This window comes from Nonomuraea sp. NPDC050394 (assembly GCF_044459065.1).
Classification (GTDB): Bacteria; Actinomycetota; Actinomycetes; order Streptosporangiales; family Streptosporangiaceae; genus Nonomuraea.
In genome coordinates, this window is the sequence record NZ_JBITIO010000009.1 from 1 (window position 1) to 55,237 (window position 55,237).

Consider the following 55,237-nt stretch of genomic DNA (forward strand, 5'->3'; position numbering starts at 1 on the left):
GGGGGGCGCGCGGGGGGGGGGGGGTGTCCGGCTGCTGCTGTGGGGTCGGGGCGCCGCCCCCCCCCGGGGCGGGGGGGGCCCCCCCCCCCCCGGGCGGGGGGGCCCCCCCCCCCCCCCCCACGGCCCGCGCCTCCTCCTCCAGTTCGGGGGAACGGCCGGCGTCGCCCAGCCGGTATCCGGGCGCGTACTCCAGCTCCCGCCCGGCCAGCGCGCGCATCTCGGTGAGCACGTCGTCCAGCCGCGTGGGCACGATGTGGGAGCTGCCCGCCCCCTGATATCGGGGGGTACGCGCGAGTTCGCCCACCACCGCCACCGAATCCTGGAGCCCCAGAGGCAGCACACCGTCGTTCTTCAGCAGCACGGCGCACTGACCGGCCACCTCGCGCGCCAGCCGGTGATGTGCGCCGGCGTCGAACGTCCCCTCACCGGGCTGGGCCCGCGCGACCAGCGCCAGGACGCGGGCGGCGGAGGCGTCCAGCAGTTCCTGGTCGAGCGCGCCGGCCTCGACCGCCTTGACCACCGACGCGTCGGAGGCCCGGCCGGAGGTCGGCATCTCCAGGTCCAGACCGGCCCACAGCGCCGCAACCCGGTCGTCGACCGCGCCCCAGTCGGACACGACGACGCCACGGAAGCCCCACTCCTCGCGCAGTACCTCGGTCAGCAGCCATGGATGCTCGGAGGCGTACACGCCGTTGACCCGGTTGTACGCGGTCATCACCATCCACGGCTTCGCGACGGTGACGACGTGCTGGAAGGCGGGGAGGTAGATCTCGCGCAGGGTGCGTTCGTCGACCTCGGCGCTGACGCGCATGCGGTCGGTCTCCTGGTTGTTGGCCGCGAAGTGCTTGACGGCGGCGCCGACACCCTGCGACTGGATGCCGAGGACGAGCGCGGCGCCGAGCACGCCGGACAGGCGCGGGTCCTCGGAGAAGTACTCGAAGTTGCGGCCGCACAGCGGGGAGCGCTTGATGTTGACGCCGGGGCCGAGCAGTACCTGCACGTCCATGGCACGCGACTCCCGGCCGAGCGCCTCACCCACCCTGCGCGCGAGGTCCGGGTCCCAGGAGGAGCCGAGCGCCACGGCGGGCGGGAAGCAGGTGGCGGGCGTACTGTGCCCGACTCCCAGATGGTCGCCGTCGTCCGGCTGGCGGCGTACGCCGTGCGGCCCGTCGCTGAGCGTGATCGACGGTATCCCGGCCCGCTCGATCGCCTGGGTGCGCCAGAGCGACTCGCCGGAGGTGAGCGCGGCTCGCTCGGCGAGGGTGAGCCGGTCGAGAGGGTTGTCTGTCATGCGTTTCCTTTCGCGGTCAGGGCGCGCAGTACGGCGAGGCTAACAAAAACTACCGATCAATTGGTAGGCATTCGCCGAGGCCGTTGACGGGGTGATTCGCGGGCCCTACGGTGAGGCTACCAATCAGTCGGTAGGTTTTTTGGAGCAGCGCATGCGCAGACGCACCGCCGTACTGTCCGCCGCCTGCCTGATCACGGCAGCGTGCTTAACCGCGACCACCCCGGCCGCCGCCCACACCACCCCACCCCCAACCACCACCCTCGCCTCGTCCGGCCAGACCGGGACCGCCCTCTCCTTGTCTGGCCAGAACAGCACAACCGGGACGCCTGGGGACGGTGAGGCCGTGGAAGGCCTGGCCGCGGAGGAGGCGGCCAAGGATTTGCTGACCGGTCCGCTGGCCCAGCCCGTGTGGTTGTGCCGTCCCGGCAAGGCGGCCAACCCCTGTGGTCAGGATGCCGCCGGCAACCCCATGGACCCCGTGATCACCGGCAGGTACCCGGACGGCCACCAGGTCGGCCTGGACGCCACCGTCATCCGCCCCGACGGCACCACGACGAACGAACCGCTACCCCCACCCCAGTCCCCGAAGGTGGACTGCTTCTACGCCTACCCCACCGTGAACCTGCTGGCCAACCCGCTCCTGCTGCTCGGCGGTAATCCGCCGGTCGCCAGGGAGAGCGAGGCCGCCGTCACGCTGACGCAGATGGGCCGCTTGACCAGCCACTGCCGGGTGTTCGTGCCGCTCTACCGCCAGGTCGCCCTCACCGGCTACCTGCTGGGCGCCATCATCCCGCCGCACTTCGAGACCGCGTACCAGGACCTGAAGCAGGCCTTCCGCCAGTACTGGGACACCGACAACATCGACCCTGCCACCGGCAAGCGGCGCGGCGTCATCCTGCTCGGGCATTCGCAGGGCGCCTTCCACCTGGCGCGGCTGCTGCAGGAGGAGTTCGACGGCAACACGGCCACCACGAAGAACCTGGTCGCCGCCTACATCGTCGGCGCCGAGGTCAGGGTGCCGGTCGACGCGCCGTCCGGGGGTGGCTCGGATCCGGTCTCGACGTTCCAGCACCTGCCGGCGTGTGAACGGCCCAGCGCCCAGGCCCCCATGCCGGTCGGCTGTGTGGTGGCGTTCAACTCGGCCGATCTGCAGTCCGGCCACGAGGAGACGGTCGCCTTCGGCCGCGCGCCGGACCCGGCACACCGCGTCCTGTGCGTGAACCCGGCCGCCGTCCTGGCCGGTGGACCCGCCGACGCGACCACACCCATGCGCCCCTACATGCCGACCAAGAAGCTCCTCAGGGGGAACCTGCTGGCACCGGCCGGTTCGCTCAGCCTGCTGCTCAACTTCACGCCGACCGCGCATCCGACGGGCTTCGCGGCGTACGCGGACCTGGCCACGGGAAGGTGCGCACGCACCGACACCAGCAAAGGCAGGCTCGACTGGCTGCAGGTGGACGGGCTGGACGGCATCCGCTCCTCCCACTCGGCCCTGGGCCTGCACGTCCTCGACTACAACGTCGACGGCGGCGGCCTGGCCGCGCTCGCCGCGGCCCAGGCCGCCGCCTGGACGGCAGGCGCCGGGTAACACCTCACGCACGGGACAACCGATTCAACGCCTCACGCACGGGACAACAGGTCGAGGAGGGCTTTGAGCACCAGCTCGGGGTCCTCCTCGGCGACGAAGTGACCGCTGGTGATCGTGCGATGCTCGAGATCCGGCGCCCAGGCGCCCCAGAGCGCGACGGCGTCGTAAGGCAGCACGGCCCCCCAGTCCTGCTGCAGGACGGTCACCGGCATGCCCAGCCGCCGCCCCGCCGCCCGATCGGCCAGATCATGCTCACGGTCGGCGCCGGCGCTGGCCCGGTAGTCGGCCACGATCGAGGTCACGGCCTCCCGCGAGGCCCGCAGATACTCCGCCCGCACGTCGTCGGGGATCGCCTCGGCCCGACGTACCCACGTGTCGAGAAAGTGCCCGAAGAACGCGTCGGGCGCCGCGGCGATCAGCCGTTCCGGCAACCCGGGCGGCTGCGCCATCAGGTACAGATGGAACCCGACCGCGGCCGCCACGCCGTTCATGACCTCCCACATGTCCAGCGTGGGCAGCATGTCGATCGGCGCCAGGTGGGTGATCGCGTCCGGATGGTCCAGCCCGGCCCGGAAGGCGACCAGCCCGCCCCGGTCATGCCCCGCCAGCGCGAACCGGTCGTGTCCGAGCGCACGGGCCAGATTGACGACGTCCTGAGCCATGCGCCGCTTGGAGTAGGTCTGTCCGTCGAGGTCGGCCGGCTTGTCGCTGGCGCCGTACCCGCGCAGGTCGGGGACGATCACCTGATGGCCGGCGGCGAGGGCGGGGGCGACGTGCCGCCAGATGAGATGGGTCTGCGGGAAGCCGTGCAGGAGCACGATCGGCGAGCCGGAGCCGCCGACGGCCACGTTGAGCGAGACGTCCCCGTCGACGGGGACGCGCTGGTAGGTGAATCCTTCGATACCGGTCATGGGAACAGCCTGGAGCGCGGGTGTTGAAGAACGATGGAATCCGTCTTCAACGCCCGAGCGCGGCCAGGGCGGCCTCCAGGGCGGCCTTGCCGTGGACGACCTCGTGCGCGCCGGCCTCCCACAGGCCCAGGGCGAGCAGGCCGCGGGCGTAGGCGATCCGGGGGTCGGCGGGGGAGAAGGGGTCGGCGGGCGGCGGGTCGAGCGCCCCCACCAAGGCCAGCGCGCGGGCCACCACGAGCGTGCTGCCCACCGTCAGCTCGGGGTCGGGCGCGCCGCGGTGGCGCCGGTCCATGGCGGCCAGGCACGACGCCTCCTCCAGCAGCAGGTCACGGGCGCCGGGGTCGGTCATGGCGCGTTCCGCGGCGCCGGTGACGGCCGCCAGCCAGCTCGCCTGCACGGTGGCGAGCGCCGCGCGCCGCTCCGCCTCGGGCGTGCGGGCGAGCGCGAAGTCCCGCAGCAGGTCGTGGTAGCGGTAGCGACCGGCCGCCGCCGACTCCAGCAGGCTGAGGTCCACGAGTTCCTCGCAGGTCCGCTCGGCTTCCCGCGCGTCGCGGCCGAGCACCGCCGCCGCCAGCTCCACCGTCAGTTCGGCGCTGTCGGGTACGGCCAGCCGCCGAAACCCCCTGGCCAGCTCCTCCCCAAGCTGGTCATAACTCAGCGCGAACGACGCCTCCACCCCCAGATCCCCCACCCGCAGCTCACCCAGCGGCTGCGCGGACAGCCGGGCCAGCAGGTCCTCGACGGTCCACCGGGGCCGCGCCGCCAGCCGCGCTCCGGCCACCCGCACCGCCAGCGGCAGGTACCCGCACGCTTCCGCCACCCGCGCGGCCGTCCGCCCGGAAGGAACCCGGGCGAGCGCGGTGAACAGGGCGACGGCCTCGCGTTCCGGCAGCACGTCGAGGTCCACGTGCCGGGCGCCGATGAGGTCGGACAGCCGGGCCCGGCTGGTGACCAGCACACCGCTGCCCGGCCCGGACGGCAGCAGCGGCCGGACCTGGGCCGCCGAGACCGCGTTGTCCAGGAGGAACAGCACCCGCCTGTCCACGGTGAGCGTGCGCAGCAGGGCGGCCCGTTCATCCTGGTCCGGCGGGACGCGCCCGGCGCCGAGGGCGTCGAGGAAGCGTTCGAGCACCAGGGCGGGGTCGGCGGGGTCCGCGCCGGCGCCGCGCAGGTCGACGTGGAGCTGGCCGTCGGGGTAGCGCTCCCTGACCCGGTGGGCGACATGGACGGCCAGCGCCGTCTTCCCGACGCCGCCGAGCCCGGAGATCGCCACCACGCCGGTCCGCAGGAGTTCCTCGACCGCCTGCACGGCCTCCTGCCGCCCGGTGAAATCGGGAATGTCGCCCGGTAGCTGGGCGGGAAGCGGGCCTGCCGTACCGGCGGAAGACGGGCCTGCCGTACCGGCGGGAAGTGTGCCCGTGATGACCTGCCGGTAGACGTCGGCGAGCTCGGACGACGGCTCGACTCCCAGCTCCTCGTCCAGGACGCGGCGCGCCTCGGTGAAGACCCCGATCGCCTCCGACTGCCGCCCGGCCCGGTACAGCGCCCGCATCAGCAGGGCGCGCACGCTCTCCCGCAGCGGGTACGCGGCCACCAGCGCGCCCAGCTCGCCGGTCACCTCCGCCCCGGCCTCCAGGTCGGCGGCCAGCCGCCGCTCCAGCACCGCCAGCCGCTCCTCCTCCAGCGCCGCCCGCCTGGCCTCGGCGTAGGGGCCCGGCAGGTCGGCCAGCGCCTCGCCCCGCCACAGGGCCAGCGCCTCGGGCAGCCGCCCGGCGTCCCGCAGCCGCTCGAACTCCGCCAGATCGGTGGAGACCCGGACGAGCCGGTAACCGGATCCGACGGACACCAGCGCCTCCCGGCCGAGCACGCCGCGCAGCCTGGAGGCGTAGGTCCGCAGGACGTTGCGGGCGGTGGCGGGCGGGTCGTCCGCCCACAGCACGTCGATCAGCTGGTCGCGGCCGAGCGTGCGGCCCTCGGCCAGGACCAGGGCGGCCAGCAGCAGCCGCTGCTTGGGCGAGCCCAGGTCGAGCTCGGCCGGCCCGCGCCGCGCGCGAACGGGGCCGAGCAGGCCGAGGTGCAGCGTGTCGTCCATCCTTCGAGCCTACGGTTGCATCAGCGTGTCCCTGCTGATCCGGCCGATGTCGTCCACGCAGCGGCCGAGACCGAGCGCGACCGTCTCGACCGGGCGCTCGGCCCGCTGGACCGGCACCTCCAGTTCGAGCCGCAGCCGCCGCGCCAGCCCGCGCATGAGCGCGCCGCCGCCGGTCAGCACCGCGCCCCGGTCGGCCACGTCGGCGGCCAGGTCGGGGGAGCAGCGCTCGATGACCTCGCGGGCGGCCCGTACGATCATGCTGACGGTCTGCCGGGTGGCCTCGTACACCTGCCCGGCGGAGATCGCCACGATGCCGGCCCGGCCGGAGCGGTCGACGCCCCGCACGCTCGCCGTCCGGGTCACGGGCCGCCAGGCCGAGCCGATGCCGCGCTTGGCCACCTCGGCGGACTGCTCGGTGATGTCGAGGCCGTGGTCGTGCTTGACCTGGGCGACGATGACCCGGTTGACGTCGGCGCCGCCGGACTGGACGGTGGCGGCGTGCACGACGCTGGCGCACGAGACGACGGCGATCCTCGTGGTGTCGCGGCCGATGTCGATGATCATGTTCCCGGCGGCCTCCCTGACCGGCAGCCCGGCGCCCAGCGCGGCGGCCAGGCCGTGGTGGACGAGGTAGACGCGCCGCGCCTCGGCCTGGAAGGCCAGGTCGCGCAGGGCGTTGCCGGCGAAGCCGGTGCTGTCGGCGGGCAGCGCGATGACCATGCGCGGCCGGGAGAACGGATGGCCGTGCACCTTGCGCAGGAAGTGCCGGATCATGCGCGTGGTCAGGTCCACGTCGGCGGGGACGCCGCCGACGACGGGCCGGATCGCGACGGGTTCGGGGCCGGTGCCCGGCGGGGTGTCCGCGCCGTAGCCGATCACCTTGCCGGTGGTGGCGCAGCGGACGACGAGCGAGGGTTCGTTGATGACGATGCCGCGCTTCCTGGCGTAGATCTGGGTGCTGGCTGCTCCGAGGTCCAGCGCCAGATCCTGGCCCAGGATGCGCATGGGGTTCATATCGCACCAATCGGTCGGCGGGTCATGTTGAGCCTCATATCCGGCGAAGTTCCACCACAACCTCAAGAACGTTCGATCCTTTGACGGGTTGAGTAGGGCTACTCACCTCATATGCGCTTAAAGCCCCATGTGTCGGAGCCTCTCCAGGTCAGAACCTGGTCACATGAACGGCCTCTACGCACTCAAGCCCTGGTACGCCGCCCGGCTGGGTGGCGTGCGCGCCCTCCTGGTCGCCCGCGAGGTACCCCCATGGGCCATCACCGCCGCCGGGGTCGCCTTCGCGGCCGCGGCGGGAGCCGTACTGGCGGCCACTCCTCCAGGGCCGCTCGCCGCGCTCGCCGTCGCGCTGCTCCTGGCCGCCCGGCTGGCCTGCGCCAACCTCGACGGCGGCGTCGCCCGCGAGAGCGGGCGCGCCACCCGGTTCGGCGCCGTCGTCAACGAGCTGGGCGACCGCCTGGCCGAACTGGCCGTGCTCGCCGGCTGCCTTGTCCTGGCCCCGCCCGCGCTGGTGGCGAGCGCGGCGCTGGCGGCCACCCTGCCGTCGTGGGTCGCCCTGGCCGGTGCCGCCGCGGGGGCGCGGCGCGCGCAGGGCGGCCCCGTGGGCAAGACCGAGCGCTGCGTGCTGCTGGTCGCCTTCGCCCTCACGGGCTGGGCGCCGTGGCTGATCGTGCTCGCCGCCGGCTCGGCGATCACCGCTCTGGTACGGCTGGCGCGCATCGGAAAGGAACTGGCGTGATACTCGAGACCGCTCCCTTCCTGGCCGGCGCGCTCGGCGCCAGCGGCGTGGCCGTGTGGGTCTCGCACCGGCGCGAGCTCGTCCAGCGCTGGCTGACCTGGGCCGTGGCCGCCCCGGTGGTGACGCTGGCGCTGCTGGCCGGTCCGGTCGGCGCGGCGGCGCTGGCCGCGGCGCTCGGCGTCGTGTGCGCCGCCGAGTACGCCCGGCTGATCCGGCTGCGCCCGCCGGAGACCCTGATCCTCGCCGGTGCCGCCGCCGTGCTGCCGTTCCTGCCCTCGCCGCTCGCCGCGGGCCCGTTGCTGCTGCTGGCGCTCGTCCTCGTCCCGGTGCTCGGGGGCGACGCCGAGGACGGCGGCAGGCGGGCCGCGTACTCGGTCTTCGGGCTGCTCTGGATCGCGCCGCTGAGCGCCCTGGCCACGCTCGCCCCGGCGACCGCGTTCGCCCTCGTCCTGGCCGTCGCGCTCGCCGACGTCTGCGCCTGGTGCGGCGGCAGGCTCCTGGGCGGCCCGGCGCTGTCGCCGCTGTCTCCGGCCAAGACCTGGGGCGGGGTCGTGGGCGGCGCCGCCGGCGGCCTGACGGTCCTGTTCCTGTTGGGCGAGCTCACTCCGGTCACCGCGCTGGCCGTGGCCGCCGGGGCGCCGCTCGGCGACCTGCTGGAGTCGATGCTCAAGCGGGGCGCCGAGGTCAAGGACGCGGGCACCTGGCTGCCCGGCTTCGGCGGCCTGCTGGACCGCGTGGACTCGCTGCTCGTGGCGCTGGCCGTCGTGGTGGTGCTGCCATGAGCCTCGGGGCCGCGATGCGGCGGCGGCTGTGGCGTAGCGCCTTCGCCTGCAGCGGCGGCCTGGCCGTCGAGGGCCCGGTGCCGGGCGGGCCGTGCGTCGTGGTCGCCAACCACTGCTCCCACGCCGACACCGCCGCCCTGCTGGCCGCGCTGCCCGCGCGGCTGCGCCCGTCGGTGGCGGCCGCCGCCGACTACTGGTTCGCCAACCGGGCGCGGGCGCTGGTCTGCCGGACGCTGGTCTCCGGCTTCCCGGTACGGCGGGGCGGCGGCGGCTCCGCGGACCTGGCGGCGGCCGTACGACTGCTGGACCAAGGCCGGGTCCTGGTCGTCTACCCGGAGGGCACCCGCTCGCGCGACGGCCGCGTCGGCGACTTCCACGGCGGCGCGGCGCGGCTGGCCGAGGCGGCCGGTGTCCCGATCGTCCCGGTCCTGCTGGAGGGGACCGGCCGCGTGCTGCCGGTGCACGGCCGGTTGAGCCGCGCCCCGGTGACGGTCCGCTTCCTGCCGCCCGTGTCCGACCTGAAGACGGCACACCACCTCCTGCGCTCCCGACAACTCCCGAAGGGTGAAATTTCATGAAGTGGGCACTTATGCGGTTCCTGATGCGCACCGTCGGCCGGACCAGCCGCGGCATCCGCATTGGCTACCGCCACGGCTTCGACAGCGGCACCATGCTCGACTACGTCTACGTCAACAAGGCCCACGGCGGGCCCCTCGACCGGATCTACCTGAACTCGGTCGGCTGGCGGGCCATCCGCGCCCGCCGCGACCTGCTCAAGGAGGTCATCAGGGACGAGGTCTCCGCCAGGGCCGGCCGCGCGCTGATCCTCGACGTGGCCGCCGGGCCCGGCCGCTATCTGCAGGACGTCGCCAGGGAGCAGCCCGAGGTCGAGGTGGTCTGCCGTGACCTGGCCGCCGACGGCCTGCGCCGGGGCAGGGAACTGGCCAAGGAGCGCGGCCTGGCGAACATCCGCTACGAGCGCGGCGACGCCTTCGACCCCGAGCCGCTGGACCGGCCGGCCGACATCATCGTGGTCAGCGGGCTGTACGAGCTGATCCTGGACGACGAGACGATCAAGAAGTCCCTGGCCAGGCTGCGCGACCTGCTCGCCCACGACGGCGTGCTGATCTTCACCACGCAGACCCGCCACCCGCAGCTGGAGTTCATCGCCAACGTGCTGCCCAACCGCGACGGGCGGCTGTGGGTGATGAAGTGCCGCCAGGCCGAGCAGCTGCACACCTGGGCCGTCGAGGCCGGGTACGCCGACGTCGTCAGCAGGCGGGAGAAGGTCGGCCTGTTCACGGTGACCACGGCGACTCAGCGGCCGGAATGTATGACCATGGACGCATGCAGACACGACTGATCGGTCAGATGAGTGTCAGTGCCATCGGGCTCGGCGCGATGCCGATGTCGGTGGAGGGCCACATGCCCGACGAGGAGCAGTCGATCAGGACCATCCACGCGGCCCTGGACGCCGGGATCACGCTGATCGACACCGCCGACGCCTACACGCCCACGGAGGCCGAGGTCGGGCACAACGAGCGCATCGTGGCCAAGGCGCTGGCGAGCTGGGGCGGCGACAAGGACGCGGTGCTGGTGGCCACCAAGGGCGGGCACACCAGGCCACGCGGGCGCTGGGACGTGGACGGCCGGCCCGAGTACCTCAAGCGGGCCTGCGACCGCTCGCTCAAGGCGCTGGGCGTCGAGTCGATCGGGCTTTACCAGCATCACCGGCCCGACCCGGCGGTGCCGTACGAGGAGTCGATCGGCACGCTCGTGGACCTGCTCGACGCCGGGAAGATCCGGATGGCCGGGATCTCCAACGCGAACCCGGCCCAGATCAGGCAGGCCAACGAGATCCTCGGCGGGCGGCTGGTGAGCGTGCAGAACCAGTACTCGCCGAGCTTTCGCGGCAGTGAGCCGGAGGTGGACGTCTGCGAGGAGATCGGCGTGGCGTTCCTGCCCTGGGAGCCGCTGGGCGGCATGAACCACGTCGGCCGGCTCGGCCGCCGACACGCCGCCTTCGGAGAGGTCGCGGCCGAGCGCGGGGTCTCCCCGCAGCGGGTCTGCCTGGCATGGGAGCTGGCCAGGAGCCCGGTGATGATCCCGATCCCCGGCTCCAGCCGCCCGGCGACGATCCTCGACTCGCTGGCCGCCGCCGACCTGGAGCTCACCGAGGAGGAACTGGCCAGGCTGGGCTGACGCGGTGCCCGGTTTCGCGTCAGGTCGGCCGTCGTGCGAAGCTGTTGTGGTCCCCAACACCAGGAGGTCCTCATGGCGGAAACACCGGAGCCGGAAGTCAGCGAAACTCCCGAGGACGAGATGAAGCGCAAGTTCCGGGAGGCCCTGGAGCGTAAGCGCAATCAGCACTCCGACTCGGGTGCGGGTGGCAGGGGCACGGATCAGTCAAAGATCCACGGCGCACACGGCCCTGCTGCCAGCAAGCGTTCGTTCCGGCGCAAGAGCGGCGGCTGAGTCGGCGTTCTGAGGGGGTACGGCTTGGCCGTACCCCCCTTTTTCTTGACCTTCTTAGGTAGATCTTCGCCCGTTTCATGGCGATTGTTTTGCTTTTGCTCTCTTTGGCACTTACAGTCCTAAGCGTTACCAGCTGGCGACCTGGCCCTTCATCAGGAAGAGGCGGCCGGCTGGCGCCGAATCCCGTACCCGCGGGAACCGGGGAACCAATGTTCCTTGGGGTGAATCCGACGTACGCGTCGGTAGGGCATCTCCACGCCCGAACCCGTCAGCTAACCCGGTAGGCGCGATGGAGAGGACTGATCTTTTCATGCACCACCGCGATGAGCCCCCATTCCGCGTAGTTTCACCCGCCGCCTACTGAGCGGCCCCTTCCCCAGGCTTACCCCCCGCGCTTCCGCGTAGCGTCCGTTCGGCTTTGTGCCCGGCTACGCCGCTTTGACGAGCGCATTTCCCCGTCCCCGCACAAAGGACTTCTCTTCTTCATGTCTTCCCGCTTTGGCATGCGTTCTTTCACCATGCTCGCCTCCGTTGCCGTCATCGGCGCGGTCACCCTCAGCACCGGCGCAACCGCACACGCGGATGACTTCTCCGAGAAGAAGCCCCTTCTCAAGGGCTCCACCACCGCCTCCTACTACTGGGACGACGCCTCCGGCCGCAACGGCGACACCGGTCTTCCCGCCTCCGGCAAGCCCATGCAGAAGGGCCTGGCCGCCAGCCCGAGCTGGCCCCTCCTGACCGAGGGCTACGTCATCTACAAGGGCAAGAAGGAGCCGTTCTTCGTCGGCGACCGCGGCCCCGGGGTCCCCTCGAACAGGGGCATCATGCTCGACCTCGACGCCAAGACCTTCGCCTCGCTGACCGGCGGCAAGTTCAACTCCAGCTCGCTGACCGTCGACGGCGTCGGCGGCCAGGGGCACATCAAGATCGACTACGTCATCACCAAGTGGGGCCCCGGCGTGGGCAAGAAGAACCACCCCGTCGCCTTCTCCACCGGCGCCTGGTCCCGCAAGGACGCCAGGCCCGCCACGCCCCCGGTCGTGACCGCGGAGGAGAAGACCGAGAAGAAGGACGAGAGGCCCGAGACCCCGGCCGCTCCCGCGCAGGTCGCCGAGAAGGCGCCCGGGAAGGCCCCCGCGCAGACTTCCGCACAGGCCTCCGAGCGGGACAAGGCGCCGAAGGCCGAGCTGGCCGCGGCGGTCACCACCCGCGAGACCGAGTCGAACGGTGTGGGCGGACTCGCCCTCATCAGCGCCCTGGCCCTCCTGAGTGGCGGCATGTTCCTGGCCCGCGGCCGCATCCGCAAGGCGTTCGACCGCTGACCTCTTTACTCATGAGGAACAGAATGTGATTCTGTTCCTCATGGGTCAGCGCGCCGCCGTCAACGGCATCGAGATCGTCTACGACAGCTTCGGCTCGCCACAAGCACGGCCGCTGCTGCTCATCATGGGCCTCGGCGCCCAGCTCATCCACTGGGACGAGGAGTTCTGCGAGCTCCTCGCCGAGCAGGGCCACCACGTCGTCAGGTTCGACAACCGCGACGCCGGTGAATCCACGCATCTTCACGAGGCGGGCGTTCCGGAATTCGGATCGCCCGCTTCGCCGTACCTGCTGGCGGACATGGCGCGGGACGCGGCCGGGCTGATCGACGCGCTCGGCTGGCCCGCCGCGCACGTCGTCGGCGCGTCGATGGGCGGCATGGTCGCCCAGCAGCTCGCGCTCGACCATCCCGGACGGGTGCGCACGCTGACCTCGATCATGTCCACGCCCGGACCGCAGGTCGCGCCGCCCACGCCGGAGGCGAGCGTGACCCTGATGTCGGCTCCGCCGCCCGACCGCGCGGCCGCGATCGCGCTGGCCCAGCGGACCTGGGGGGTGATCGGCTCGCCCGGGTACGACCTGGACACCGAGCGGATCGCCCGGCTGGCCGGGCTCGCCTATGACCGGGCGCACGACCCGGCGGGAACGGCCCGGCAATTGGCCGCCATTCTGGCCTCCGGTGACCGGACCGAAAGGCTGGCTCGGCTGGCCGTACCCACGCTTGTCCTGCACGGAGAGGACGACGTGCTCATTCCGGTCGCCGGCGGCCACGCAACCGCTGCGGCAATTCCGCGCGCAAGACTGGTCACGTTCCCCGGAATGGGGCACGATCTGCCCAAGCCACTCTGGTCGCGGATCGTGGAAGAGATCACGAAACACACGGCCGGGTGACCCGCGTCGCGCGGCCGTTCCCCCACGGCGGCCGCGCGACGTCCTCAGATCGTGGGTTCGTCCGGCAACAGTGCCTTCTCGTCCGGCTTGTGGATCAGCACCTCGTCGATGTACGACTTCACCGCCGCGCTCAGCCCCACGTCGCTGCCGGCCGCCTCCGACAGGTACCACCGGTGGTCGAGCACCTCGTGGAACACCTGTGCCGTGTCGAGCTTGCGGCGCAGGTCGGCCGGGATCGCCTCTATCGTCGGCTGGAAGGCCTCGGCCAGCCACCGGTGCGCCACGATCGCCTCGTCCTCGTGCCGCAGGCCCTTGGCGACGCGGAAGCCGTCCAGGTCGTTGAGCAGCCTGCGGGCCTGGTTCTCCTCCACGTCCAGGCCGGTCAGGCGGAGCAGGCGGCGCTGGTGGTGTCCCGCGTCGACCACCTTGGGCCGCACGATCAGCCGCCCGGTGCCGACCTTGCGGCGCACCATCATCTCGGCCACGTCGAAACCGAGCAGGTTGAGCCGCCGGATGCGCTGCTCGACCTTGTGCCAGTCGACCTCTTCGATGATCTCGTCCTGGGTGATCTCGCTCCACAGCCGGTGGTAGCGGGTGACGATGTCCTCGGCCGTCTCCATCGGATCGACCGACGGGTGCAGCAGGCCACCGGTCTCCAGGTCGAGCATCTCGCCGAAGATGTTGACGTGCGCGGTCTCGATGTCGGCCAGCCGCTGGCCCTCGCTGATCATCGGGTGCATCTCGCCGGTCTCGGCGTCCACCAGGTACGCGGCGAACGCACCGGCGTCCCGGCGGAAAAGCGTGTTCGACAGCGAGCAGTCGCCCCAGTAGAAGCCGTTGAGATGCAGACGCACCAGCAGCACGGCCAGCGCGTCGAGCAGCCTGGTCAGCGTGTCGGGGCGCAGCGTGCCGGACATCACCGCCCGGTAGGGCAGCGAGAACTGCAGGTGCCGGGTGATCAGCGCGGCGTCCAGGCCCTCGTCGCGGCCGGTGACGTAGGCGACCGGCTCCACCGACGGGGCATCCAGCCTGGCCAGGTCCCAAAGCAGCTGGTACTCGCGCTTGGCGTACCTCTCGCTGATCTCCTTGATCGCGTAGACCTTGCCGGACAGGCGGGCGAAGCGGACCACGTGCCGCGAGATGCCGCGGGGCAGGTCGACCAGATGGTGCTGCGGCCACTCGGCGAGAGGGGTCTCCCAGGGCAGCCGGATCAGGTCGGGGTCACCCAGCGCGCCGGTGATCTGTAGGGGCATTTCATCAGGATATGGTGCGATCCGTGGACGAGTTTCTCTCCTGGTACTTCACCAACAACCCCATCCTCGCCAACCACCTCGGAGCCGACGGATACGACCACACGCTCGGCGACTTCTCCGCCGCCGCGCTGATCGCCGTCGAAGACGAAGAGCGCCGCTGGATCACCCGCCTGTCCGAGCTGGAGCCCCAGACCCTCGACGACGCGATCGATCGTGACCTCGTCCTGTCGCAGCTGCGCGGCTCCGTCGCCATGGCGCAGTGGCCGGCATGGCGGCGCGACCCCGCCTTCTACGTGTCCCTCGTGTTCACCTCCCTGAACGCGCCGTTCCAGCAGAAGCTCAAGCCCGAGCACGAACTGGTCGCCGCCGCCGTCTCCCGGCTGGCCGAGGTTCCCGGCGTCCTGGCCGACTGCCGCGCCAACCTCGACCCCACGATCGCCGCGCCGCTGCTCATCCAGCGCGGACTCGGCCAGGCCCGCACCGGCCGCCGCTTCCTCACCTCCACGCTGCCGTCGCTGGTCGACGACCCCGACCTGCGCGCCAAGCTGGCCGCCGCCGCGGAACCCGCCGCCGACGCCTTCGACCAGCTCGTCACCTTCCTCGACGGCTTCGAGTGCGGCGGCACCTGGCGCATGGGCGAACAGCTCTACACCGTCCTCCTGCGCGAGCGCGAGCTCCTCGGGTACGGCGCCGCCGACCTCCACGCCAAGGGCGAACACGAATGGGCCGCCCTCGACACCCGCATGCGCGAGGTGGCCCGGCGCGTCAACGGCACCGAAGACTGGCGCGCCGCCATGGAATCCCTCATGGACGACCATCCGCCCACCCTCGAAGCCATGCGCGCCGAATACGAGGCCGAGACCCAGCGGGCCCGCGAATTCGTCCGCGACCGCGACCTCGTCACCTTCCCCGAGGGGGAGGAGTGCAAGGTGCTGCCCTCGGCCGAGTACACGCGCCCCATCCTCGCGGTGGCCCACTACCTCGCCCCGCCGCCCCTCAGCACCTCCCGCACCGGCATCTTCTACGTGCCCTACACCCCCGACGACTTCACCGACGAGCAGATACGCCAGCGCCTGCGCACCAACGCCCGCGCCCAGATGCCGTCGATCGCCGTTCACGAGGCCTACCCGGGGCACCACTGGCACCTGTCGCACATCGCCGAGAGCCGCCGGACGGTCAGGAAGGTGTTCCGCACGCCGTACTTCACCGAGGGGTGGGCCCTGTACGTCGAGAAGATGCTGCACGAGCAGGGCTACTTCGACACGCCCGCCACCGAACTGGCCCACCTGGACTGCCGGATCTTCCGCGCCGCCCGCATCGTCGTGGACACGGCGCTGCACTGCGGGGACATGACGATCGAACAGGCCGAGACCTTCATGGCCACGCGGGCGTCGTTGTCGCCGGGGACGGCGCAGGGGGAGGTCAACCGGTACTGCGCCTGGCCCACGCAGGCGCCGTCGTACCTGACGGGCGCGATCGAGATCGACCGCATCAGGGAGTCCTACCAGGGCACACTCAAGTCCTTCCACGACCGCTTGGCCGGCTCCGGCGGACTCCCCCTCGGCCTGGCCGAAAAAGCCCTCACCTAACCCCACCAGCGCCCCTCCGGGGCCTCGGGGTTCCCGGGGTGTCGCCCTTCCGGGTCCAACCCCGCAGGTTTCCTGAGCTCCAGGCCCCGCGAGCTCTCGCCCACCCGGCAGCTCCCGGAGCCTGGGGTCTCCCTGAGCCTTGTGTCACCCGGTCCCACGCCTCCCGGTCCCGCGTCCCTTCGCGTCTTCCGGTCCCGCGCCTCCGGGTTCCCTTCCGATGGTCTCCAAGCCCTGGCCGCCGAGTCCTTCGGGGGAGCGGTCAGGGGGTGCGGCGGGGGAAGGTGGGTGGGTTGAAGGAGCGGTCGATCACCGCGGCCAACTGGTCCTCGGTCAGCACCGTGGGCTTCCCGATCGACAACCCGCGCACGTACACCTCACACAGCCACTCAAGCAGCCGGGTAGCCTCGAACGCCTGCTCCAACGTGGCGCCGATCGTCACCCCGCCATGGTTGGCCAGCAGTGCCGCCTGTTTGCCCTCCATGGCCAGCCTGACGTTCGCCGCCAGCTCAGGCGTCCCGTACGTCGCGTACTCGGCCACCCGCACCACCCCGCCCAGCATGAGCGCGTTGTAGTGCACCGGAGGCAGTTCGGTCATCGTGGTCGCCACCACCGTCCCGAAGACCGAGTGCGTGTGCACGATCGCCCGCGCCGACGTGGTGGCGTAGACGGCGAGGTGCATCGGGGTCTCGGACGACGGCTGGAGGTCTCCCTCCACCAGGTACCCGTCCAGGTCGACGACTGTGCAGGCCTCCGCCGTCAGCCGGTCGAGCTGGACTCCGGACGGGGTCACCGCGACGAGGTCGCCGTCCCTGGCGCTCAGGTTTCCGGATGAGCCGATGACCAGGCCCTGGTCGACGGCGCGCCGGCCGTACTCGCACATCTGTTGTCTGAGCTCGGCCAGCAGCATGCCGGACAATGTACCGCGACCGGGTCAGGGGATCAGGCGGCGGCCGGGCGCGGTCGCCGTGCCGTGGGCGGCGTGGATGATCTCCGTGGCGAACCCGACGCATTCGCCGCAGATCCGCACGCCCGGCCCGTTGACCATCGCCCGCTCCTGATCCGCGCAGCCGCAGAACGAGCAGGCAGAAATGTCCCGCTTGCCGAGTTTCCGCCCGCGGCGTCCGGGCCGGGGAGGGGGCGGGATGAGGTCGTTGAGCTCCTTCTTGATCCGCGCGGGGTCGACCCCGAGGTCGTCCAGGACGCGCCGCGCCGACGAGCCGGGATCCATGGCCAGGATCCACAGCAGGTGCTCGGTGCGCGTCAGGTTCTGCCCCCTGCTCGCGGCGAGGCGGCGGGCGCGCATCACGTTGTCGTACGCCTCGCCGTCCCCCACCACGCCCCCTCGCGGCGCGAGCAGGCGCGCGGCCGATTCGCGGATCCCCTCCCTGGTCACCCCCACCCGGTCGAGCACACTCGCGGCGGCCCCCACCTCCAGCAGCCCGAGCAGAAGATGCTGGGTGCCCGGCGCGCTGCCCTCCGCGTCCGCGAGGGCCTGCGCGACCTCGACGCACACCGACAGCCGCGGCGCGACCGGTGCCGGTTCGGCCGCGGGCCCGCCGCTCACCTCCAGCCTCGGCGCGAACCGCTGGCGAGCGGCCTGCTTGCTGATGCCGAGCCGTTCGCCGATGTCGGTCCAGGAGAGCCCGGCGGTGCGGGCGGCGTCGACGTAGTGGTCGACCATGCCATCGGCGGCGGCGCCCGCCAGCGTGGCGTAGGCGATGGCGGCTTCGAGCAGTGCCAGAGGCTCCGGCGAGGCGGCCCGCTCGGCCACCGCCTCGATCATGGCCTGGGTGTTCAGCGCGTGGCTGTCCATGCCGACAACATTAGGTTGTCAATCTGCCTTCGACAACCCTAACTTGTCGCGAGTCCGTCGATCGCCGCCGCCATGAGCCGTTCAAGATCTGCATGCCGCAGCCGCCCTGGATACAGCAGCAGGTGCAGACTCAACCCGTCGACCAGGGCGAGCAAATGCTCCGTGGCGTCGTCGAGGTCCGCCTCCGCGCGTACCTCTCCCGCCGCCCGAGCCTCAACCAGCAGTCCATGTACGGCGGCGCGCAACTCACCCGCCTCCGCCCGCTGCACCTCGGCCAGTTCTTCCGACGCCAGACTCCGGCTCCAGAAGCTGACCTCCAGCCGGGTCTCCTCGGTGCGCTCCGCGTCGAGCGGAAGGTTGTCCAGCAATACCTCCCGCAACGCCGCAAGCCCCCCGAGTTCGCCGACCTTGGCGGTCAGCCGCTCACGGATCCGCCGATGCGACTCCCGCAACGCCGACAGCAGGATCTCATCCTTGTCGGCGAAATAATGGGACAGAACACCATTGGAGAGCCCGGCCTCCTTGGCGATGGCGCGGGTGGTGGCCGCGTCGATGCCATCCCGCACGATGACCCTGCTGGCGGCGGTCAGCACGTCGCGTCGGCGCTCGTCGTGGTCCACGATCTTCGGCATGCGAGCATTGTATTGACTTTTTAGTCGGACGTCTGTCTACTAACGCGGTATGACGGTCGTCACAGTCGGCGTGCACATCGTCGACATCCTCACCCGCCCCGTGGAACACATCCCCCCGGGCCAGGACACCGTGCTCGTCGACCAGATCCGCCTCACCGCCGCGGGCGCCGCCGCCGGCACCGCCGTGGACCTGGCCAAACTCGGCAACCAGGTGATCTCCCTGGGCGCCATAGGCGACGACGAGCTCGGCGACTTCCTCCTCATGGTCATGGGCCGGCACGGCGTGGACGTCTCCCACATCCGCCGCCGCCCCGGCGAACAGACCGCCGCCTCCATCCTCCCCATCCGCCCGGACGGCGGCCGTCCCAGCTTCCACGTCCCCGGCGCCAACCTCTCGGTCACCCCCGCCGACGTGGACCCCGGCATCCTGTGTACGGCGAAGGCCGTCCACCTGGGCGGCGTGGACGTGACCTTCGGCCTGGGCGACCCCGCGTTCTTCGCCCTCCTGGACTCACTGCGCGCCGCCGGAACCATCATCACCATGGACCTCCTCTCGGAAATGCCCGACCTCTTGGGCATGGCGAAGGCGTTCCTCCCGCACGTCGACTACGTCCTCCCCAACGAGTCCCAGGCCCTCCTCATGACCGGCGCCAAGACCTTGGAAGAGGCCGCCGAAGCCCTGCTGGCCGAGGGCCCGAAGGCCGTCCTGATCACCATGGGCGAGAAGGGCAGCCACATCCTCACCACCCCCGAGGCCGGGGGCGCGGTGACCGGCGAGGTGGTACCAGCCCTGAAAACCGAGGTCAGCGACACAACCGGCTGCGGCGACGCGTACTGCGCCGGCTTCATCACCGGCCTCCTGCACGGCCAGGACGTCCTCACCGCCGCCCACTGGGGCACGGCCGCCGCCGCCCGCGTCGCAACCGGCCTGGGCTCCGACGCCGGCATCACAGACCTCCCCTCCACCCTCACCCTCCTAACCACCCCCTCCTAACCACCCCCCACTTGACCCACCACCCACCCCCAACCACCTTGCCCACCCCAACCACCTTGCCCACCACCCCAACCCCACCCAGCCACCTCGCCCACCACCCCAACCACTTCGCCCACCCAGCCACCTCGCCCACCCCAACCCCAACCCAACGCACCCCAACGCACCCCAACGCACCCCAACGCACCGCCCACCCCACCCCAACGCACCGCCCACCCCACCCCAACGCACCGCCCACCCCACCCCAACGCACCCCCGCCCAACACACCCCGCCCACGCCACCTCACCCCGCCCACGCCAGGCGGTTGGCCCGATCGGCCCGCCTTGACCCACTCGGCCCGCCTTGACCCACCACCGCAACCCACCGTTCGTCCCACGGCCACGACGCGTCACGCGGCAGAGACCGTCCGAGAGGCGACACCCGCGTGACGCCGAGAGATAACTCCTGGGGGACGACGACGGAAGGAATTGAGATGACAGATAGCGAACTTCGTCAGCGCGCCAACAAGGTAGTGCCGGGCGGGATGTATGGGCATCTCAACGCGGCCATCTTCGCGCCGGGCTACCCGCAGTTCTTCCAGCGCGGGGATGGATGCCGGCAGTGGGATGTGGACGGGCGGGAGTACATCGACTTCATGTGCAGTTGGGGGCCGGTGGTGCTTGGGCATCGGCATCCCAAGGTGGAGGAGGCGGCCGCCGTTCAGCTGGCGAAGGGGGACTGTCTCAACGGTCCGGGCGCGGTCATGGTCGAGCTGGCGGAGTTGCTGGTCGACACCGTGCCCAGTGCTGATTGGGCGATGTTCTCCAAGAACGGCACCGACGCCACCACGCAGGCGTTGATGGTGGCCAGGGCGGCTACGGGGCGTAACAAGGTGCTGATGGCGCACGGCGCCTACCACGGGGCCGACCCCTGGTGTACGCCGTCGCTCGCCGGGACCACGCCCAATGAGCGGGCCGACCTCGTGGAGTTCGCCTACAACTCGCTGGCCGGCCTGGAGGAGGCCGCGGCCACGGTCGAGGGGGATGTGGCGGCGATCATCGTGACGCCGTTCAAGCATGACTCGTTCGAGGACCAGGAGCTTGTGGAGCCGGAGTTCGCTCGGGGTGCGCGGGCGCTGGCCGATCGGCTTGGGGCCGCGCTGGTGATCGACGACGTTCGGGCGGGGTTCCGGATCGATCTGCGCGGGTCGTGGGAGCCGTACGGCGTGCGGCCCGACCTGACCGCCTGGTCCAAGGCGATGGCCAACGGGTACCCGATCGCCGCGGTCACCGGCACGGACGCACTGCGCGGGCCGGCGCAGACCCTGTACTCGACCGGCTCCTTCTGGTTCTCCGCCGTGGCCATGGCCGCGGCCAAGGCCACGATCGAGACCCTGCGCGACACGAACGGCATCGCCGCCATGGAGAAGGCCGGCTCCCAACTGCGCGAAGGACTGTACGCGCAGGCCAAGTCCCACGGGTTCACGGTGAAGCAGACGGGGCCGGTGACGATTCCCTGGCTGAGCTTCGAGGGTGACGCCGATCTGTCGGTGGCCATGCATTGGAGTTCGGCGTGCTTGCGGCACGGGGTGTACATCCATCCGTGGCACAACTGGTTCATGTCCGCCGCCCACACGGAGGCCGACGTGGCCCGCGCCCTGGAGGGCACCGACGCCGCCTTCGCCGAAACCCGCGCTCACCTCGGCTGAGGCTGGCCTATCGACCCGGCGACACCGTGATGGAGTGCTGGTCGGCCCGTGGGCGATACGTGCTGCTTCCAGATCGGGCACTTGAAACGCGGGTGTGACCGCGAAGTGGGCGGGTGAGGCGGCCGGGCGAGGTGGCCGCGAAGTGGGCGAGCGAGGTGGCGGGTGAGGTGGCCGGGCGAGGTGGCCGCGAAGTGGGCGAGCGAGGTGGCGGGTGAGGCGGCCGGGTGAGGTGGCCGCGAAGTGGGCGAGCGAGGTGGCGGGTGAGGTGGCCGGGCGAGGTGGCGGGTGAGGTGGCCGCGAAGTGGGCGAGCGAGGTGGCGGGTGAGGTGGCCGGGCGAGGTGGCGGGTGAAGTGGCCGGGTGAGGTGGGCTAGCGATGCGGCCGGGTGAGGTGGCCCGGGAGTGGGCGGGTGGGGTGGCGGCCCAGGGGTGGGGTGGGTGAAGTGGTGGTGGGGGATGCTGCGAGGGGTGGAGGCGGGCTGGGCGGCGTACCGGAGGATGGGTGGATGCCGCGCCGCGCGCGAGGCGGTGCGGCGCGGCCGGGTGAGGGGGAGGGCCGCCTTGGAAGGGCGTGGAGAGTTACAGGGGGATGGCGGCGGCGGTTTGGCGCCAGATCCGGCCGTCTCGGATGATCAGGGTGCCGTAGGCGCTGACCTGGTTGTTGTTCACCGTCATGACGGCGTTGTAGAAGATGGTGTCGTTCACGGCCTGGAGGGCCTTGATCTCCGCTACGTGGGGCTTGAGTTCCAGGTAGGCGGTGAAGAAGGCGCGGATCTCCTCGGGGCCCGTTGCCACGCGGTCCAGGCGGACGATCATGGCGTCCTCGTGGTACTGGGCGAGGATGGCCTCCAGGTCGCCGTCGGCGATGGCCGTCAGCTGGCGGGTGAAGAGGTCTTCGATCATGGTGTGTCTCCGGTGACGGGGCGGGCCAGCAGGTACGCGACCTGACCGGCGCCGATGAGCAGGACGAACAGCAGCACAACGGTCACCGGGAGCCACGAGAACACGAGGATCAGCCCGGCGCTCGCGGCGCGGACGGTGGATGAGCGGCGGTCGCCGGAGCACAGGTGTTGCAGGCCGAGCGTGGCCAGGACGAGCGCGGCGGGGATGCCCACCGACCAGCCGGACGATCCGGGCTCGGCCAGCGCGTGCTCCACCCCGATGCCGAAAGCGGCCAGCCCGAGCGCGAGCGGCAGGTGCGAATACACCCATACCTGCCCGGCCAGCCGCGTACGCAGGACGACGGACTCGTCGAGGTGACCGAAGTACAGCCACCAGAAGGCCATCGCCACCGCGATCCCGCTCAGCGCGATCAGCACGCTGCCCGGCGTCACGGCGTGACTCTTGAGGCCGAAGACGACCGCTGCGACGACTTCGCCCAGGACGATCACGACGAACAGCCCGAACCGCTCGGGGAGGTGTTCCGTCTGCGGCGGCAGTGAGCCTTGATGGCGTCGCGCGAGGAACGGCGTCGCCAGGTCGATGGCCACGGCGACGCCCCACAGGACGTACCGGATCGGCGGCTCGAACGCCAGCGACAGCAGCCAGATCGCCGCCGCGATCGCGAAGCCCTGGATGTAGCGGGTGGTGAGCGCGCGGGCCTCGGGGACGTGCTTGCGCGCCCTGACGTAGGCGACGATGAGGAGCAGACGTACGACGACGTACGACACGGCGAACAACGCCGACCGGTTGCCGATGTCGCCGACGCTGGCGGCCATGAGCGCGATCGCGAGGATCTGCGGCAGCATGAGCAGGCGGTGGCTGACGTCGTCGGTGTCGAAGCGGTTGGCGTAGAAGACGTAGCCCGCCCAGGCCCACCAGAGCGGGACGAACAGGCCGACGAAGGCCAGGCCGTTCCCATGGGCCAGTACGTCGGCGAGCTCCGCCACGGCCACGACGAACACGAGGTCGTACAGGAGTTCCAGCCAGGTGGCGCGCCTGTGGTCACCCTCGAAAAGCCTTAAGCGGGGCGGCTGCCACCGGCGTTCAGACATTCTTCAAGCCCTTCGACGTAATTGTGTAAGCATCCTAGGGCCATAGCCGACAAGACCGCCCAGACCTGGGCACGGGGGCCAGGGGAGGCGGGTGCGTCGCCCAGCGGAGTTTCAAGGCCAGGGCATGCGCGGAGGCTGCGGCAGCGCGAAACAGGCGGTGGGGCAGGGGTGAGCGCCTGTGGGCGAAGGCAACGCGAAGCGCGTGGCGCGGGTGGGCACGCGGTGGCGTGCGGAGGTAGCGGCGGAGCGGCTGGGGCGAGGGAGGGCGCGGCTGCAGCTGATGGCCGCACGAGCGCCGCTTGCCCCCGGGAGGGGCGGCCAGGGAATGGGTTACCGAGGGGCAGGAGGCAAGCCCGGGGCGGGGACGGCTGGGGAAAGCGGTGACCGGGGGGCGGCGCGACGAAGGGCGACCCAGGAAGGGGAAGGGGCGGCGCGGCGAAGGGTGGCCCAGAAGGGGGGAAGGGCGGGTTAGTTGAGGGTGAGGCAGGCTACCCGGGAGCCTGCGGTGCCCGCCGACGGCCCCGTGCTGGTGGTCGGCTGGGCGTGGATGACCAGGGCGCGGGGGAGGTGGCCCGGCTCCAGGGCCCAGTCGTTGCGGGCCGTCGCGCGTCCCGTGCCCTCGGCGTCCGTGGTGACGTCGAGCCACACCTCGTTCGCCGCACTGGCGCTCTTCCCGTGGTGCTGGAAGTGGGGCCCGGCGTCGTCGGGCTTGGCGCCGCACGGGTTGGTGTGCAGGTGCGCGCCGTACGTACGCTTGGGCAGCAGCCCTTCCACGACCAGCGACGACGTCGTCCTGCCGCCGATCGACTCGGCGGTCAGGCTGGCCTGGGATCCGGCGGGGGCGAGTTTGCGGTCGTAGGCGATGGCCGCGGTGTCGGCGTCGGTGAAGCGGCCGGCGCCCTTGAGCGTCACGGCGGCGGTGGGTGTCACGGCGGCGGTGGGTGACGGGGCCGCCACGGGGGTGGCGGACTGCGTGCAGCCCGCGGCCAGCAGCGGCACGAACAGCGACAGAAGGATGGCGGGCCGACGCATGGTCTCTCCCCGGAGTGACGGGCTGTGGGCCTGCCAACTCTAGCGAGTGACCGTGTACTTACGCTCCGTGTTTGGCCGCGATTTCGTCAATGATGGCCGCCAACCGGTGGTCGAGGTCGGTCAGGCCGCCCGCGTCGTGCGTGGTCAGGACCAGGTGGAGGGTACGCCACCGGATGTCGATGTCGGGATGGTGGTTCATCTCCTCGGCCTTGACCGCGATCTCGTCGACGATGCGGATGGCCGTGGGGAAGTCCGGCGCGGTGATCGTGCGCCGGAGTTCCTCACCTTCGCGGGTCCACTCACTCATGAGGGCAACGTTACTTCAAGGCCCCCGCGCCGAGCCCGGACTGGATCTGGCGCTGGAAGATGATGTAGACGATCAGCACCGGGATGATCGCCAGGTTCATGGCGGCGAACAGGGCGGGCCAGTCGGCCTCGTAGCCGGCGATGGTGGAGATGTCGGCGATGCCCTGCGTGATGACCCATTTCGAGCGGTCGGCCGGTACGAGCGCGAGCGGCAGCAGGTACTGGTTCCACTGGCCCAGCACGTTGAAGATGGTGATGCTGATCAGGCCGGGCTTGGCCATCGGCAGCATGACCTGGAAGAACGTGCGGGTGTGCGAGGCCCCGTCGATCTTCGCCGCTTCGGCCACCGCCTCGGGCAGCGTACGGAAGAAGGCGGCCAGGAAGAACACGGTGAAGGGCAGCGAGTAGGCGATGTAGACGATGATCAGGCCGAGGTAGGAGTTGAGCAGCCCGACCTGCTTCACCACGAAGAACAGCGGGGTGATCGCCAGGAAGACCGGGAACGCCATGCCGGAGACGAACAGCAGGTAGATGAGCTTGCTGCCGACGAACTTGTAGCGGGCCAGCACGTAGGCGGCCATCGAGCCGAACAACATCGTGCCGAGCGTGCTGAAGAACACGACGATCACCGTGTTGATCATGTACTGCCCGACGTGGGCCTTCTCCCAGGCGCGGGCCCAGTTGTCCCAGCGGACCGCGCCGGGGAGCTGGAGCGCGTCGCCGAAGATCTCGGTGTTGTCCTTGAACGCGGCCAGGAACGTCCACAGGAGCGGAAGGATGATCAGCAGCGCCCAGACGGCGAGCGCGACGTGCGACAGGCCGCTCAGGGCGCTGGGCTTCGGCTTGTTTCGCATGTCAGAGTCCTCTTGCCGAGCGATGACGGATGGATGCGTGTCGCCTCGGATCCATCACATCTCGATCTTCTCGCGCCGGGTGACGCGCAGGGTCAGCACCGCGAAGGTGACCGTCAGGAAGAACAGCGCCACGCCCATCGCGGAGGCGTACCCGACCTTGCTGTAGGAGAAGGCGGTCTTGAAGATCTCCACGGGGAGCACGGTGGTGGCGCCGTCGGGCCCGCCGGCGTCCAGGGTGAGCACCTGGACCAGGGCGAAGCAGTCGAAGGCGGCGATGCCCAGGTAGACCCAACCGACCTGGATCGTGTCACGCAGCAGCGGCAGCGTGATGCGGAAGAAGAGGGTGAACCGGCCGGCCCCGTCGAGGGCGGCGGCCTCGAAGTAGTCCTTCGGGATGGCCGACATGCCCGCGGAGAACAGCACCACGTAGAAACCGACCGCCTGCCAGACCATGACCGCGATCAGCGACCAGAGGGCCAGGTTGGGGTCGCTCATCCAGCCGATCGGCTCGCCACCCATTTTCATGACGGCGCCGTTGATCACGCCGCTCTCGTCGGGGCGGTAGATCGCCTTCCAGAGCACGCCGACGATGGCGACGGCCAGGACCTGGGGCGCGAAGAACACGACCTTGTAGAAGGTCGAGCCCCACACGCCCCGCATGCCGGCCCCGCGCGAGCCGCCACCCAGGTTGAGCAGGAAGGCGAAGGCCAGCGCGAGGGCGAGCACGACGAGAGGCATCACAAGCAGGACGATCCCGTGGGTCCGCAGGGCGTTCCAGAAGACCTCGTCGTTGAAGAGTCTGGTGAAGTTCTCAAACCCGACGAAGGCGGGGTTCGCCTGGTAGCCGTTCCAGCTCGTCAGCGAGAGCTGAAAAGCCTGAATGTACGGACTGATCACGAAGACTACGTAAAGCGTCACCGGGACGGCGAGAAATCCCAGGACGAAACCGTACTTGCGAAGCCGCTCCATCGAGTTACGCGTTCCTGGTCTGCTTGGCGATGGAGGAGTCGGCCTTGATGTCGTCGGCCTTCTTCTGGACCTTGTCCAGGAACTCGTCGACGGTCATCCGGCCGCCCATGAGGATGTTCTGCTGCGCCCAGGCGTAGTCGAACAGCTCCTTGTACCAGCCCTCGAAGCGGGCGGAGGTGATGAGGCTCTGCCCGGCGGCGGTCTGTACCTTGTTGGCCGAGGCCAGGCCCGGGGGCAGGTCGACGCCCTCGGCGGAGCCGTTCACGATGGTGAGGCTCTTGGTCTGCTGGACGAAGCCCTTCGCGCCCTCCTTGGAGAGCATGATGCGCAGGTACTCCAGCGCGCCCTGCGGGTTCTTGCCCTTGGCGGTGGCGAAGAAGACCTCGCCGGTGCCGACCTGGATGGCGCCGTAGGGCATCGTGTCGTTGGCGGTGACGGTGGGGAACGGCGCGAGGGCGTACTCGAAGGTGTCCGGCTTGTCCTTGGCCATCTCACCTTCCAGCCAGGAGCCGGTCGGGTAGAACAGGAACTTGTCCTGAAGGTGCTTGATCTGGGTCTGGGTGTGGTCCAGGCCGAGGTAGGACTTGTCGCTGTACTTCGTGAAGATCTCGTGCCAGGCGGTCACGGACGCCTTGAACGCCTCCGACTTCCAGGCGTTGTCCACCAGGTTGTCGATGTCGATGATGGCCTGGTTGCCGCCGATCTTCGCGGCCTGGTAGAGCATGTTCCACAGCATGTAGTACGGGCCCTTCTGGCCCGGGTAGGCGAACAGCAGGATGCCCTTGGCCTTGGCCTTGTCTCCCAGCGCCTTGAACTCGTCGAGGGTCTGCGGGAGCGTCCAGCCCTCCTTCTCGAAGAGCTTGCTGTTGTACCAGAGCCCGCGGTGGGACACGACGTAGTTGAGCGTCATGTCCTTGCCGTTGAGCTTGCCCTCCTCGAGCGCGGCCGGGGTGACGGTGTCGCGGACCTTCTTGCCCGGGTCGTCGAGCGCCGGGGCGTCCCAGAGCGGGCCCAGGTCGGCGACGTGGCCCTCGGCGGCCAGCGCGGCCACGTCCATGGCCTCGGGGCCGGAGTTGTTGACGACGTCGGGCGCGTCGCCGGCCAGGAAGCGCGGGCGCAGCATGGTGCCGACGTTCTGGGTGCCGGTGTGCTTGATGGAGACGCCGGCGAAGGACTTGGTGTACATCGCCTCGTGGACGAGCTTGGCGTAGTCGTCCTTGAAGCCGCCGGTGAAGATGACGACCTCAAGGCCCTTCTTGGCGTCGACGCCGAAGGGGTTCTTCGGGTCGGAGCCGGCGCTGGAGGCGGGCGCGGGGGCGGAGGCGGACGGAGCCGCGGTGCCGCCGGTGGCGCAGGCTGAGAGCAGGCCCACCCCGGGGCCGGCGACGAACGCGGTCAGGCCGATCCGGCGCAGCAGCTGGCGCCGTGTGATCTCTCCCGGGTGGGACATACGGATCTCTCCTGAAGGGGATCAATTAGGAAAGTTTCCTAAACGTTTTGCCGAACGTATGAATGTCCGGTGACTCCCGTCAAGAGGGCGCAATCGACCCGTGACCTTGTGAGGCGCTTCCGTGACCCCTTGCCTAGAATCGTGTTCTAGAACAAGGTGATGCCCATGATTGAGGAGTACGCGGACCGTATCTGGAACGGTGAGTCGGACGACAGCATCGTGGACACCGGCATGGACGGCAAGGGTGTCCAGCCGATCGCGGACGGGCTCGGGTGGTGGCCGGGCTTCGGCAACGTGATCACCTTCGAGACCGAGGGCGAACTGGTCCTCTTCGACACCAGCAGCCCCTTCTCGGCGGCGCAACTTCACACCGACGTACGCGCCTGGTCGAAGGCCCCGCTGTCCACGGCCTTCTACTCCCACGGCCACATCGACCACGTCTTCGGCACCGCGCCCTTCGAGGAATCCGGACCCCGCGCGACGATCTACGCCCACAAGGCAGTTGTAGCCCGTTTCCACCGGTACGTGCTGACGAACGGCTACAACGCGATCATCAACCAGCGCCAGTTCCAGGCCCCGAACCTGCGCTGGCCCATGGACTACCGTCACCCCGACGTCACCTTCGACGACTCTCTGGCGGTACGGCGCGGCGGCCTCACCTTCGACCTCTTCCACGCGAAGGGCGAGACGGACGACGCGAGCGTCTGCTACGTCCCGGAACACAAGCTCCTGCTGCCCGGCGACCTGTTCATCTGGGTCACCCCGAACTGCGGCAATCCGCAGAAGGTCCAGCGCTACCCGCGCGAGTGGGTCCACGCCCTGCGCCGCATGGCCGCCCTGGACGCCGAGATCATGCTCCCCAGCCACGGCGCTCCCATCTTCGGCCGCGACCGCATCCGCACGGCGCTGCTGGAGACGGCGGAATGGCTGGAGTCCCTGGTCACCCAGGCGCTCGGCCTCCTCAACGCCGGCGCCCGCCTGGACGAGATCATGCACACGGTACGCCCGCCGGCGCACCTGGCCGACCGGCCGTACCTGCGTGCCCGCTACGACGAGCCCGAGTTCGTGGTCAGGAACCTCTGGCGGCTGTACGGCGGCTGGTACGACGGCAACCCCGCCACCCTGAAGCCCGCCCCGGACGCCGCCGTGGCCGCGGCGGTCGCCGGGCTGGCCGGTGGCGCCTCGGTGCTGGCCGACGCCGCGCTGAAGGCCCTGGGCGAGGGTGACGAGCGCCTGGCCGGCCACCTGGCCGAGATGGCGGCGCTGGCCGCCCCCGGCGACCGGGGCGTGCACCGGGTCCGCGCCGAGGTCTTCGGGGCCAGGGCGGCGGGTGAGCAGTCGCTGATGGCCAGAAGCGTCTTCGCCTGGGCGGCGGCGGAATCAGAAAAGCGGACGGAATCAGAAAAGCAGACCGAATAAGCCAGACCCGGAGAAGCAGGGCGTGCCCTGAAAGACTCCGGGTCCGCTGTGGTGGGATGGGCTCGCGAGATGCGGTCAGGCGTGTTCGGCCGGGATGACGCCCAGCCTGCCGGCCTGGTAGTCCTCGAAGGCCTGAACCAGCTCCGCCCGCGTGTTCATGACGAACGGCCCGTAGTGCGCCACCGGCTCTCCGATGGGCTCGCCGCCCAGGACGATCACCTCAAGCGCCGAGCGCGGCGCCGCGGTGAGCGTGATCGCCTCACCCGAGGTGGCCAGTCCGGGCCGGTTGCCGAACCCGTCGAACACCGCCAGTTGCCCGCTGCCGAACGCCGTCTTCTCCGTCCCGGCGCTGCCGTTCCCGGACAGCGCGTACGCGAGCGCGTTGAAGTCCTTGCGCCACGGCAGCGTCAGGCGCGCGCCGGGGCTGAGCGAGGCGTGCAGCAGCGTGATGGGCGTCTGGGTGGAGCCGGGCCCGGCGTGCCCGCCCAGGTCGCCGGCGATCAGGCGCACCAGCGCGCCGCCGTCGTCGCTGCTGAGCAGGACGACGCTGGAGCTGCCGATGTCCTGGTAGCGGGGGGCGATCATCTTCTTGGCCCCGGGGAGGTTGACCCAGAGCTGGATGCCGTGGAAGAGGCCGCCCTTCTGGACGAGCCACTCCGGCGGGGCCTCCTTGTGCAGGATGCCGGCGCCGGCCGTCATCCACTGGGTGTCGCCGTTGGTGATCGTGCCGCCGCCGCCGTTGGAGTCGAGGTGGTCGATGACTCCGTCGATCATGTACGTGACGGTCTCGAAGCCGCGGTGCGGGTGCCACGGGGTGCCCTTGGGCTCGCCGGCGGCGTAGTCGACCTCGCCCATCTGGTCCATCATGACGAACGGGTCGAGGTACTGCGGCTTGATGGCGGCCAGCGCCTTGCGTACGGGGAAGCCCTCGCCCTCGAAGCCGGTGGGCGCGGTCTCGACCGCCAGCACCTTGCGCTGCGGGCCGGTGTGGGCCGGGATGCGCGGGAGGGTGAGCGGGTTCTCGACGGTTACGGCGGGCATGTCGGGCTCCTTCCTGCGGGGTCTGCAGGGCCTAACCCAGTTTATCTTTCAACTATTCCGCGATCTAAGGGGTGGGGATGCGGGACATCATGCGCTCCATCCCGTTCACCCAGTTGTCGCGCAGTGCCCCGGTCGCCTTGTCGAGGTGTCCGGCCATGAGCAGTTCGGCCACCTCGCAGTGCTCGGCCGCCTCACGTTCCAGGGGGGCGTCGTCGCCGGCTATCAGGTGGGCGTAGCGCCGCATGCCGGCCTTGACGCTGGTGATCAGGTCCAGCAGCCGCTCGTTCTGGCAGCCGCTCAGCAGCAGGTCGTGCCACTCGTCGTCGTGCCGTTCTATGATCTGCTGCTCGGCGACCGGGTCGGGGAAGTCGCGCGCCAGCCGGAGCAGCTCGGGGGCGATCTTGCGCAGGTAGCCGGGGTCGGAGGTCTCCAGCGCGAGTGACTCCAGGGCGGCGACGATCTCGCACAGCTCCCTGAACTCCCTCTTGCTCACCGGCGCGAACCGGAAGCCCCTGCCCTGAGAGCTCTCCAGCACGCCCTCGCCCGCGAGTGTGATGAGTGCCTCACGCAGGGGAGTACGGCTGACGCCGAGCTCGCCCGCCAGCGCCGCCTCGTTGATGTCCGTGCCCGCGGAAAAGTCGCCGCGATCGAGCCTTCTCAAGAGCTCGTCCCTGATCTGCTCGCGCAGTGGTCGCCGCTCGATCGGCATGGCACTCCTTCGGTGTGATCTTCCCTGTTCAGCGTAGCGCTTGACGTGATGCAAAATACTGCACTATGAATTCTGTGTACAAAATAGTACACAGCACAAGAGGAGTAAGAGTGGGGCTGACCCGGGTGCCGGGGTTGCTGTTCGGAGGGGACTACAACCCCGAGCAGTGGCCCGAGGAGGTCTGGGCCGAGGACATGCGTCTGATGGCCGAGGCCGGCGTGAACATGGCCACGGTCGCCGTGTTCTCGTGGTCGCGGCTGGAGCCGAGGCGGGGCGAGTACGACTTCGGCTGGCTCGACCGCGTCCTCGACCTCCTGCACGAGCACGGGATCGCCGCCGACCTGGCCACCGCGACCGCCACCCCGCCGCCGTGGCTGGTGCGCGAGCACCCCTCGGTGATGCCGGTGAGCGCCGACGGCGTGCGCCTGGAGTTCGGCTCCCGGCAGGGCTACTGCCCCAGCTCTCCGGTCTTCAAGGACCACGTCGTACGGCTGGCCGAGGCGATGGCCGAGCGCTACAAGGACCACCCGGCGCTGGCCATGTGGCACATCGGCAACGAATACGCCGACCACACCCTCGAATGTTTCTGCGAGGAGTCGGCCCGGCACTTCCGCCGCTGGCTGGCCGAGCGCTACAAGGACGCCGACGGCCTCAACGCCGCCTGGGGCACCTCCTGCTGGGGCCAGCACTACACCGACCTGGCCCAGGTCGAGCCGCCCCGCACCGCCCCCGGCCCCGTCAACCCCGCGCAGCTCCTCGACTGGCGCCGCTTCTGCAGCGACGCCCTGCTGGAGCTCTTCGAGGCCGAGAAGGCCGTGCTGCGCCGGGTGACGCCCGAGGTCAAGGTCACCACGAACTTCATGAGCATCCTGCATGGCCTGGACTACTGGAAGTGGGCCGCCGCCGAGGACCTCGTCAGCGACGACGCCTACCCCGACCCCGCCGACCCGCACTCGCACGTGGCCGTGGCCCTCAGCTACGACCTCATGCGCTCGCTGAAGCGGCAGCCGTGGCTGCTGCTGGAGTCGGCCCCGAGCGCCGTGTCGTGGCGCGAGGTCAACGCGCCCAAGCCGCCCGGCATGATGCGCCTGCACAGCCTGCAGGCGCTGGCCCACGGCTCCGACGGCGTCATGTTCTTCCAGTGGCGCCAGGCCAAGTACGGCCCGGAGAAGTTCCACTCCGCGATGCTCCCGCACGGCGGCACCGCCACCCGGGGCTGGCAGGACACCCTGCGCCTGGGCGCGGACCTGCGCAAGCTCGGTGAGGTCGCCGGTTCCCACGGCGAAGCCGAGGTCGCCCTGGTCCTCGACTGGGACAGCTGGTGGGGCCTGGAGGCGCCCGAGTCGATGCCGTCCAACCGGCTCAAGCTCAAGGACCTCCTGCTGGCCTGGTACGCGCCGCTGCACGCGCGCGGCATCGCCGTGGACCTCACGCCGCCCGGCCGGGACCTGTCCGGCTACAAGCTGGTGATCGCCCCCAATCTCTACCTCGCCGGTGACGAGCTCGCGGCGTACCGGGGAGAGCTGGTCGTGGGGCCGTTCAGCGGCGTGGTCGACGCCAACGACCAGGTGCACGACGGCGGCGCGCCGGGACCGCTGCGCGAGCTGCTCGGCGTGGCCGTGGACGAGTGGTGGCCGCTGCCCGACGGCGTCCGCCAGCCCGTGGAGGGCGGCAGCGCGCACACGTGGGCGGAGTGGCTGCGGCCGATCGACGCGGAGGTGCTGGCCCGTTACCGGGGCGGCGACCTCGACGGGTGGCCCGCGATCACCCGCAAGGGCCGGGCCACCTACCTGAGCTGCCTGCTCGACGACGTGACGCCGATCCTCGACGACGTGCTCGCCCGCGCGGGAGTCCGGGGCATCGAGGTTCCCGAGGGGGTGGAGGCCGTGCGGAGGGGCGCGTACCTCTTCCTGCTCAACCACACCGCCGAGACCCGGCGCGTCACGCTCCCGCACCGCGGCGAGGACCTGCTCACCCAGACCACCCTCCACGGCGAGATCGAGCTCGCCCCCCGAGACGCCATCGTGTTGAAGGAGATCCGTTGACACACCCCTATATCCCGAACACCGAGCCAGGTGTCAGGGCCGAGATGCTGGCCGCCGTCGGCGCGCGGAGCGTCGAGGAGTTCTATGCCGACATTCCGGCCGAGCTCCGGCTGAACCGCCCCCTCGACCTGCCCGCGCCGCTGGTGGCCGAGCAGGATCTCGTGCGCCACATGGAGGGCCTGTTCGCCAAGAACGTGGCCGGGCTGAGCTTCCTCGGGCACGGCAGCTACGCGCACTACGTCCCGGCCGTCTGCGACGAGGTCAACTCCCGCAGCGAGTTCCTCACCGCCTACGCCGGCGAGCCGTACGAGGACCATGGGCGGTTCCAGGCCCTGTTCGAGTACGTGAGCATGATGGGCGAGCTGCTCGAGATGGACGTGGTCAACGTCCCCACCTACGACGGCTACCAGGCGTCCGGCACCGCCATCCGCATGGCCTGCCGCTACACCGGCCGGCCCAAGGTGCTGCTCAGCGGCGCCATCGCCGCCGACAAGCTGAGCAAGCTGCGTGACTTCCTCGGCCACGACATCGAGATGGTCTTCGCTCCGGTCGCCGCCAGCGGCGAGATCGGCGAGGTCGCGATCGACGACACCTTCGGCGCGATCTACCTGGAGACCCCCAACGTCTACGGCGTGGTCGAGACCCGGGGCAAGGAACTGGCCGACCTGGCGCACGCCAACGGCGCGCTGCTCGTCGTCAGCGCCGACCCGATCTCTCTCGGCGTCCTCGCGCCCCCGGCCGCCTACGGCGCCGACATCGCCTGCGGCGACATCCAGCCGCTCGGCATGCACCCGGGCTTCGGCGGCGGCCACGCCGGCTACATCGCCACCCAGGACCACGAGCCGCTGGTCGCGGAGTTCCCCTCCCGCCTGTTCGGCATCGCGCCGACGAAGGTCCCCGGCGAGTACGGCTTCGGCGACGTCTACTACGACCGCACCTCCTTCGCCCACCGCGAAGAGGGCAAGGAATGGGTGGGTACGGCTGCCGCCCTGTGGGGCATCACCGCCGGTGTCTACCTGGCGCTCATGGGCCCGGAGGGCATGAAGGAGGTCGGGGAGACGATCCTGTCGCGTACCCGCTACGCCATGGACGCCCTGGGCCGGCACGTCACCGTGCGGCACAAGGACGCCGTGCACTTCCGCGAGTTCGCGATCGAGGTGCCCTCGTCCGGCGCGCTCCTGGACGGGCTGCGGGACAAGGGGATCTTCGGCGGCGTCGCCCTCGACGACCGCACGGTGCTCGTGTGCGTGACCGAGTGCCACTCCACCGACGACATCGACCGGCTCGCAGCGGCCGTCAAGGAGGTTCTGGGCGCATGAGCGGTCACGGAGAGTCGTTCGCCGAGCTGCCGGTGGCGCCGAAGCCGCCGCTGCGCCGCTTCCACCAGGCCCGATGGGACGAGCCGATCATCTTCGAGCTCTCGCAGCCGGGGCGGCGCGGCATCGCCGTGCCCAAGGCCGAGGGGCCCGCGGTGGAACTGCCCGCGTCGGTGCGCCGGGAGCACGCGCCGAAGCTGCCCGAGATGTCGCAGCTGCACGTGCTGCGGCACTACCTGCGGCTGTCACAAGAGAACCTGGGCTTCGACCTCAACATCGACGTCGGCCAGGGCACCTGCACGATGAAGTACAGCCCCAAGGTCAACGACCTGTTCGCCAAGGCGACCGGGCCGCTCCACCCGCACCAGCACGAGGACACCGTGCAGGGCGTGCTGGAGATCTACTGGCGCATGGAGCGCATGCTGGCGGAGATCTCGGGGATGTCCCGGGTCTCGCTGCAGCCGGGCTCGGGGTCGGCGGCGATCTACGCCAACATCGCGATGATCCGCGCCTACCACGCCGCCAACGGCGGCGAGGCCCGCGACCAGGTCATCACCACGATGTTCTCGCACCCGTCCAACGCGGCCTGCGCCAAGACCGCCGGGTACGAGGTCATCACGCTGATGCCGGACGCCAATGGCCTGCCGGACATCGAGGCGCTGAAGGCGGCCATCGGCCCGCGCACCGCCGCGCTGATGATCACCAACCCCGAGGACACGGGCGTCTTCAACCCGCGCATCAAGGAGTTCGTGGACCTGGTCCACTCGGTGGGCGGCCTGGCCTGCTACGACCAGGCCAACGCCAACGGCATCCTGGGCATCACCCGGGCGCGTGACGTCGGTTTCGACCTGTGCCACTTCAACCTGCACAAGACGTTCTCCACCCCGCACTCCTGCGGCGGACCGGCGGCGGGCGCCTGTGGCGTCTCACCCGCGCTGGAGCCGTTCCTGCCCGAGCCGACCGTCGACCGGGTGGAATCCGACAGTACTGAATTCGAAGGTACTGAATTCGACGGTTCCGGGCGTTTTGTGCTGAAATATCCGGAAAAGTCCGTTGGCAAGATCCGCCCGTTCCTCGGCGTCACCCCGAACGTCGTCCGGGCATACGCATGGATCATGTCGCTGGGCGCGGAAGGACTCCGTCAGGTCGCCGAGACCGCGGTGCTCAACAACAACTACCTCATGCACAAGATCCTCCAGATTCCCGGCGCCTCCGTCCCATGGAACAGCCGCCACGTCGAGCAGGCCCGCTACTCCTGGCAGCAGCTGTCGGAGGAGACCGGCGTGCACTCGGAGGAGATCGGCGTGCGCGCCGCGGACTTCGGCGTCCACTACTGGACCTCGCACCACCCCTACCTGGTGCCCGAGCCCTTCACGCTGGAGCCCACCGAGTCCTACGCCAAGGAGGACCTCGACGAGTACGCCGCGATCCTGGCCCACGTCGCCGACGAGGCGCGCCGGGATCCGGAGTTCGTCAAGGGCGCGCCGTACAACCAGACGATCCACAAGATCGACATGACGTCGCTCGACGACCCCAAGCAGTGGGCGCCCACCTGGCGCGCCTACGTCCGCAAGCACCTGCAGGGTCAGGACTGAGCCATGTTCACCGTGGGGTTGGTGGTCAATCCGGTGGCCGGGCTCGGCGGCTCGGCCGGGCTCAAGGGCAGCGACGGGACGGACGTCCAGCGCGAGGCCCTGGCCAGGGGCGCGCGGCCGCGGGCGGGGGAGCGGGCGGCGCAGGCCGTCCGCACGCTGCTCGCCCGCCGTCCCGGCGTCCGGATCGCCACGGTCCCCGGCCCGATGGGCGTCGAAGGCGCCCACGAGCTGGTACGGCCACCGGCCCCCCGGCACCCGGAGCCCGGCCGGATCGCCGGCGGGGTGGGGCTGACGACGGCGGCGGACACCAGGGCGGCGGTGGCCGCGCTGGCCCACGTCGACCTGCTCTTGTTCGCCGGTGGCGACGGCACCGCGCGCGACGTCCTGGACGCCGTCCGGGAGCTGGGTGAAGCGGCCCCTCCGGTCCTCGGGATCCCGGCGGGTGTCAAGGTCTACTCGGGTTGCTTCGCCCTCAGCGCGGCCACGGCGGGGTTCGTGGCCGCGGACTTCGACGGCACGACGGCCGAGGCCGAGGTGGTGGATCTCGACGAGGAGCTCTACCGCCGCGGCGCGGTCAGTCCACGCCTGTACGGCTCGCTCAGGGTCCCCGCGGCCCGTGCGGCGCTGTCGGGCAGGAAGGCGGGCTCGTCCGCGACGGCCGAGGGGACCGTCGAGGGCATCGCCCGCGAGGTCGTGGCCACGATGCGCCCCGGCATCCGCTACGTCCTGGGTCCCGGCGCGACCACGCTGGCCGTGGGCAGGGAACTGGGGCTGGCCACGACGCTGCTGGGCGTGGACGTGGTCGAGCGTGGCGGCTCGGGATTCGGGGGCGTCGGTGGTGTCGTGGTCGGTGCGGACGTCTCGGAGCCCGAGTTGTTCGAGCTGGTGAGCGGCGAGCGGTCGGCGCTGGTCCTGTCGGTGATCGGCGGGCAGGGCTTCGTGCTCGGCCGCGGCAACCAGCAGGTCTCGCCCCGGGTGCTCGACGCGGTCAGGGACGGCGGAGGGGAGCTGTTCGTGCTGGCCACCCAGCAGAAGCTGGCCGCGCTCAACGGCCGGCCGCTGCTGGCCGACACCGGCGACGACGAGACAGACAGCAAGCTCAGCGGACACGTCCGGGTGATCACCGGTTACCGCGAAAGCACGATCTACCGGATCTGTCCGGCAAGTGAGGAGTTCCAGATATGAGCACGCTCGACGGCAAGGTAGCGATCGTCACCGGAGGTGCCTCTGGCATCGGCCGCGCGACCGCGATCCTGTTCGCCAAGGAGGGCGCGAAGGTCGTCGTCGCCGACATCGACGCCGCGGGCGCGCGGGCCGTGGCCGAGGAGATCGGTGGCACCGCCGTACCGGCCGACGTGTCGCAGCCGGAGGGCTGCGAGCTGATCGTCCGCACGGCGGTCGAGACCTACGGCGGCCTGCACGTGCTGTTCAACAACGCCGGCATCATCCGCCGCACCACCGCGCTCGACCTCGACGTCGAGGAGTGGGACCGGGTCATGGCGGTCAACGTGCGCTCGGTGTTCCTCATGAGCAAGTACGCCATCCCGGCCATGACCGAAGGCGGCTCGATCGTCAACACCGGTTCGGGCTGGGGCCTCAAGGGCGGCGGCAACGCGATCTCCTACTGCGCCTCCAAGGCGGCCGTGGTCAACATGACCAGGGCGCTGGCGATCGACCACGCCAAGGCCGGGATCCGCGTCAACTCCGTCAATCCCGGCGACACCAACACCCCGATGCTGCGTGACGAGGCCAAGCAGCTCAACGAGGACTGGGCGGCGTTCGAGAAGGACGCCGCCGACCGGCCGATGGGTCGCTCGGGTACCCCCGAGGAGATCGCTCAGGCCGTGCTCTTCCTGGCGAGTGACGCCGCCAGCTACATCACCGGATCAGCGCTCGTCGTCGACGGCGGCGGGCTCGCGTAACACCCCTCAGGAGTAAGACATGAAGCGTGCGGCGGCCGTCATCGGCATCCTCGCGATCGCTGCCACGGCATGCAGTGGCGGCGGCGGCGCACCGGGCGTCCCCGGCTCCGGCGGCAAGGACGCCGCCGGCGGCCCGGTGACCATCCGCTGGTCGGCCTGGGGGTCGGCGGAGGACATGAAGCTCTACGAGCCCCTGATCAAGGAGTTCGAGAGCAAGAACCCCAACATCAAGCTCAAGCTTGAGCCGGTGGCCAAGTACGACGACTACCACCCCAAGCTCCTCACCCAGCTGACCAGCAAGACCGCGCCCGACGTGTTCTTCGTGGGCGACGACAACATCGGCAAGTTCGTCCAGGCCGGCGTCCTGACCCCGCTCAATGACAAGCTCGCCGGCGCGGACTCCAAGAGCAAGCCCGAGGACTTCTTCGACGGCGTGTACGGCGGCGCCAAGAAGGACGGCCAGATCTACGGCGTCCCGAACGACGTCAACCCCGAGGTCCTCTGGTTCGACAAGCAGGCGCTCAAGGACGCCGGCATCACCGAAAACCCGGCCGAGCTGTACGCCGCCGGCCAGTGGACGATGCCCAAGTACCTGGAGATGGGCCAGAAGCTGGTCAAGGCCGGCAAGTCCGGTTCCCTGTTCTGGAACTGGTACGGCTCCACGTACAGCATGATCCATGGCTTCGGCGGCAAGGCGTGGGACGGCGGCAAGTTCACCGCGACCACCGACCCCAAGTCCCGCGAGGCGCTGCAGACGCTGGCCAAGGGCTACCAGGACAAGACGTTCGTCTCGATCGACCTGCTCCCGGCGAGCAACGGCGGCAACACGCAGTTCCTCAAGCACAAGGCCGGCTTCTACGCCGGCGGCCGCTGGGTGATCGACATCCTCAAGAAGGGCGGCGACAAGTCCAACTACGACATCGTCCCCTTCCCCTCCCCGGACGGGAAGCCGATGTCGGGCGCCGTGGCCGCCTCCTACCTGGCGATCAACAAGGACACTCCGCACGCGAAGGAGGCCTTCCAGTTCTTCACGAACTTCGTCAGCAAGGAAGGCCAGATCACCCGCATGAAGGGCGGCGGCGCCGTGCCGTCGGTCAAGGGCGCGGAGTCGGTCGTCCTGGACGGCTACCCCGAGCACGCGCAGACCTTGATCGACGTGCGTGACAACGGCTTCGCCAACTACCCGGAGGAGGTCGCGGTGCCGGGCCTGACCAAGGACATCAACGACCACCTGCTGAAGGTCTGGCAGGGCAAGGTTCCCGTCGAGCAGGGCATGACCGAGCTGCAGAAGCTCGTCGAAGGCAAGCTCGGCTAGTGGCGACGCTCACCCGCCCCACGGCCGCCCCGGCCCGGACCTCCGCCAAGAAGGTCCGGAACCGGGACGGCCTGTGGGCCGCCTTCTTCCTCGCGCCGCAGGTCCTCGGCCTGGTGTTGTTCCTCATCGTGCCGCTGCTGTTCGCCGTGGTCCTGGCGTTCATGAAGTGGGACGGTCTCGGCGCCACGGAGTGGGTCGGCTTCGACAACTTCGCCGCCCAGCTGAGCAGCCCGGACTTCGGCAGGGCCGTCTGGAACACGGTCGCGATCGCGCTGATCACGGTGCCCGTGGGCCTGACCCTGGCCGTGCTGGTCGCCGTGGGACTCAACAACCTCAAGGGCAGCAACGTCTACCGCGTGCTGTACTTCATGCCCGTCGTCACCAGCTCGGTCGCGGTCGCGCTGATCTGGCAGGTCATCCTGGCCAACGACGAGAACGGCGTGCTGAACACCACGCTGCAGAACCTGTTCGGCATCACGGGTCCCGACTGGCTGGGCAGCCCCTCCTGGGTGATCGTCTCGATCGCCGCCGTGACCATCTGGTCCTCGCTCGGGCTCAACGTGGTCATCTTCATGGCCGGGCTGCAGACGATCCCGCCGGCGATCTTCGAGGCGTCCAGGATCGACGGCGCGACGGCCTTCCAGACGTTCCGCCGGGTCACGCTGCCGCTGCTGTCACCGACGATCTTCTTCTCCACCGTGGTCGCCGTCATCAGCTCCCTGCAGGCGTTCGACCTGATCTACGTGCTGGTCGACCCGAAGGACAACGAGGGCGCGCAGACGATCGTCTATCACCTCTTCGACCTCGGCTTCAAGAAGTTCGAGTTCGGCATGAGCAGCGCCGCGGGCGTCCTGCTGCTGGTGCTGACGCTGATCGTCACCCTGGTCCAGTTCATGGCGCAGAAGCGCTTCGTCCACTACGACTCCTGAGGGATCCGCCATGCGAACCAGGCAGGTCGCCCTGCACGTCTCGCTGACCGTCGGCGGGCTCCTGATGCTGTTCCCCTTCGTCTGGATGCTGCTGACATCCTTCAAGGGCACGCACCAGATGCTCAACAACCCGACCGACTGGCTGCCCAGCCCGTGGCAGCCGCAGAACTACGGCGACGTGCTCGGTGAGAGCACGATCCTGCCCGCGTACTGGAACAGCTTCTACATCGCCGTCATCAACGTCGCGCTCACGCTGCTGACCTCGGCGATGGCCGCCTATGCCTTCGCGCGGATCAAGTTCAGGGGCTCGGGCGCGCTGTTCGTGCTCTTCCTGGCCACCCAGATGGTGCCACCGCAGGTGACGATCACGGCGCTGTACCTCATGCTGGCCAAGGTCGGCTGGGTCGACTCGCACCTGGCGCTGATCGTGCCCACGATCGTCAACCCGTTCGCCGTCTTCCTGCTGCGCCAGTTCATCCGGGCGGTACCGATGGAGCTGGAGGAGGCGGCCAGGATCGACGGCGCGAACCGCTGGACGATCTTCTGGCGCGTGGTCCTGCCCAACATCAAGCCGGGCCTCGGCGCCATGGGCATCATCGCCTTCCTCGCCGCCTGGAACTCCTACTTCTTCCCGCTGATCTTCCTCAACACGCCCGAGCTGTTCACGGTGCCGCTGCTCCTGGCCACTTACGCCAAGCAGTTCGGCGCGATCGACTACGGCCTCATCCTGGCCGCCTCCTCGATCGCGGTCGTGCCCACGCTGATCGCCTTCCTGATCGGCCAGCGGAAGATCATCAACTCGATGGCCGCTTCCGGCCTCGGAGGACGCTGACCTTGTTCACCCTCGACCTGCGCGAGCGCCCCTTCACCGACCGCGGCTCCCGCCTGCTGGTGATGGCCGCCGACGACGGCTCCCTGTGGATCGCCCGCGCCCAGTACGAGACCCGCCTCGGCGAGACGACCGTCCTGACGGGCCTGCGGCTCTTCCGCGATGACCACGAGCTGCGGGTACGGCAGGCGCTCCCCGACCGGATCGACTTCGAGGACGGTGTGAGCCTGGCCTTCGCCGGCCCGGAGACCCTCGTCCTCGTCGGGACCGGCGCGCACGCGGTCTGGGACCAGGGCGAGGCGGCCGTGGACGGGACGTTCACCCTCGTCGGCGAGGGCGTCCACGAGGACGTCCTGGAGAAGGCGGCCGCCAGGTGGGCGGCGTGGTTCGCCAAGCTGCCCGCCGTCCGCGAGGACCTGCGTGAGCGGGCCCAGATGGCCTGGTGGACGCTCGCGGTCAACCTGATCGACATCAGGGGCCGCGAGTCGCTCGTCCCCTCCAAGTACGGCTACGTCGGCCTGTGGAACTGGGACTCCTACTTCCACGCCATCGCCCTGCGGCACGCCGACCCGGAGCTGGCCCGCGAGCAGATCCGCATCCTGCTGGACAACCAGCGCGAGGACGGGCTGATCCCCGACGTCGTGCACGACCACGGATCGCTGGCGGAGACGACCGACCTGCCCCGCTCCGACCTGGCCCGCCTGGCCGAGCACGTCGGCGGCGAGCCGATCAGGGAGGTCGTGCCGGTCACCAAGCCGCCGCTGACCGCGTGGGCCGTGTGGAAGATCCACGAAGCCGCCCCCGACCGCGGCTTTCTGGAAGAGGTCTACCCGAAGCTGGTCCGCTCTCAGGAGTGGTGGTTCGAGCGCTCCGACCCGGACGGCGACGGCCTGGCCGAGTACCTGCACCCGTACTCCTCCGGCCTGGACGACAGCCCGATCTGGGACCACGGCCCCCGCGCCGAGCCCCCGGACCTCAACTCCTACCTGGCCCTGCAGTACGACCGGCTGGCCGACATCGCCGCCGAACTCGGCCGCCCCGAGGCCCCGGACTGGCGGGCCAGAGCCCAGGCGCTCACCGACCTCATGGTCGGGCGGCGCTGGACGGGCACCCGCTTCCGTACCCTGGTCGGCGAGGTCGTGGCCGAGGTCAGGACCCCGCTGGACCTGATGCCGCTGTTCACGGGCCGCCTGCCCGAGGAGGTCGCCGACCGCCTGGTGGCCGACCTCCGCTCGCCCTCCTTCTGGGGCGAGCGCCCGGTGCCCACCGTGGCCTTCGACGACCCACGCCACGACCCCGACGCCATGTGGCGCGGACCGGTCTGGCTGAACGTCAACTACCTGCTCGCCGACGGGCTGCGCCGTTCCGGGTACGGCGAGGCCGCCGACGCCCTGGTGGCCAGGACGCTGGCCATGGTGCGCGACGGCGGCGGCCTCTACGAGTACTGGAACCCGGAGACGGGCAGGAAGGCGACGCGGGCGACCACCGGCTTCGGCTGGTCGGCCGCTCTCTTCCTGGACCTGGCGATCACTTCGCGAGCTTGACCGCGCCCTGGGCGAGCGCCAACAGCTCGCGTGTCGCGCTGGACGGGAACGGCGCGGCCGGGTTGGCCGCCAGCGTGGTGAGGACGTAGACCTTCCCGTTCGCCGCCCGGTAGGAATGGCCGAGGGCCAGCAGGCCCACCTCCGAGCCGCCCTTGTACCAGGTGCCCTTCGCCAGGCCGCCCGGGTTGACCGACATCACCCGGCCCACGTTCGGGTCTTTGAACCTGCGCAGCTCGGCGTGGGCGCGGGCGATGTCGGAGGGGGAGGCGAACCATTCGATGGTGTCGAGCTCGCGCGGCGGCTTCAGCCATGGGGCGATCGAGGCGAGCGGCACCTTGGCGACGGTGTCACGCAGGTAGGCGCGCTTGGCCGCCGTGCCGAGCGCGAGGTAGGCCTTGGAGTGCTTGGGATAGTCGGCGCCCTTGAGCGTGAACAGCTCCCGGGTGCTGAGGACCGGGAAGTTTCTCTTGTCCCGTGCGCCCCAGGCCCGCATGGTCTTCTCCACGGCCCGCTTGCCCACCTTGTGCAGGAGCATGTCCGTGCCGGTGTTGTCGCTGATGGCGATCATCAGCGTGGCCGCCTCCAGGACGCTGACCTTGCTGCCGTCGGGACGGTCCTGCAACTCGCCGCTGGGCAGGCTTTTCAGCTCCGGCGTGATCGTGAGCTGGGTGTTCCAGGAGAGCTTGCCCTGGCGGATCTGCTTGGCGAGCGCGCCGAGGATGTACAGCTTGAACATCGAGCCGATCGGCCGGTCGGTGTTCCGGCGGATCGCGTGGATCGGGCGGATCCGGCTCCCCTTGATCTCCGCCGCCAGGTAGGCATGCCGGGGTGCCGCCTTGGCGAGACGCTCGTCGAGCTCCTTCCAGGTCTTGGGCTCGGAAGGCGCGGGCAGGATCGGCTCGGCGCCCAGCAGGTCGATCTTGCCGGTGTCGTCGACTCCCAGCGTGACCATGAACTTGTGGCCCGACAAGGTGGCCGTGACCTCGATCTGTTTCGGCCGGGAGCCGTCCACGGCGTTCAGCGTCAGGCCCGCCAGATCCCGGAGGAACGCGTTGACCTCCGCCGGAGGCAGCACGGCGAGGTAGCTGCCGGCGAAGTGCTCCTTGATCTCGGTCTCCGGGACCGGCACGCGCCCGATGGCGCCGAGCACCCAGCGCAACTGCTGCCCGGCGGGCGTCGCGGGGATCTCCACGCCGGGCGAGCCCGTGGCGGAGGGCGACGGACTGGGCGCGGCGCCGGCCTCGGTCGCGACGCCGGATCCGGCCAGCAGAGTCGCGGCGACGGCCAGGGCCGGCAGGGACTTCGATGTCATTCGAGGGAACATGGCTCCACTCTGGTGACGCGGGCCCGCCGTACCCACCACGTTGACCGCACTCTGGTATGCGGTCAACCGCATAGACGTGGCGCATGCCCGCTGAGCAGGATGGATACCCATGAGAGCGTTCGCGAGCGCCCTGGCGGCGCTGTCCGGGGCGAGCCTGATCATCGGCTCGATGCTGGACGGCACGGGCGCCGGCCAGTGGCTCTACATGCTGATCGGCCTGCTCACACCCGTGCTCGGCTGGCTGATCACGCTGCGCCGCCCCGAGATCCCGTACGGCTGGCTGCTGCTGGCCACCGCCTGCTCCCTCGGGGTGGGCACGCTGGGCAGCGCGCTGGCCCGGCACGTCGGCGCGGACGTTCCGGCCAAGTGGTTCGCCGCCGTGTTCGCGGTCTTCTACGGGCTGGTGTGGGTCTACCTGCCGCTGCTGTTCCCGGACGGCCGGCTGCCCTCACGGCGATGGCGGCCGGTCGCCTGGATCGCCGGAGTGGCGATCGTCCTGCACGCGGTGGCGACGACCCTGTCGTCCTTGGACCCGCTCAAGCAGGGCCCGCCCACCCTGTCCGGCCCGGTCGACCTGGTGGCCACGGTGGTCAGCGGGATGGCGCAGATGGTCGTGTACATCATGGCGATCGTCGTGCTCTTCGGGCTGGTCGTGCGGTGGCGGCGCGCGCAGGCGCGGGAGCGGCCGCAGTACCTGTGGATGATCTGCGGGAGCGCACTCGGCGTCATCGGGTTCGCGGTGGTGCTGACCTACCTGGCCGTCGATCACCTGGCGATCGTGAGCATCGGCACCATGACCGTGCTGGCGGCGGTGCCGGGGGCGATCGGCGTCGCCCTGGTGCGGTACCGGCTGCTCGACATCCGGTTCGGCGTCCGGGGCTCCAGGCTCTCGCTCGTCTTCGACATGCGGCCCACGGTGAGCGAACTGCTGTCCGAGCTGTCGCCGGAGCTCCAGGACGCCGAGCCGGGGGAGCAACTGGCGGGGCTGGCGCGGGCCGTACGGGAGGGGCTGGACGTGCGGTGGGCGGAGGTGTCGCTCACGGGCGGCGCGCGGTTCACCGCGGGCGGCAGGCAGGGCGAGGCGACCGTGCGCGAGCGCGTGGCGGGCGGGCTCGGGGAACTGGCCGTGGGGGAGAAGAACCAGGGGCGCTTCACCGCGGAGGACCGGCGGCTGCTGCACGCCTTCGCGGTGCCGGTGGGGCTGGCCATCCGCAGCGCCGCGCTGGCCGGGCGGCTGGTCAACGCCCAGGAGGCCGAGCGGCGGCGGCTGGAGCGCAACATTCACGACGGCGTCCAGCAGCAGCTCGTCGCGCTCATCGCCGGGCTGGAGCTGGCCCGGGCCTCCGGCGGCGGCCCCGAGATGCTGCCGCCGCTGCGCGAGCAGGCCCGCCAGACCCTCGACGACCTGCGGGAGCTGGCCGCCGGCATCCACCCCTCCGTGCTGGCGCAGGGCGGCCTGGTGGAGGCGGTGGAGTCGCGCTGCGCCCGCCTGCCGGTGCCGACGACCGTCCTGGCCGGCCCGGATCTGCGCGCCACCCGCTTCGCCGACGAGATCGAGGGCGCGCTGTACTTCACCGTCAGCGAGGCGCTGGCCAACGCGCTCAAGCACGCCGCAGCCGGGAAGATAGAGGTACGGCTGTCGCGCCACGACGGCCGGCTGCGGGCCTCGGTCCGTGACGACGGCAGGGGGTTCGAGCCGTCCGCCACCGCCCTGGGCGCCCTGGCCGACCGGCTGAGCGCGCTCGGCGGCGGCCTGGAGGTGTCCAGCACGATCGGAAAGGGGACCACGGTGAGCGCCTGGGTGCCGGCACATGACTGAGCCGCTGCGTACGGTCGTGGCCGACGACCACTACCTGGTGCGCGAGGGCACCAGGCGGCTGCTGGAGACGTCGGGGCGGGTGGAGGTGGTGGCCGCGGTGGGCGACGCCGACGAACTGCTCGACGCGGTCCGCAGGTTCGCGCCCGACGTGGTGGTCACCGACATCAGGATGCCGGGCGGCGGCTGGCGGGCCGGGTTCGAGGGCATCGACGCGGCCCACGCCGTCCGGTCGGCCCATCCCGGGGTCGGGGTGGTGGTGCTGTCGCAGTTCGGCGACGCGCTGTACGCCTTCGAGCTGTTCAAGAAGGGCACCGAGGGCTTCGCGTACCTGCTGAAGGACCGGGTCGGCGACCTCGGCGAGCTGCTCGGCGCGATCACCGCGGTGGCCGAGGGCGGCTCGGTGATCGACCCCAAGGTGGTCGAGGGGCTGATGTCGCGGCGGGAGGTGCGCGGCGGGGGCGACTCGCCGCTCGGCTCGCTGACCGGGCGGGAGCGCGAGGTGCTGCGGGAGATGGCGCGGGGGCGGTCCAACCCGGCCATCGGGCGGGCGCTGCACCTGTCGCTGTCGTCGGTGGAGAAGAACGTCAACGTGATCTTCTCCAAGCTCGGGCTGGAGAACACCGGCGACGTCAACCGGCGGGTGGCCGCGGTGCTGGCCTACCTGGAGGGCTGACCCCCCACCCGAAAACGCCCAATCCGCAACCGTCTCATCTGCAACCGTCTCATCTGCAACCGTCTCATCCGTAACGTCTCATCCGTAACGTCTCATCCGAAGACCGACGGGGGCGGTACCGGGGCGAGGACCGGGTCGCCGTCGCGGATGGGGGCGGCGCCGGCGACGAAGTTCGTGAGGGCCTCGCCGTACACGCATCTGGCCTGGGTGAGGCCGCCGGCCGCGCGGCGGGTGAGCAGGTCGACGGGCAGGCCGGTGCGGGAGGCGGCGACGATGAGGTTGCCGAAGCGGCGCCCGCGCATGATGGCGGGCTCGGCCAGCAGCGCGACGTGGCCGTAGGCGGCGGTGACGGTGGCCAGCAGGCGGCGCGCGAAGGACAGGCCCTTGCCGTCCGCGATGTTGATCAGCAGCGTCCCGGTGGGACGCAGCACGCGCGCCAGGTCGGCCAGGTACTCGGCGGTGGCCAGTTCGACCGGCATCGTCGCGGCGGTGAAGGCGTCGAGCACGACCAGGTCGGCGCTCTCGTCCCAGACCTTCTGGGTGCCCTCCCTGCCCCCGGCGACGATCACCTTGAGCTTGGGGACCGAGCGCAGGTCGAGTTGCTCGCGCACGAGGTTGACCAGCAGGCCGTCGGGCTCGATGACGATGTGGCGGGAGCCGGGGCGGGTGGCGGAGACGTAGCGGGGGATGGAGCACGCGCCGCCGCCGACGTGCAGGCAGCTGATCGGCCCGTCGTCCATGACGTCGATCACATCGGCCATAAGCCGCACATATTCAAATTCCAGGAATGTGGGGTCTTGTAGGTCGATATATGACTGAGGTACGCCATCCTTGGACAGCACCCAGCCGTCCTGCCGGTCCAGGTCCCGGAGAAGCTCGACTTCACCGAACGTCACCGGGTACCGGCCGGGCATCGGCTCCCGCTGTCCACGCGCCACTTTCTGTCCCCTTTCCTGGGAGAAACGGTATGCGACGACGAAGGCTGATTGTCCTCCTTATTGCGCTTCTGGCGGTGATGGGGGCGGGAGCCTTCGCGGTCCTCGCGGCCAACAGCACGCACGGAAGCCCGGAGAAGACGGCCGAGTCGTACTTCACCGCCTGGCGCCGCGGCGACGTGCAGGCCATGAGCAGGCTCGTCTTCCAGGTACCCGACGACTTCATGGAGCGGCACCTGAGCCTGTCGCGCTCGCTGCGTGTGGACGCGATCGAGCTGACGCCCGGCACGCTCACGCGGACGGGGGAGGAGAGCGCCGAGGTGCCCTTCACCGGGAGGCGCAAGTTACGCGAGTTCGGCTGGTGGGAGTTCCAGGGCACCTTGAGGCTGGCCGTACGCGAGAAGGGCTGGCACGTCATCTGGGCCCCGGAGACCCTGCACCCGCTGCTGGCGGACAACGGCATCCTGGAGCTGGGCTCGGTGCGGGCGCCCTCCGTCGAACTGGTCACCAGCGAGGGTGAGCGCTTCCCCGACAACAACTACGCCGAGTACTACCTGGAGAAGCTGGCCGACGCCTACCCGCACAAGAAGGGCACCGCGCTGCAGGCGATCAGGCCGGACGACAGCGTCCAGGTGCTGATCAGCAAGGTCTCGAAGCCGAAGACCCAGAAGACCACGCTCTCGCGCGCCGTGCAGGCCGCCGCCGCGCGGGCCCTGGACGGCGTCTCGGACGCGGCCATCGTGGCGATCCGGTCGAGCACCGGCGAGATCGTGGCCGTGGCCGACCGGCTGGAGGGCGGCAGCAAGGCGTTCACGTCGTTCTTCCCGCCCGGCTCGACGTTCAAGGCCGTGGTGGCGGCGGCGCTGATGGGGACGGGGCTGTCCGGATCGTCGCAGGTCGAATGCCCTGCCACCTACCAGATCCCCGGCTTCAGGTCCTTCAGGAACGCCGGCGCCGCCGACCGGGGCACGGTCAGCTTCACCGAGGCGTTCGCGCATTCCTGCAACACCACCTTCGTCGAGGAGGCCACCACCCGCATGGAGCCCGGTGACCTGATCGAGGCGGCCGCGCCCTGGGGCTTTCGCGGCCTGCGGCTGCCCACCGGCGCGGGCGGCTCCTGTGGTCAGATCCCCGAGCCGGAGAAGATGAACCCGGACTGGTTCGGCGAGGCCGTCATCGGCCAGGCGAGCGTGCAGGCGACGCCGCTGTGCATGGCCGCCGTCGCCGCCGCGGTCGAGAGCGGCGTGTGGCGCTCGCCCCGGCTGCTGCCCGCCGACGAGGCGGCCGACCTTGAGGGCCCGCCCCTGCGCGACATCGAGGTGGACGCCGACGTGGCCGAGGGGCTGCGGGAGATGATGCGGGCCGTGGTCGAGTACGGCACCGCCGCCGGCGCCGGCCTGCCGGAGGGCGTGGCGGGCAAGACCGGCACGGCCGAGGTGGACACGCAGAACGAGCACGGCTGGTTCATCGGCTACCGGGACGACCTGGCCTTCTGCGTGTTCGTCCGCAACGGCGGCTCGGGCCGCTCGGCCGCGGTCCCCATCGCGGCGCGGTTCCTGCAAGGACTGTAGGGGTTGCTAAGGGGTACCTAACCTACGGTACCGTAGGTTATATGACGACCACCTTCGCGAAGCCCAGGCTGCGCGGCTGGTTGCACACGGGGGCGCTGCCCGTGACGCTTGTCGCGGGATTCGCGCTCGTGGCACTGGGCCCGACGCTGCAGGCACGGCTGGCCTCGGCGATCTACGCCGTCACCTCGGGGCTGCTCTTCGGCATCTCGGCCACCTACCACCGCGGCACGCTCGGCCCCAGGCTGGCAGAGGTGCTGCGCCGGTTCGACCACGCCAACATCTACCTGATCATCGCGGGCACCTACACGCCCTTCGCCCTGCTCGCCCTGTCCGGCGCCGCCCGCATCGCGGTCGTCTCGGTCATCTGGGGCGGAGCGCTGATGGGCGTACTGTTCCGCGTGTTCTGGATGGGGGCGCCGCGCTGGCTCTACACCGTCCTCTACCTCGCGCTCGGCTGGGCCGCCATCTTCGTGATGCCCCAGTTGCTGGAGGGCGCGGGCATCGCCGCCGTCGTGCTGGTGGCCGTGGGCGGCGTCTTCTACAGCGCCGGAGCCATCGTGTACGGCCTGCGCCGCCCGGACCCGGCACCCGCGTGGTTCGGTTTCCACGAGGTCTTCCACGCCTTCACCATCGCCGCGTACCTGGTGCAGTACATCGCCGTCTCGATCGTGGTGTACTCCCACGTGTGAACCTCGGTGATGAGCGGTACGTGTCGGTGACCTCCTTCAGGCGCGACGGCACCCCCGTGGCCACCCCGGTCTGGTGCGCACGCGACGGCGAGGCGGTCGTGATCTGGACGGTCGCCGACTCGTGGAAGGTCAGGCGCGTCCGCGCCAACCCGCGCGTGACCGTCGCCCCGTGCGACCTGCGAGGCAAGGTGAGCGGCCCGGCCGTGGACGGCAAGGCGGAGATCCTGCCGGCCGGGGAGACCGAGCGGGTGCGCGGCCTGCTGCGGCGCAAGTACGGCCTGATCGGGCGGATCACCCTGCTGGGCAGCCGGTTGAGAAGGGGCGCCACCGGAACTCTTGCCATCCGGATCACCGATATTTGACCCCATCGGGGTCTCCATGAGTGATCTTTCTGGAAAGCATCGGGGCATGGAGCAAATCGCGCGCACGTGGTGGCTCGTACTCATCCGAGGCATCTGCGCCATCATCTTCGGCATCCTCGCGCTGATCTGGCCGGGGATCACGCTGTACGTCCTGGTGATCTTCTTCGGCGCCTACGCGATCGTCAGCGGCCTTTTCTCGCTCTTCGCCGCCTTCGGCCACAACGTGCAGTCGAGGGCCTGGCTCATCATCTCCGGCATCATCGGCATCCTCGCCGGCATCGTGGCCTTCGCCTGGCCGGGGATCACCGCGCTCGCCCTGCTCTACGTCATCGCCTTCTGGGCGATCTTCACCGGCATCGCCGAGATCGTCGCCGGCGTCCAGCTCCGCAAGGAGATCGACAACGAGTGGATGCTCATCCTGGGCGGCGTGCTCTCGGTGATCTTCGGCATCCTGCTCATCATCTGGCCGGCCACCGGGATGCTCACCCTGACCTGGCTGCTCGGCATCTTCGCGATCATCTACGGCATCGCGATGGTCGTCCTGTCCTTCAAAGTGAAGAAGCTGGCGCCGTGAAGCGGTGGGCACGGAAAGTTTACGGGTATTTACGGCATCTATAGGGAAGGTATGTCGTGTCTGGCTCACCCGGGAGGAAGACATGGATGTACTCGACCGCCTCGCCCGCCATCTCCTCGTCGACGGCTACCGGCTGGTGCTCGACCTAGAACGCAGCCAGGGCTCCTGGCTCACCGACCTGCGCACCGGCCGCAGGTACCTGGACTTCTACACGTTCTTCGCCTCAGCTCCGCTGGGCGTGAACCCCCCGTTCGACGCGGGAACGGCCCGGCTCCTGGGCGAGGTGGCACGTAACAAGCCCGCCAACCCGGACATGTACACCGAGCACCTGGCCGACTTCGCCGACACCTTCAGCCGTGTGCTCGGCGACCCGGAGCTGCCCCACCTGTTCTTCGTGGAGGGCGGGGCGCTGGCCGTCGAGAACGCGCTCAAGACCGCCTTCGACTGGAAGAGCCGGCGCAACGAGGCGGCCGGGCGCGGCCGTACCCTCGGGACCAAGGTCCTGCACCTGACCCGCGCCTTCCACGGCCGCAGCGGCTACACCCTCAGCCTCACCAACACCGACCCGGCCAAGACCGACCGCTTCCCCACCTTCGGCTGGCCGCGCGTCGAGGTCCCCGCGATCCACCACGGCGACGTGGAGGCCGCCGAGGCCCGCGCACTCGCCCAGGCCCGCGCCGCGTTCGAGGCACACCCTCACGACATCGCCTGCTTCATCGCCGAGCCCATCCAGGGCGAGGGCGGCGACAACCACATGCGCCCGGAGTTTCTGCGGGCGATGCAGCGCCTGTGCCACGAGTACGACGCGCTGTTCGTCCTCGACGAGGTGCAGACCGGCGCCGGGACCACCGGCACCCCCTGGGCCTACCAGCAGCTCGGCCTCGAACCCGACATCGTGGCCTTCGCCAAGAAGGTCCAGGTGGGCGGCATCATGGCCGGACGCAGGGTGGACGAGGTCGCCGACAACGTCTTCCGTGTCAGCAGCCGGATCAACTCCACCTGGGGCGGCGGACTGGTCGACATGGTCCGCTCCCGCGCGCTCCTGGAGATCATCGAGCGCGACGACCTCATCGCCCGCGCCGCCACGCTCGGCGAGCAGGCGCTCGAAGGGCTGACCAAGATCCAGGCCGAGCACCCCGACCTGATGTCCAGCGCCCGCGGCCGCGGCTTCATGATCGCCTTCGACCTGCCCGACCCGGCCCGGCGCGACGCCCTGGTCGGCCGGCTGAGGGAGGACGAGGGTGTCCTGGTCCTGCCGTGCGGCGAGCGGTCGGTACGGCTACGCCCCGCCCTGAACATCCCGGAAGAGGACCTGGACCACGGCCTCAAGGCGATCGCACGGGCCCTGGTCTGAGCGCCCGCTCGGGTTCTGGTGTGGGCACCCGCTCGCGTAGGGCGGCCGCGGTGGCCGCGTCGGCCGGCAGGAACGCCTCCAGGTGCAGCTCGGCGACGGTCACGTCCATCGCGGTGGCGAACGAGGTGATCGTGGTCAGCAGCCGCAGCTCGCCGTCCCGTGAGCGCAGCCGCAGCGGGACGGCGAAGCCCAGGTGCTCGGGCCCCGGCGCCGCCGCGGGCAGGTAGGACTCCAGTTCCCGGATGTAGCCGTCCAGCCGCGGGTCTGGGCTGCGCAGCAGCTGGGCCCGCAGGTTCTCCACCACGTGCCGTCCCCAGTCGGCCATGTTGGCCACCCGCGCGCCCATGCCACGCGGATGCAGCGCCAGCCGGAACAGGTTGACCGGCGGCTCCAGCAGCTCCGGCGCCGCCCCCTCGGCGAGGACCTCGAAGGCCGCGTTGGCGGCGAGCAGCTCGCCGTAGGGCCGGACCACCACGGCCGGGTACGGCAGGTGCCCCTCCAGCACGCGCTCCAGCGCCTCTCTGACCGGCTCCAGCACCGGATCGTCCAGACTGGACTCCGGGAAGGCCGGAGCGTATCCAGCGGCCAGCAGGAGCCCGTTGCGCTCGCGCAGCGACAGCCCGAGCGAGTCGGACAGGCGGACCACGATCTCCCTGCCGGGCCGCGAGCGCCCGCTCTCCATGAAGCTGAGATGCCGTTGCGTCGTGCCCGCGCGCCCGGCCAGCTCCAGCTGGCTGACCCGGCGGACGCCGCGCCAGTGCCTCAACGCGCTTCCGAATCGTTCCACAGGCACTTTCTAGCCCAAACCGGGCGCTAGCCACGATTCCCTGCCGGGAATTGCCGCCCCGCGCGCCGCCGAGCAGGATCGTCGGCATGACGAAGAACGTGATCGACGGATTCAACGCCGCCTTCCGCACCCACGACGCCTCCGGCCTGGCCGCTTTGGTGGCCGATGACTGCGCGCTGGAGAACGTGGACGGCGCCACCTACACGGGGCCGGGCGAGGCGCTGCGCTTCTGGTCGGCCCTGGCCGAGGACAAGACGCTCACCTGGACGGTCGAGGACGTCAGCGTGCGGGGCGACGAGGCGGTCATCCGGTGGCGCTTCGCCTCGGGCGGCGCCGTCACCAGGGGCCTCAACCTCATGCGGCTGCGTGATGGCGTGATCGCCGAGGCGACCGGCTATCTGAAGGTGGGCATGGGGTGACCACCCGGCCGGTGCGCGGGCGCGCGTCACGGCGGTCAGGCGGTGCGGCGGAGGAGCGTCACCCTGGAGGGCCCCCAGCCCTTGTGGCGGTTTGGGGTGGGGGCGGCTCTGCCGTACGGGGGACTAGTCGTCAGACCTTGAGTTCCACAGGCCTATGGCGGTGACGCGGGAATCCACGCCGAGTTTGGCGTAGATGCGATTGACGTGGTTCTTCACGGTCTTCTCGCTCAGGAACAAGCGCTGCGCTATCTGGCCATTGGACTGACCTGTGGCTATCAGATCCATGACCTCTGCCTCGCGCTTGCTTAAGGATGTGAACACTCCGCCGAAGGCGGTGTCGTCGACTCTCATCCGGCCTCCGTGGGCACGATGTCGGTCAGATCGCCGAGGGACCCCCGTGCTTCCGGCGCTAGCGGTAGACAGCGAGCATAACTCGCAAAGTCTTGGTTTGGGGACGTTGCCGGAGAAAACGACGATGGCCGGTCCTTGAGGACCGGCCATGTCACCAAGGGTGAGTGACGGGACTTGAACCCGCGACATCCAGGACCACAACCTGGCGCTCTACCAACTGAGCTACACCCACCATGCGTGCCGCATCGCGGCGGCACAGGAAAAGTGTAGCGGTGTTCGGGAGTCTTTACGCCACCCGATTAACCGCTGACACGTTCGGCGAGTCCACGCGCCGTCACCGAATCGGGACCCGGCTGGCTGACGAACACCGCGGCCCGGTAGTAGCGCAGTTCCCTGATCGACTCGGTGATGTCCGCGAGGGCCCGATGGCCGCCCTGCTTCTCCGGCGCGGCGAAGTAGACCCGCGGGTACCAGCGGCGTACCAGCTCCTTGATCGACGACACGTCGATCATCCGGTAGTGCAGGTACGCGTCGACCGCGGGCATGTCACGCGAGATGAACGTGCGGTCGGTGCCGATCGAGTTGCCGCACAGCGGCGCCTTCTTCGGCTCCGGCACGTGGCGGCGGATGTACTCCAGCACGAGCGACTCGGCCTCGGCCAGCGTGACCCCGCCGGCGAGCTGCGGCAGGAGACCGGAGGCCGTGTGCATCTCGCGCACCACCTGCGACATCTGCTCCAGCGACTCTGGCGGGGGCTTGATGACCACGTCGACGCCCTCGTCCACCTGGTTGAGCTCGCTGTCGGTGATGACGCACGCCACTTCGACGAGCGCGTCACGACCCAGGTCGAGGCCGGTCATCTCGCAGTCGATCCATACGAGCAAGTCACTCATGGGCTCAGCCTAGTGCCCCTGCTCAGGCGGGCTTGAGTGAGCCGATAACCTTGTCCACCACATCGGTGCCCAGATTGTCGGGAACGGAGATGTAAATCAGCGCGGGACGCTCGCCCGGACCCCGGTCCATGAGCACGACCGCGCCGTTCTCCTTCTTCCACTTGTACTTCTTCTCCTCGGAGATCTTGGAGAAGTCGAGCTCGAACTGCAACACCCAAGCGCCCTTGTCGCCGATCTTGAGCGCCTCGTTCTTGACGATCTTGCGGGTGTGCGTGAGCTGGTAGTAGTTGCTGAACGAGGCCAGCACCGCCCCGGCCGCCGTCTGCAGGCTCTGCCCGTTCTCATAGGGGTAGAGCTCGTTCAGCGCGCCGGTGTAGACGTTGCCGATCCAGTTGGACTCGCCGTTGTACTTCTCGTGCGAGACCGCCTCGACCGCGCTGCTCCACCTCTGCTGCGTGGGGTCGGTGCCGTTGACCCGGCTGGCCGGAGGGACGGTCCAGCCCTCGGGCGCCTCGAAGGACACGCCCGCCTGGGGGTCGGTGATGCGGCCGTCCTGAATGCTGGGCATCTGCGAGGGCACCGGGTCCGGGGTGGACGTGGGACCCGGCTCCTCGGTCTCGGAGGGGCTCGGGAGGATGTCCGAGGACGGCGGCGGGGACTCCTGTGCGGTCGTGCCGCCGGTCCTGTTGACCACGACGACCGCGGCCACCACGATCAGCGCCACCACGACCAGCACGCCCACGCCGCCGAGGATCCAGGGCAGGGGGCCGCCGGACTTCTTCGGCGGCTGGCCGTAGGCGGTGGGGCCGGGGAGCTGGCCGTACTGCCCGTATTGCGCGGTCGGCTGCTGGCCGTAGGGGGGCTGCTGGCCGTACTGGCCGGGCTGTGGCTGGCTGAACTGGCCAGGCTGCTGGGCGTACTGGCCCGGCTGTTGCTGGGCGTAGGGGTTCTGGTTCTCGGCGAAGGACGGCTGCGCGTACTGGTTCGCGCCGGAGGGGGGCTGGCCGTACGGGTTGGCCCCGGAGGGGGGCTGGCCGTACGGGTTTCCGCCGGAAGGTGGCTGGCCGTACGGGTTTCCGGCGGGCGGCTGTTCATAGGCGTTCGCGCCTGATGACGGCTGGGCGAAAGGCGTGGACCCGGGGGGCGGCTGCG

Annotated in this window: 53 protein-coding genes, 1 tRNA gene and 1 riboswitch (1 of these 55 cut by a window edge); of the genes, 30 read left to right on the forward strand and 24 right to left on the reverse strand. The window is 70.3% G+C overall.

Going from position 1 to position 55,237, the window contains the following annotated elements:
• Positions 1-1,291, reverse strand: a 1,291-nt coding sequence (locus tag ACIBKY_RS31300; protein WP_397102178.1) for a glycoside hydrolase family 3 N-terminal domain-containing protein, incomplete at its 3' end; no start/stop codon positions are given.
• Between the two features lie 151 nt (positions 1,292-1,442).
• On the opposite strand from ACIBKY_RS31300, the gene ACIBKY_RS31305 reads away from it, so the two are divergent.
• A complete protein-coding gene (locus tag ACIBKY_RS31305; protein ID WP_397102180.1) occupies positions 1,443-2,879 on the forward strand; it encodes a DUF3089 domain-containing protein in 1,437 nt (478 codons plus the stop codon).
• A gap of 32 nt (positions 2,880-2,911) precedes the next feature.
• Here ACIBKY_RS31305 and ACIBKY_RS31310 read toward each other — a convergent pair whose 3' ends face one another.
• From ACIBKY_RS31310 to ACIBKY_RS31320, 3 genes are read right to left on the reverse strand one after another with little or no spacing between them, the layout of a single operon-like run.
• The gene (locus tag ACIBKY_RS31310; protein ID WP_397102181.1) at positions 2,912-3,790 is read right to left on the reverse strand and encodes an alpha/beta fold hydrolase; all 879 of its coding nucleotides are present in this window, start codon (positions 3,788-3,790) and stop codon (positions 2,912-2,914) included.
• 46 nt (positions 3,791-3,836) lie between these two features.
• The gene (locus ACIBKY_RS31315; protein ID WP_397102183.1) at positions 3,837-5,882 is read right to left on the reverse strand and encodes a BTAD domain-containing putative transcriptional regulator; all 2,046 of its coding nucleotides are present in this window, start codon (positions 5,880-5,882) and stop codon (positions 3,837-3,839) included.
• Between the two features lie 9 nt (positions 5,883-5,891).
• Positions 5,892-6,896, reverse strand: a complete 1,005-nt coding sequence (locus tag ACIBKY_RS31320; protein WP_397102185.1) for a rod shape-determining protein — start codon at positions 6,894-6,896, stop codon at positions 5,892-5,894.
• Between the two features lie 163 nt (positions 6,897-7,059).
• Between ACIBKY_RS31320 and ACIBKY_RS31325 the strand changes: the two genes are divergently transcribed.
• The 8 genes from ACIBKY_RS31325 to ACIBKY_RS31360 all read left to right on the forward strand — a co-directional run bounded on the left by ACIBKY_RS31325 (position 7,060) and on the right by ACIBKY_RS31360 (position 13,100).
• Entirely contained in the window at positions 7,060-7,632 is a 573-nt protein-coding gene (locus ACIBKY_RS31325) for a CDP-alcohol phosphatidyltransferase family protein (RefSeq protein ID WP_397102187.1), read from the forward strand.
• Positions 7,629-8,414, forward strand: coding sequence for a phosphatidate cytidylyltransferase (locus ACIBKY_RS31330; RefSeq protein WP_397102189.1), 786 nt, complete (start codon positions 7,629-7,631; stop codon positions 8,412-8,414). The genes ACIBKY_RS31325 and ACIBKY_RS31330 overlap by 4 nt, the downstream gene beginning before the upstream one ends.
• On the forward strand, positions 8,411-8,992 hold the full coding sequence (locus tag ACIBKY_RS31335; protein ID WP_397102191.1) for a lysophospholipid acyltransferase family protein: 582 nt from the start codon (positions 8,411-8,413) through the stop codon (positions 8,990-8,992). Before ACIBKY_RS31330 ends, ACIBKY_RS31335 begins: the two co-directional genes overlap by 4 nt.
• Positions 8,989-9,777, forward strand: a complete 789-nt coding sequence (locus tag ACIBKY_RS31340) for a class I SAM-dependent methyltransferase family protein (RefSeq protein ID WP_397102192.1) — start codon at positions 8,989-8,991, stop codon at positions 9,775-9,777. The genes ACIBKY_RS31335 and ACIBKY_RS31340 overlap by 4 nt, the downstream gene beginning before the upstream one ends.
• Positions 9,762-10,616 carry an aldo/keto reductase gene (locus ACIBKY_RS31345; protein WP_397102194.1) on the forward strand — a complete coding sequence of 285 codons (855 nt, stop codon included), beginning with the start codon at positions 9,762-9,764 and terminating at the stop codon, positions 10,614-10,616. The genes ACIBKY_RS31340 and ACIBKY_RS31345 overlap by 16 nt, the downstream gene beginning before the upstream one ends.
• Positions 10,617-10,688: 72 nt before the next feature.
• Complete coding sequence (locus tag ACIBKY_RS31350; RefSeq protein ID WP_184960130.1) at positions 10,689-10,889, forward strand: DUF5302 domain-containing protein; 201 nt, start codon at positions 10,689-10,691, stop codon at positions 10,887-10,889.
• Positions 10,890-11,053: 164 nt separating this feature from the next.
• A riboswitch (cyclic di-AMP (ydaO/yuaA leader) is annotated at positions 11,054-11,191 on the forward strand.
• A 216-nt stretch (positions 11,192-11,407) separates the two neighbouring features.
• Positions 11,408-12,211: a hypothetical protein gene (locus ACIBKY_RS31355; RefSeq protein WP_397102196.1), complete on the forward strand. Its 804-nt coding sequence runs from the start codon at positions 11,408-11,410 to the stop codon at positions 12,209-12,211.
• Between the two features lie 25 nt (positions 12,212-12,236).
• Positions 12,237-13,100, forward strand: coding sequence for an alpha/beta fold hydrolase (locus ACIBKY_RS31360; protein ID WP_397102198.1), 864 nt, complete (start codon positions 12,237-12,239; stop codon positions 13,098-13,100).
• Positions 13,101-13,144: 44 nt separating this feature from the next.
• On the opposite strand, the gene ACIBKY_RS31365 is transcribed toward ACIBKY_RS31360, so the two are convergent.
• The gene (locus tag ACIBKY_RS31365) at positions 13,145-14,353 is read right to left on the reverse strand and encodes a DUF4032 domain-containing protein (protein WP_397102199.1); all 1,209 of its coding nucleotides are present in this window, start codon (positions 14,351-14,353) and stop codon (positions 13,145-13,147) included.
• 23 nt (positions 14,354-14,376) lie between these two features.
• Here ACIBKY_RS31365 and ACIBKY_RS31370 point away from each other — a divergent pair, with 23 nt between their 5' ends.
• Complete coding sequence (locus ACIBKY_RS31370; protein WP_397102201.1) at positions 14,377-15,942, forward strand: DUF885 domain-containing protein; 1,566 nt, start codon at positions 14,377-14,379, stop codon at positions 15,940-15,942.
• A 259-nt stretch (positions 15,943-16,201) separates the two neighbouring features.
• Here the strand turns inward: ACIBKY_RS31370 and ACIBKY_RS31375 are convergent, their stop codons facing one another.
• Genes ACIBKY_RS31375 through ACIBKY_RS31385 form a run of 3 tightly spaced genes read right to left on the reverse strand, consistent with a single transcriptional unit; the run spans position 16,202 to position 18,387 of the window.
• The gene (locus tag ACIBKY_RS31375) at positions 16,202-16,849 is read right to left on the reverse strand and encodes a class II aldolase/adducin family protein (protein ID WP_397102203.1); all 648 of its coding nucleotides are present in this window, start codon (positions 16,847-16,849) and stop codon (positions 16,202-16,204) included.
• A gap of 24 nt (positions 16,850-16,873) precedes the next feature.
• Complete coding sequence (locus ACIBKY_RS31380; protein ID WP_397102205.1) at positions 16,874-17,755, reverse strand: Clp protease N-terminal domain-containing protein; 882 nt, start codon at positions 17,753-17,755, stop codon at positions 16,874-16,876.
• A gap of 38 nt (positions 17,756-17,793) precedes the next feature.
• A complete protein-coding gene (locus tag ACIBKY_RS31385; RefSeq protein WP_397102207.1) occupies positions 17,794-18,387 on the reverse strand; it encodes a TetR/AcrR family transcriptional regulator in 594 nt (197 codons plus the stop codon).
• Between the two features lie 49 nt (positions 18,388-18,436).
• On the opposite strand from ACIBKY_RS31385, the gene ACIBKY_RS31390 reads away from it, so the two are divergent.
• Together ACIBKY_RS31390 and ACIBKY_RS31395 are read left to right on the forward strand one after the other, a co-directional pair.
• On the forward strand, positions 18,437-19,381 hold the full coding sequence (locus tag ACIBKY_RS31390; protein ID WP_397102209.1) for a carbohydrate kinase family protein: 945 nt from the start codon (positions 18,437-18,439) through the stop codon (positions 19,379-19,381).
• A 470-nt stretch (positions 19,382-19,851) separates the two neighbouring features.
• Positions 19,852-21,066, forward strand: a complete 1,215-nt coding sequence (locus tag ACIBKY_RS31395) for an aminotransferase class III-fold pyridoxal phosphate-dependent enzyme (RefSeq protein ID WP_397102211.1) — start codon at positions 19,852-19,854, stop codon at positions 21,064-21,066.
• Positions 21,067-21,644: 578 nt separating this feature from the next.
• On the opposite strand, the gene ACIBKY_RS31400 is transcribed toward ACIBKY_RS31395, so the two are convergent.
• From ACIBKY_RS31400 to ngcE, 7 genes are all read right to left on the reverse strand, one after another.
• Complete coding sequence (locus ACIBKY_RS31400; RefSeq protein ID WP_397102213.1) at positions 21,645-21,968, reverse strand: nuclear transport factor 2 family protein; 324 nt, start codon at positions 21,966-21,968, stop codon at positions 21,645-21,647.
• On the reverse strand, positions 21,965-23,059 hold the full coding sequence (locus ACIBKY_RS31405) for a low temperature requirement protein A (protein ID WP_397102215.1): 1,095 nt from the start codon (positions 23,057-23,059) through the stop codon (positions 21,965-21,967). The genes ACIBKY_RS31400 and ACIBKY_RS31405 overlap by 4 nt, the downstream gene beginning before the upstream one ends.
• A gap of 468 nt (positions 23,060-23,527) precedes the next feature.
• Positions 23,528-24,091: a superoxide dismutase family protein gene (locus ACIBKY_RS31410; RefSeq protein WP_397102217.1), complete on the reverse strand. Its 564-nt coding sequence runs from the start codon at positions 24,089-24,091 to the stop codon at positions 23,528-23,530.
• 58 nt (positions 24,092-24,149) lie between these two features.
• Positions 24,150-24,398, reverse strand: a complete 249-nt coding sequence (locus ACIBKY_RS31415; RefSeq protein ID WP_379610402.1) for a 4a-hydroxytetrahydrobiopterin dehydratase — start codon at positions 24,396-24,398, stop codon at positions 24,150-24,152.
• A gap of 10 nt (positions 24,399-24,408) precedes the next feature.
• Positions 24,409-25,251 carry a carbohydrate ABC transporter permease gene (locus tag ACIBKY_RS31420; RefSeq protein ID WP_397102219.1) on the reverse strand — a complete coding sequence of 281 codons (843 nt, stop codon included), beginning with the start codon at positions 25,249-25,251 and terminating at the stop codon, positions 24,409-24,411.
• Between the two features lie 54 nt (positions 25,252-25,305).
• A complete protein-coding gene (locus ACIBKY_RS31425; protein WP_397102221.1) occupies positions 25,306-26,148 on the reverse strand; it encodes a carbohydrate ABC transporter permease in 843 nt (280 codons plus the stop codon).
• A 76-nt stretch (positions 26,149-26,224) separates the two neighbouring features.
• Positions 26,225-27,670: an N-acetylglucosamine/diacetylchitobiose ABC transporter substrate-binding protein gene (ngcE, locus tag ACIBKY_RS31430; protein ID WP_397102223.1), complete on the reverse strand. Its 1,446-nt coding sequence runs from the start codon at positions 27,668-27,670 to the stop codon at positions 26,225-26,227.
• Between the two features lie 165 nt (positions 27,671-27,835).
• Here ngcE and ACIBKY_RS31435 point away from each other — a divergent pair, with 165 nt between their 5' ends.
• Positions 27,836-29,089, forward strand: a complete 1,254-nt coding sequence (locus ACIBKY_RS31435) for an alkyl sulfatase dimerization domain-containing protein (protein ID WP_397102225.1) — start codon at positions 27,836-27,838, stop codon at positions 29,087-29,089.
• 75 nt (positions 29,090-29,164) lie between these two features.
• On the opposite strand, the gene ACIBKY_RS31440 is transcribed toward ACIBKY_RS31435, so the two are convergent.
• Both ACIBKY_RS31440 and ACIBKY_RS31445 read right to left on the reverse strand, forming a co-directional pair.
• Positions 29,165-30,130, reverse strand: coding sequence for a pirin family protein (locus ACIBKY_RS31440; RefSeq protein WP_397102226.1), 966 nt, complete (start codon positions 30,128-30,130; stop codon positions 29,165-29,167).
• A gap of 64 nt (positions 30,131-30,194) precedes the next feature.
• On the reverse strand, positions 30,195-30,839 hold the full coding sequence (locus ACIBKY_RS31445; protein ID WP_397102227.1) for a GntR family transcriptional regulator: 645 nt from the start codon (positions 30,837-30,839) through the stop codon (positions 30,195-30,197).
• A 110-nt stretch (positions 30,840-30,949) separates the two neighbouring features.
• Here ACIBKY_RS31445 and ACIBKY_RS31450 point away from each other — a divergent pair, with 110 nt between their 5' ends.
• The 9 genes from ACIBKY_RS31450 to ACIBKY_RS31490 are packed head-to-tail and all read left to right on the forward strand — an operon-like array spanning position 30,950 to position 42,334.
• Positions 30,950-32,884 (forward strand): beta-galactosidase, encoded by a 1,935-nt coding sequence (locus ACIBKY_RS31450; RefSeq protein ID WP_397102229.1) that lies wholly within the window; start codon positions 30,950-30,952, stop codon positions 32,882-32,884.
• A complete protein-coding gene (gcvPA, locus tag ACIBKY_RS31455; protein WP_397102231.1) occupies positions 32,881-34,203 on the forward strand; it encodes an aminomethyl-transferring glycine dehydrogenase subunit GcvPA in 1,323 nt (440 codons plus the stop codon). The genes ACIBKY_RS31450 and gcvPA overlap by 4 nt, the downstream gene beginning before the upstream one ends.
• Positions 34,200-35,795 carry an aminomethyl-transferring glycine dehydrogenase subunit GcvPB gene (gcvPB, locus tag ACIBKY_RS31460; protein WP_397102233.1) on the forward strand — a complete coding sequence of 532 codons (1,596 nt, stop codon included), beginning with the start codon at positions 34,200-34,202 and terminating at the stop codon, positions 35,793-35,795. The genes gcvPA and gcvPB overlap by 4 nt, the downstream gene beginning before the upstream one ends.
• 3 nt (positions 35,796-35,798) lie before the next feature.
• Entirely contained in the window at positions 35,799-36,980 is a 1,182-nt protein-coding gene (locus ACIBKY_RS31465) for an ATP-NAD kinase family protein (protein ID WP_397102235.1), read from the forward strand.
• Positions 36,977-37,717, forward strand: coding sequence for an SDR family NAD(P)-dependent oxidoreductase (locus tag ACIBKY_RS31470; RefSeq protein WP_397102237.1), 741 nt, complete (start codon positions 36,977-36,979; stop codon positions 37,715-37,717). Before ACIBKY_RS31465 ends, ACIBKY_RS31470 begins: the two co-directional genes overlap by 4 nt.
• 19 nt (positions 37,718-37,736) lie before the next feature.
• Positions 37,737-39,032: an ABC transporter substrate-binding protein gene (locus tag ACIBKY_RS31475; RefSeq protein WP_397102239.1), complete on the forward strand. Its 1,296-nt coding sequence runs from the start codon at positions 37,737-37,739 to the stop codon at positions 39,030-39,032.
• Positions 39,032-39,961: a carbohydrate ABC transporter permease gene (locus ACIBKY_RS31480; RefSeq protein ID WP_397102241.1), complete on the forward strand. Its 930-nt coding sequence runs from the start codon at positions 39,032-39,034 to the stop codon at positions 39,959-39,961. Before ACIBKY_RS31475 ends, ACIBKY_RS31480 begins: the two co-directional genes overlap by 1 nt.
• Before the next feature lie 10 nt (positions 39,962-39,971).
• The gene (locus ACIBKY_RS31485; RefSeq protein ID WP_397102243.1) at positions 39,972-40,793 is read left to right on the forward strand and encodes a carbohydrate ABC transporter permease; all 822 of its coding nucleotides are present in this window, start codon (positions 39,972-39,974) and stop codon (positions 40,791-40,793) included.
• Positions 40,794-40,795: 2 nt separating this feature from the next.
• Positions 40,796-42,334 (forward strand): amylo-alpha-1,6-glucosidase, encoded by a 1,539-nt coding sequence (locus tag ACIBKY_RS31490; protein WP_397102245.1) that lies wholly within the window; start codon positions 40,796-40,798, stop codon positions 42,332-42,334.
• Here the strand turns inward: ACIBKY_RS31490 and ACIBKY_RS31495 are convergent.
• Positions 42,318-43,646: a serine hydrolase gene (locus tag ACIBKY_RS31495; protein WP_397102247.1), complete on the reverse strand. Its 1,329-nt coding sequence runs from the start codon at positions 43,644-43,646 to the stop codon at positions 42,318-42,320. The two genes, ACIBKY_RS31490 and ACIBKY_RS31495, sit on opposite strands and share 17 nt — an antisense overlap.
• A 121-nt stretch (positions 43,647-43,767) precedes the next feature.
• Between ACIBKY_RS31495 and ACIBKY_RS31500 the strand changes: the two genes are divergently transcribed.
• Entirely contained in the window at positions 43,768-45,477 is a 1,710-nt protein-coding gene (locus ACIBKY_RS31500; protein WP_397102249.1) for an ATP-binding protein, read from the forward strand.
• Positions 45,470-46,150, forward strand: a complete 681-nt coding sequence (locus ACIBKY_RS31505) for a response regulator (protein ID WP_397102251.1) — start codon at positions 45,470-45,472, stop codon at positions 46,148-46,150. The genes ACIBKY_RS31500 and ACIBKY_RS31505 overlap by 8 nt, the downstream gene beginning before the upstream one ends.
• A gap of 92 nt (positions 46,151-46,242) precedes the next feature.
• On the opposite strand, the gene ACIBKY_RS31510 is transcribed toward ACIBKY_RS31505, so the two are convergent.
• Positions 46,243-47,064, reverse strand: a complete 822-nt coding sequence (locus ACIBKY_RS31510) for a spermidine synthase (RefSeq protein ID WP_397102946.1) — start codon at positions 47,062-47,064, stop codon at positions 46,243-46,245.
• A gap of 53 nt (positions 47,065-47,117) precedes the next feature.
• On the opposite strand from ACIBKY_RS31510, the gene ACIBKY_RS31515 reads away from it, so the two are divergent.
• The 5 genes from ACIBKY_RS31515 to lat all read left to right on the forward strand — a co-directional run bounded on the left by ACIBKY_RS31515 (position 47,118) and on the right by lat (position 51,635).
• Positions 47,118-48,656 (forward strand): penicillin-binding transpeptidase domain-containing protein, encoded by a 1,539-nt coding sequence (locus ACIBKY_RS31515; RefSeq protein WP_397102253.1) that lies wholly within the window; start codon positions 47,118-47,120, stop codon positions 48,654-48,656.
• Positions 48,657-48,697: 41 nt separating this feature from the next.
• Positions 48,698-49,345 (forward strand): hemolysin III family protein, encoded by a 648-nt coding sequence (locus ACIBKY_RS31520; protein WP_397102255.1) that lies wholly within the window; start codon positions 48,698-48,700, stop codon positions 49,343-49,345.
• Positions 49,342-49,707 (forward strand): PPOX class F420-dependent oxidoreductase, encoded by a 366-nt coding sequence (locus ACIBKY_RS31525; RefSeq protein ID WP_397102257.1) that lies wholly within the window; start codon positions 49,342-49,344, stop codon positions 49,705-49,707. Before ACIBKY_RS31520 ends, ACIBKY_RS31525 begins: the two co-directional genes overlap by 4 nt.
• Before the next feature lie 46 nt (positions 49,708-49,753).
• Positions 49,754-50,281: an HdeD family acid-resistance protein gene (locus tag ACIBKY_RS31530; RefSeq protein WP_397102259.1), complete on the forward strand. Its 528-nt coding sequence runs from the start codon at positions 49,754-49,756 to the stop codon at positions 50,279-50,281.
• A gap of 82 nt (positions 50,282-50,363) precedes the next feature.
• Complete coding sequence (gene lat, locus ACIBKY_RS31535; protein ID WP_397102261.1) at positions 50,364-51,635, forward strand: L-lysine 6-transaminase; 1,272 nt, start codon at positions 50,364-50,366, stop codon at positions 51,633-51,635.
• Here lat and ACIBKY_RS31540 read toward each other — a convergent pair.
• The gene (locus tag ACIBKY_RS31540) at positions 51,607-52,422 is read right to left on the reverse strand and encodes a helix-turn-helix domain-containing protein (protein ID WP_397102263.1); all 816 of its coding nucleotides are present in this window, start codon (positions 52,420-52,422) and stop codon (positions 51,607-51,609) included. The genes lat and ACIBKY_RS31540 overlap by 29 nt on opposite strands.
• Positions 52,423-52,508: 86 nt before the next feature.
• Between ACIBKY_RS31540 and ACIBKY_RS31545 the strand changes: the two genes are divergently transcribed.
• The gene (locus ACIBKY_RS31545; RefSeq protein ID WP_397102265.1) at positions 52,509-52,841 is read left to right on the forward strand and encodes a nuclear transport factor 2 family protein; all 333 of its coding nucleotides are present in this window, start codon (positions 52,509-52,511) and stop codon (positions 52,839-52,841) included.
• A 123-nt stretch (positions 52,842-52,964) separates the two neighbouring features.
• Here the strand turns inward: ACIBKY_RS31545 and ACIBKY_RS31550 are convergent, their stop codons facing one another.
• The 4 genes from ACIBKY_RS31550 to ACIBKY_RS31565 form a co-directional block, all read right to left on the reverse strand.
• Positions 52,965-53,192, reverse strand: coding sequence for a helix-turn-helix transcriptional regulator (locus ACIBKY_RS31550; protein WP_184960057.1), 228 nt, complete (start codon positions 53,190-53,192; stop codon positions 52,965-52,967).
• A gap of 159 nt (positions 53,193-53,351) precedes the next feature.
• A tRNA-His gene (locus tag ACIBKY_RS31555) sits at positions 53,352-53,424 on the reverse strand.
• 67 nt (positions 53,425-53,491) lie between these two features.
• Positions 53,492-54,085: an oligoribonuclease gene (orn, locus tag ACIBKY_RS31560; RefSeq protein WP_397102268.1), complete on the reverse strand. Its 594-nt coding sequence runs from the start codon at positions 54,083-54,085 to the stop codon at positions 53,492-53,494.
• A gap of 22 nt (positions 54,086-54,107) precedes the next feature.
• Positions 54,108-55,237, reverse strand: the 3' portion of a protein-coding gene (locus ACIBKY_RS31565; protein WP_397102270.1) for a DUF2510 domain-containing protein. Its footprint extends 244 nt past the window's final position; only the last 1,130 of its 1,374 coding nucleotides appear in the window; the start codon falls outside the window, past its right edge — the gene reads right to left on this strand; the stop codon is at positions 54,108-54,110.

Coding starts and splice junctions, on each gene's coding strand:
- ACIBKY_RS31395 (WP_397102211.1), top strand. CDS start 19,852: ATGACAGATAGCGAACTTCGTCAGCGCGCCAACAAGGTAGTGCCGGGC.
- ACIBKY_RS31310 (WP_397102181.1), bottom strand. CDS start 3,790: ATGACCGGTATCGAAGGATTCACCTACCAGCGCGTCCCCGTCGACGGG.
- ACIBKY_RS31420 (WP_397102219.1), bottom strand. CDS start 25,251: ATGCGAAACAAGCCGAAGCCCAGCGCCCTGAGCGGCCTGTCGCACGTC.
- ACIBKY_RS31340 (WP_397102192.1), top strand. CDS start 8,989: ATGAAGTGGGCACTTATGCGGTTCCTGATGCGCACCGTCGGCCGGACC.
- ACIBKY_RS31315 (WP_397102183.1), bottom strand. CDS start 5,882: ATGGACGACACGCTGCACCTCGGCCTGCTCGGCCCCGTTCGCGCGCGG.
- orn (WP_397102268.1), bottom strand. CDS start 54,085: ATGAGTGACTTGCTCGTATGGATCGACTGCGAGATGACCGGCCTCGAC.
- ACIBKY_RS31515 (WP_397102253.1), top strand. CDS start 47,118: ATGCGACGACGAAGGCTGATTGTCCTCCTTATTGCGCTTCTGGCGGTG.
- ngcE (WP_397102223.1), bottom strand. CDS start 27,670: ATGTCCCACCCGGGAGAGATCACACGGCGCCAGCTGCTGCGCCGGATC.
- ACIBKY_RS31520 (WP_397102255.1), top strand. CDS start 48,698: ATGACGACCACCTTCGCGAAGCCCAGGCTGCGCGGCTGGTTGCACACG.
- ACIBKY_RS31550 (WP_184960057.1), bottom strand. CDS start 53,192: ATGAGAGTCGACGACACCGCCTTCGGCGGAGTGTTCACATCCTTAAGC.
- ACIBKY_RS31405 (WP_397102215.1), bottom strand. CDS start 23,059: ATGTCTGAACGCCGGTGGCAGCCGCCCCGCTTAAGGCTTTTCGAGGGT.
- ACIBKY_RS31445 (WP_397102227.1), bottom strand. CDS start 30,839: ATGCCGATCGAGCGGCGACCACTGCGCGAGCAGATCAGGGACGAGCTC.
- ACIBKY_RS31380 (WP_397102205.1), bottom strand. CDS start 17,755: ATGGACAGCCACGCGCTGAACACCCAGGCCATGATCGAGGCGGTGGCC.
- ACIBKY_RS31355 (WP_397102196.1), top strand. CDS start 11,408: ATGCTCGCCTCCGTTGCCGTCATCGGCGCGGTCACCCTCAGCACCGGC.
- lat (WP_397102261.1), top strand. CDS start 50,364: ATGGATGTACTCGACCGCCTCGCCCGCCATCTCCTCGTCGACGGCTAC.
- ACIBKY_RS31470 (WP_397102237.1), top strand. CDS start 36,977: ATGAGCACGCTCGACGGCAAGGTAGCGATCGTCACCGGAGGTGCCTCT.
- ACIBKY_RS31375 (WP_397102203.1), bottom strand. CDS start 16,849: ATGCTGCTGGCCGAGCTCAGACAACAGATGTGCGAGTACGGCCGGCGC.
- gcvPB (WP_397102233.1), top strand. CDS start 34,200: ATGAGCGGTCACGGAGAGTCGTTCGCCGAGCTGCCGGTGGCGCCGAAG.
- ACIBKY_RS31510 (WP_397102946.1), bottom strand. CDS start 47,064: ATGCCCGGCCGGTACCCGGTGACGTTCGGTGAAGTCGAGCTTCTCCGG.
- ACIBKY_RS31545 (WP_397102265.1), top strand. CDS start 52,509: ATGACGAAGAACGTGATCGACGGATTCAACGCCGCCTTCCGCACCCAC.
- ACIBKY_RS31325 (WP_397102187.1), top strand. CDS start 7,060: ATGAACGGCCTCTACGCACTCAAGCCCTGGTACGCCGCCCGGCTGGGT.
- ACIBKY_RS31505 (WP_397102251.1), top strand. CDS start 45,470: ATGACTGAGCCGCTGCGTACGGTCGTGGCCGACGACCACTACCTGGTG.
- ACIBKY_RS31440 (WP_397102226.1), bottom strand. CDS start 30,130: ATGCCCGCCGTAACCGTCGAGAACCCGCTCACCCTCCCGCGCATCCCG.
- ACIBKY_RS31400 (WP_397102213.1), bottom strand. CDS start 21,968: ATGATCGAAGACCTCTTCACCCGCCAGCTGACGGCCATCGCCGACGGC.
- ACIBKY_RS31345 (WP_397102194.1), top strand. CDS start 9,762: ATGCAGACACGACTGATCGGTCAGATGAGTGTCAGTGCCATCGGGCTC.
- ACIBKY_RS31495 (WP_397102247.1), bottom strand. CDS start 43,646: ATGACATCGAAGTCCCTGCCGGCCCTGGCCGTCGCCGCGACTCTGCTG.
- ACIBKY_RS31435 (WP_397102225.1), top strand. CDS start 27,836: ATGATTGAGGAGTACGCGGACCGTATCTGGAACGGTGAGTCGGACGAC.
- ACIBKY_RS31350 (WP_184960130.1), top strand. CDS start 10,689: ATGGCGGAAACACCGGAGCCGGAAGTCAGCGAAACTCCCGAGGACGAG.
- ACIBKY_RS31530 (WP_397102259.1), top strand. CDS start 49,754: ATGGAGCAAATCGCGCGCACGTGGTGGCTCGTACTCATCCGAGGCATC.
- ACIBKY_RS31385 (WP_397102207.1), bottom strand. CDS start 18,387: ATGCCGAAGATCGTGGACCACGACGAGCGCCGACGCGACGTGCTGACC.
- ACIBKY_RS31485 (WP_397102243.1), top strand. CDS start 39,972: ATGCGAACCAGGCAGGTCGCCCTGCACGTCTCGCTGACCGTCGGCGGG.
- ACIBKY_RS31390 (WP_397102209.1), top strand. CDS start 18,437: ATGACGGTCGTCACAGTCGGCGTGCACATCGTCGACATCCTCACCCGC.
- ACIBKY_RS31305 (WP_397102180.1), top strand. CDS start 1,443: ATGCGCAGACGCACCGCCGTACTGTCCGCCGCCTGCCTGATCACGGCA.
- ACIBKY_RS31415 (WP_379610402.1), bottom strand. CDS start 24,398: ATGAGTGAGTGGACCCGCGAAGGTGAGGAACTCCGGCGCACGATCACC.
- ACIBKY_RS31475 (WP_397102239.1), top strand. CDS start 37,737: ATGAAGCGTGCGGCGGCCGTCATCGGCATCCTCGCGATCGCTGCCACG.
- ACIBKY_RS31410 (WP_397102217.1), bottom strand. CDS start 24,091: ATGCGTCGGCCCGCCATCCTTCTGTCGCTGTTCGTGCCGCTGCTGGCC.
- ACIBKY_RS31320 (WP_397102185.1), bottom strand. CDS start 6,896: ATGAACCCCATGCGCATCCTGGGCCAGGATCTGGCGCTGGACCTCGGA.
- ACIBKY_RS31335 (WP_397102191.1), top strand. CDS start 8,411: ATGAGCCTCGGGGCCGCGATGCGGCGGCGGCTGTGGCGTAGCGCCTTC.
- ACIBKY_RS31365 (WP_397102199.1), bottom strand. CDS start 14,353: ATGCCCCTACAGATCACCGGCGCGCTGGGTGACCCCGACCTGATCCGG.
- ACIBKY_RS31500 (WP_397102249.1), top strand. CDS start 43,768: ATGAGAGCGTTCGCGAGCGCCCTGGCGGCGCTGTCCGGGGCGAGCCTG.
- ACIBKY_RS31465 (WP_397102235.1), top strand. CDS start 35,799: ATGTTCACCGTGGGGTTGGTGGTCAATCCGGTGGCCGGGCTCGGCGGC.